Source organism: Streptomyces sp. SD15, assembly GCF_054462255.1.
Genome location: NZ_JBTLMO010000016.1, coordinates 112035 through 167562, shown reverse-complemented (window position 1 = coordinate 167562; position 55528 = coordinate 112035). Strand labels below are relative to the sequence as shown.

General features: G+C 70.4%; 55 protein-coding genes (2 of these 55 only partly in view). 25 read left to right on the top strand and 30 right to left on the bottom strand.

Features of this window, described 5'->3' with window-relative positions:
- Window positions 1-395 carry the final stretch of a threonine aldolase family protein gene (locus tag ACX28W_RS18420; protein ID WP_459000045.1) on the top strand. Its footprint begins 799 nt before the window's first position, so the window shows 395 of its 1194 coding nt (coding positions 800-1194); its start codon lies off the left edge, out of view; the stop codon is at window positions 393-395.
- Between the two features lie 19 nt (window positions 396-414).
- Here the strand turns inward: ACX28W_RS18420 and ACX28W_RS18415 are convergent, their stop codons facing one another.
- Entirely contained in the window at window positions 415-630 is a 216-nt protein-coding gene (locus tag ACX28W_RS18415; protein WP_459000044.1) for a hypothetical protein, read from the bottom strand.
- Window positions 631-785: 155 nt separating this feature from the next.
- Here ACX28W_RS18415 and ACX28W_RS18410 point away from each other — a divergent pair, with 155 nt between their 5' ends.
- Complete coding sequence (locus tag ACX28W_RS18410; RefSeq protein WP_459000043.1) at window positions 786-1892, top strand: DUF5937 family protein; 1107 nt, start codon at window positions 786-788, stop codon at window positions 1890-1892.
- A gap of 41 nt (window positions 1893-1933) precedes the next feature.
- Here ACX28W_RS18410 and ACX28W_RS18405 read toward each other — a convergent pair whose 3' ends face one another.
- Window positions 1934-2605, bottom strand: a complete 672-nt coding sequence (locus ACX28W_RS18405; RefSeq protein WP_459000068.1) for a response regulator transcription factor — start codon at window positions 2603-2605, stop codon at window positions 1934-1936.
- A 63-nt stretch (window positions 2606-2668) separates the two neighbouring features.
- Window positions 2669-3874, bottom strand: a complete 1206-nt coding sequence (locus ACX28W_RS18400; protein WP_459000042.1) for a sensor histidine kinase — start codon at window positions 3872-3874, stop codon at window positions 2669-2671.
- Between the two features lie 224 nt (window positions 3875-4098).
- Here ACX28W_RS18400 and ACX28W_RS18395 point away from each other — a divergent pair, with 224 nt between their 5' ends.
- Complete coding sequence (locus tag ACX28W_RS18395) at window positions 4099-5139, top strand: SAM-dependent methyltransferase (protein ID WP_459000041.1); 1041 nt, start codon at window positions 4099-4101, stop codon at window positions 5137-5139.
- On the opposite strand, the gene ACX28W_RS18390 is transcribed toward ACX28W_RS18395, so the two are convergent.
- Entirely contained in the window at window positions 5104-6255 is a 1152-nt protein-coding gene (locus ACX28W_RS18390) for an NADH-quinone oxidoreductase subunit D (protein WP_362085625.1), read from the bottom strand. The genes ACX28W_RS18395 and ACX28W_RS18390 overlap by 36 nt on opposite strands.
- Before the next feature lie 31 nt (window positions 6256-6286).
- On the opposite strand from ACX28W_RS18390, the gene ACX28W_RS18385 reads away from it, so the two are divergent.
- Window positions 6287-6790, top strand: a complete 504-nt coding sequence (locus tag ACX28W_RS18385) for a PH domain-containing protein (RefSeq protein WP_459000040.1) — start codon at window positions 6287-6289, stop codon at window positions 6788-6790.
- Window positions 6787-8115, top strand: a complete 1329-nt coding sequence (locus tag ACX28W_RS18380) for a PH domain-containing protein (protein ID WP_459000039.1) — start codon at window positions 6787-6789, stop codon at window positions 8113-8115. The genes ACX28W_RS18385 and ACX28W_RS18380 overlap by 4 nt, the downstream gene beginning before the upstream one ends.
- A 292-nt stretch (window positions 8116-8407) precedes the next feature.
- Here the strand turns inward: ACX28W_RS18380 and ACX28W_RS18375 are convergent, their stop codons facing one another.
- Window positions 8408-9943: a hypothetical protein gene (locus tag ACX28W_RS18375; RefSeq protein WP_459000038.1), complete on the bottom strand. Its 1536-nt coding sequence runs from the start codon at window positions 9941-9943 to the stop codon at window positions 8408-8410.
- Window positions 9944-10265: 322 nt separating this feature from the next.
- On the opposite strand from ACX28W_RS18375, the gene ACX28W_RS18370 reads away from it, so the two are divergent.
- From ACX28W_RS18370 to ACX28W_RS18345, 6 genes are all read left to right on the top strand, one after another.
- Window positions 10266-11720 carry a phosphatidylglycerol lysyltransferase domain-containing protein gene (locus tag ACX28W_RS18370; RefSeq protein ID WP_459000037.1) on the top strand — a complete coding sequence of 485 codons (1455 nt, stop codon included), beginning with the start codon at window positions 10266-10268 and terminating at the stop codon, window positions 11718-11720.
- On the top strand, window positions 11717-12586 hold the full coding sequence (gene folP / locus ACX28W_RS18365) for a dihydropteroate synthase (RefSeq protein ID WP_459000036.1): 870 nt from the start codon (window positions 11717-11719) through the stop codon (window positions 12584-12586). Before ACX28W_RS18370 ends, folP begins: the two co-directional genes overlap by 4 nt.
- Window positions 12583-13077, top strand: coding sequence for a nuclear transport factor 2 family protein (locus tag ACX28W_RS18360; RefSeq protein WP_459000035.1), 495 nt, complete (start codon window positions 12583-12585; stop codon window positions 13075-13077). The genes folP and ACX28W_RS18360 overlap by 4 nt, the downstream gene beginning before the upstream one ends.
- A 276-nt stretch (window positions 13078-13353) precedes the next feature.
- Complete coding sequence (gene folB / locus ACX28W_RS18355; protein ID WP_362085646.1) at window positions 13354-13713, top strand: dihydroneopterin aldolase; 360 nt, start codon at window positions 13354-13356, stop codon at window positions 13711-13713.
- Window positions 13710-14321, top strand: coding sequence for a 2-amino-4-hydroxy-6-hydroxymethyldihydropteridine diphosphokinase (gene folK, locus ACX28W_RS18350; RefSeq protein WP_459000034.1), 612 nt, complete (start codon window positions 13710-13712; stop codon window positions 14319-14321). Before folB ends, folK begins: the two co-directional genes overlap by 4 nt.
- A 91-nt stretch (window positions 14322-14412) precedes the next feature.
- Window positions 14413-14898: a DUF3180 domain-containing protein gene (locus tag ACX28W_RS18345; protein ID WP_459000033.1), complete on the top strand. Its 486-nt coding sequence runs from the start codon at window positions 14413-14415 to the stop codon at window positions 14896-14898.
- 27 nt (window positions 14899-14925) lie between these two features.
- Here ACX28W_RS18345 and folE read toward each other — a convergent pair whose 3' ends face one another.
- From folE to dacB, 6 genes are all read right to left on the bottom strand, one after another.
- Window positions 14926-15531 (bottom strand): GTP cyclohydrolase I FolE, encoded by a 606-nt coding sequence (folE, locus tag ACX28W_RS18340; protein WP_459000032.1) that lies wholly within the window; start codon window positions 15529-15531, stop codon window positions 14926-14928.
- Window positions 15532-15676: 145 nt separating this feature from the next.
- On the bottom strand, window positions 15677-17704 hold the full coding sequence (gene ftsH, locus ACX28W_RS18335) for an ATP-dependent zinc metalloprotease FtsH (RefSeq protein ID WP_459000067.1): 2028 nt from the start codon (window positions 17702-17704) through the stop codon (window positions 15677-15679).
- A gap of 198 nt (window positions 17705-17902) precedes the next feature.
- On the bottom strand, window positions 17903-18463 hold the full coding sequence (hpt, locus tag ACX28W_RS18330; protein WP_037625953.1) for a hypoxanthine phosphoribosyltransferase: 561 nt from the start codon (window positions 18461-18463) through the stop codon (window positions 17903-17905).
- Between the two features lie 77 nt (window positions 18464-18540).
- Window positions 18541-19548 carry a tRNA lysidine(34) synthetase TilS gene (gene tilS / locus ACX28W_RS18325; RefSeq protein ID WP_459000031.1) on the bottom strand — a complete coding sequence of 336 codons (1008 nt, stop codon included), beginning with the start codon at window positions 19546-19548 and terminating at the stop codon, window positions 18541-18543.
- A 191-nt stretch (window positions 19549-19739) separates the two neighbouring features.
- Window positions 19740-20879, bottom strand: coding sequence for a zinc-dependent metalloprotease (locus ACX28W_RS18320; RefSeq protein ID WP_459000030.1), 1140 nt, complete (start codon window positions 20877-20879; stop codon window positions 19740-19742).
- Between the two features lie 133 nt (window positions 20880-21012).
- Window positions 21013-22641 carry a D-alanyl-D-alanine carboxypeptidase/D-alanyl-D-alanine endopeptidase gene (dacB, locus tag ACX28W_RS18315; protein ID WP_459000029.1) on the bottom strand — a complete coding sequence of 543 codons (1629 nt, stop codon included), beginning with the start codon at window positions 22639-22641 and terminating at the stop codon, window positions 21013-21015.
- A gap of 79 nt (window positions 22642-22720) precedes the next feature.
- Here dacB and ACX28W_RS18310 point away from each other — a divergent pair, with 79 nt between their 5' ends.
- On the top strand, window positions 22721-23212 hold the full coding sequence (locus ACX28W_RS18310; RefSeq protein WP_168529311.1) for an inorganic diphosphatase: 492 nt from the start codon (window positions 22721-22723) through the stop codon (window positions 23210-23212).
- A 108-nt stretch (window positions 23213-23320) separates the two neighbouring features.
- Window positions 23321-24964: a threonine/serine exporter family protein gene (locus ACX28W_RS18305; protein WP_459000028.1), complete on the top strand. Its 1644-nt coding sequence runs from the start codon at window positions 23321-23323 to the stop codon at window positions 24962-24964.
- A gap of 110 nt (window positions 24965-25074) precedes the next feature.
- Here the strand turns inward: ACX28W_RS18305 and ACX28W_RS18300 are convergent, their stop codons facing one another.
- Complete coding sequence (locus ACX28W_RS18300) at window positions 25075-26052, bottom strand: DedA family protein (protein ID WP_459000027.1); 978 nt, start codon at window positions 26050-26052, stop codon at window positions 25075-25077.
- Window positions 26053-26194: 142 nt separating this feature from the next.
- Between ACX28W_RS18300 and ACX28W_RS18295 the strand changes: the two genes are divergently transcribed.
- The gene (locus ACX28W_RS18295; protein WP_459000026.1) at window positions 26195-26560 is read left to right on the top strand and encodes a YbjQ family protein; all 366 of its coding nucleotides are present in this window, start codon (window positions 26195-26197) and stop codon (window positions 26558-26560) included.
- Between the two features lie 64 nt (window positions 26561-26624).
- Here the strand turns inward: ACX28W_RS18295 and ACX28W_RS18290 are convergent, their stop codons facing one another.
- Complete coding sequence (locus ACX28W_RS18290) at window positions 26625-27392, bottom strand: MerR family transcriptional regulator (protein ID WP_459000025.1); 768 nt, start codon at window positions 27390-27392, stop codon at window positions 26625-26627.
- A gap of 109 nt (window positions 27393-27501) precedes the next feature.
- Here ACX28W_RS18290 and ACX28W_RS18285 point away from each other — a divergent pair, with 109 nt between their 5' ends.
- The 3 genes from ACX28W_RS18285 to ACX28W_RS18275 all read left to right on the top strand — a co-directional run bounded on the left by ACX28W_RS18285 (window position 27502) and on the right by ACX28W_RS18275 (window position 30916).
- Window positions 27502-28767 (top strand): ion channel protein, encoded by a 1266-nt coding sequence (locus ACX28W_RS18285; protein WP_459000024.1) that lies wholly within the window; start codon window positions 27502-27504, stop codon window positions 28765-28767.
- A 10-nt stretch (window positions 28768-28777) separates the two neighbouring features.
- Window positions 28778-30184, top strand: a complete 1407-nt coding sequence (locus ACX28W_RS18280) for a glutamate decarboxylase (protein ID WP_459000023.1) — start codon at window positions 28778-28780, stop codon at window positions 30182-30184.
- Window positions 30185-30298: 114 nt separating this feature from the next.
- Window positions 30299-30916, top strand: a complete 618-nt coding sequence (locus ACX28W_RS18275; protein ID WP_459000022.1) for a Uma2 family endonuclease — start codon at window positions 30299-30301, stop codon at window positions 30914-30916.
- Between the two features lie 6 nt (window positions 30917-30922).
- Here the strand turns inward: ACX28W_RS18275 and ACX28W_RS18270 are convergent, their stop codons facing one another.
- The 6 genes from ACX28W_RS18270 to ACX28W_RS18245 all read right to left on the bottom strand — a co-directional run bounded on the left by ACX28W_RS18270 (window position 30923) and on the right by ACX28W_RS18245 (window position 36531).
- Window positions 30923-31708 (bottom strand): ABC transporter permease, encoded by a 786-nt coding sequence (locus ACX28W_RS18270; protein ID WP_459000066.1) that lies wholly within the window; start codon window positions 31706-31708, stop codon window positions 30923-30925.
- An 11-nt stretch (window positions 31709-31719) separates the two neighbouring features.
- Entirely contained in the window at window positions 31720-32673 is a 954-nt protein-coding gene (locus ACX28W_RS18265) for an ATP-binding cassette domain-containing protein (RefSeq protein ID WP_459000021.1), read from the bottom strand.
- 80 nt (window positions 32674-32753) lie between these two features.
- Window positions 32754-33395, bottom strand: a complete 642-nt coding sequence (locus tag ACX28W_RS18260; RefSeq protein ID WP_459000020.1) for a PadR family transcriptional regulator — start codon at window positions 33393-33395, stop codon at window positions 32754-32756.
- Window positions 33396-33419: 24 nt separating this feature from the next.
- Window positions 33420-33956 (bottom strand): DinB family protein, encoded by a 537-nt coding sequence (locus tag ACX28W_RS18255; protein ID WP_459000019.1) that lies wholly within the window; start codon window positions 33954-33956, stop codon window positions 33420-33422.
- Window positions 33957-34071: 115 nt separating this feature from the next.
- Window positions 34072-35532: an aldehyde dehydrogenase family protein gene (locus tag ACX28W_RS18250; RefSeq protein ID WP_459000018.1), complete on the bottom strand. Its 1461-nt coding sequence runs from the start codon at window positions 35530-35532 to the stop codon at window positions 34072-34074.
- Window positions 35533-35706: 174 nt separating this feature from the next.
- Window positions 35707-36531: a helix-turn-helix domain-containing protein gene (locus ACX28W_RS18245; RefSeq protein WP_459000065.1), complete on the bottom strand. Its 825-nt coding sequence runs from the start codon at window positions 36529-36531 to the stop codon at window positions 35707-35709.
- A gap of 338 nt (window positions 36532-36869) precedes the next feature.
- On the opposite strand from ACX28W_RS18245, the gene ACX28W_RS18240 reads away from it, so the two are divergent.
- The gene (locus ACX28W_RS18240; protein ID WP_459000017.1) at window positions 36870-37397 is read left to right on the top strand and encodes an ATP-binding protein; all 528 of its coding nucleotides are present in this window, start codon (window positions 36870-36872) and stop codon (window positions 37395-37397) included.
- Window positions 37398-37498: 101 nt separating this feature from the next.
- On the opposite strand, the gene ACX28W_RS18235 is transcribed toward ACX28W_RS18240, so the two are convergent.
- The 6 genes from ACX28W_RS18235 to rpmG all read right to left on the bottom strand — a co-directional run bounded on the left by ACX28W_RS18235 (window position 37499) and on the right by rpmG (window position 39712).
- On the bottom strand, window positions 37499-37759 hold the full coding sequence (locus tag ACX28W_RS18235) for a DUF397 domain-containing protein (protein ID WP_459000016.1): 261 nt from the start codon (window positions 37757-37759) through the stop codon (window positions 37499-37501).
- A gap of 193 nt (window positions 37760-37952) precedes the next feature.
- The gene (locus ACX28W_RS18230; RefSeq protein WP_459000015.1) at window positions 37953-38432 is read right to left on the bottom strand and encodes an SRPBCC family protein; all 480 of its coding nucleotides are present in this window, start codon (window positions 38430-38432) and stop codon (window positions 37953-37955) included.
- Entirely contained in the window at window positions 38429-38791 is a 363-nt protein-coding gene (locus ACX28W_RS18225) for an ArsR/SmtB family transcription factor (protein ID WP_459000014.1), read from the bottom strand. Before ACX28W_RS18225 ends, ACX28W_RS18230 begins: the two co-directional genes overlap by 4 nt.
- A gap of 7 nt (window positions 38792-38798) precedes the next feature.
- Entirely contained in the window at window positions 38799-39173 is a 375-nt protein-coding gene (locus ACX28W_RS18220; RefSeq protein ID WP_459000013.1) for a VOC family protein, read from the bottom strand.
- Window positions 39174-39257: 84 nt separating this feature from the next.
- Complete coding sequence (locus tag ACX28W_RS18215; RefSeq protein ID WP_459000012.1) at window positions 39258-39542, bottom strand: type B 50S ribosomal protein L31; 285 nt, start codon at window positions 39540-39542, stop codon at window positions 39258-39260.
- 5 nt (window positions 39543-39547) lie between these two features.
- Complete coding sequence (rpmG, locus tag ACX28W_RS18210) at window positions 39548-39712, bottom strand: 50S ribosomal protein L33 (RefSeq protein ID WP_459000011.1); 165 nt, start codon at window positions 39710-39712, stop codon at window positions 39548-39550.
- Window positions 39713-39775: 63 nt separating this feature from the next.
- On the opposite strand from rpmG, the gene rpsN reads away from it, so the two are divergent.
- Window positions 39776-40156 (top strand): 30S ribosomal protein S14, encoded by a 381-nt coding sequence (gene rpsN / locus ACX28W_RS18205; RefSeq protein ID WP_459000010.1) that lies wholly within the window; start codon window positions 39776-39778, stop codon window positions 40154-40156.
- A 181-nt stretch (window positions 40157-40337) separates the two neighbouring features.
- On the top strand, window positions 40338-40892 hold the full coding sequence (locus ACX28W_RS18200) for a hypothetical protein (protein WP_459000009.1): 555 nt from the start codon (window positions 40338-40340) through the stop codon (window positions 40890-40892).
- A gap of 94 nt (window positions 40893-40986) precedes the next feature.
- Here the strand turns inward: ACX28W_RS18200 and ACX28W_RS18195 are convergent, their stop codons facing one another.
- Window positions 40987-43263: an FUSC family protein gene (locus ACX28W_RS18195; protein WP_459000008.1), complete on the bottom strand. Its 2277-nt coding sequence runs from the start codon at window positions 43261-43263 to the stop codon at window positions 40987-40989.
- 172 nt (window positions 43264-43435) lie between these two features.
- Between ACX28W_RS18195 and ACX28W_RS18190 the strand changes: the two genes are divergently transcribed.
- Window positions 43436-43981 (top strand): DUF4232 domain-containing protein, encoded by a 546-nt coding sequence (locus ACX28W_RS18190; protein ID WP_459000007.1) that lies wholly within the window; start codon window positions 43436-43438, stop codon window positions 43979-43981.
- 19 nt (window positions 43982-44000) lie between these two features.
- Here ACX28W_RS18190 and ACX28W_RS18185 read toward each other — a convergent pair whose 3' ends face one another.
- Window positions 44001-45152 (bottom strand): DUF2786 domain-containing protein, encoded by a 1152-nt coding sequence (locus ACX28W_RS18185; RefSeq protein WP_459000006.1) that lies wholly within the window; start codon window positions 45150-45152, stop codon window positions 44001-44003.
- A gap of 94 nt (window positions 45153-45246) precedes the next feature.
- On the opposite strand from ACX28W_RS18185, the gene ACX28W_RS18180 reads away from it, so the two are divergent.
- The 3 genes from ACX28W_RS18180 to ACX28W_RS18170 all read left to right on the top strand — a co-directional run bounded on the left by ACX28W_RS18180 (window position 45247) and on the right by ACX28W_RS18170 (window position 48333).
- Complete coding sequence (locus ACX28W_RS18180; RefSeq protein ID WP_459000005.1) at window positions 45247-45789, top strand: HAD domain-containing protein; 543 nt, start codon at window positions 45247-45249, stop codon at window positions 45787-45789.
- A 31-nt stretch (window positions 45790-45820) separates the two neighbouring features.
- A complete protein-coding gene (locus ACX28W_RS18175) occupies window positions 45821-46546 on the top strand; it encodes a Clp protease N-terminal domain-containing protein (RefSeq protein WP_459000004.1) in 726 nt (241 codons plus the stop codon).
- An 83-nt stretch (window positions 46547-46629) separates the two neighbouring features.
- Window positions 46630-48333 carry a bifunctional 3'-5' exonuclease/DNA polymerase gene (locus ACX28W_RS18170; protein WP_459000003.1) on the top strand — a complete coding sequence of 568 codons (1704 nt, stop codon included), beginning with the start codon at window positions 46630-46632 and terminating at the stop codon, window positions 48331-48333.
- A 214-nt stretch (window positions 48334-48547) separates the two neighbouring features.
- Here the strand turns inward: ACX28W_RS18170 and ACX28W_RS18165 are convergent, their stop codons facing one another.
- The 3 genes from ACX28W_RS18165 to ACX28W_RS18155 form a co-directional block, all read right to left on the bottom strand.
- The gene (locus ACX28W_RS18165) at window positions 48548-51949 is read right to left on the bottom strand and encodes an AfsR/SARP family transcriptional regulator (RefSeq protein ID WP_459000002.1); all 3402 of its coding nucleotides are present in this window, start codon (window positions 51947-51949) and stop codon (window positions 48548-48550) included.
- 290 nt (window positions 51950-52239) lie between these two features.
- Window positions 52240-53139 carry a glycosyltransferase family 2 protein gene (locus ACX28W_RS18160; RefSeq protein WP_459000001.1) on the bottom strand — a complete coding sequence of 300 codons (900 nt, stop codon included), beginning with the start codon at window positions 53137-53139 and terminating at the stop codon, window positions 52240-52242.
- A gap of 385 nt (window positions 53140-53524) precedes the next feature.
- On the bottom strand, window positions 53525-53944 hold the full coding sequence (locus ACX28W_RS18155) for a MarR family winged helix-turn-helix transcriptional regulator (protein ID WP_459000064.1): 420 nt from the start codon (window positions 53942-53944) through the stop codon (window positions 53525-53527).
- A 264-nt stretch (window positions 53945-54208) separates the two neighbouring features.
- Here ACX28W_RS18155 and ACX28W_RS18150 point away from each other — a divergent pair, with 264 nt between their 5' ends.
- Window positions 54209-55528 carry the 5' portion of an MFS transporter gene (locus ACX28W_RS18150; protein WP_459000000.1) on the top strand. It continues 144 nt past the right edge of the window, so the window shows 1320 of its 1464 coding nt (coding positions 1-1320); it begins with the start codon at window positions 54209-54211; the stop codon falls past the right edge of the window.

The window sequence follows — 55528 nt, the reverse complement described above, 5'->3', positions numbered from 1 at the left end:
AGCAGTTCCCGACGGCGCTCGCGGCGCTCATCGGCCTGGAGCGGGACCTGCCCCGGCTGCCGGAATACGTGGCCCACGCGCGCGTGGTCGCCGCCGCCCTGCGCGAGGGGTTCGCGCAGACCGGGGTCCCGTGGGCGCGCGTCCACCCCGAGGAACCGCACACCCACCAGTTCCAGGTCTGGCTGCCGTACGACGCCGATGTCCTCACGGACGCGGCGATGCTGCACACCGAGGAGACGAAGACCGGTCTCTTCCCGCAGCGTTGGGTCCGTGGTGGTCCGGGGCTGGCGTTCACCGAGGTCACGGTGGCGGGGGCCGGTCTGGAGTGGACGGCGGACGACGTCAGGGCGGCCGCCGCGGACTTCGTGGGCTTCGTGGAGCGGCTGTCTCGCTGACGGCCGCTCCGGACGAAGGTCAGCAGCCGGCGGGCCGCCGCCCGTGCAGCCACCGGCCCAGGGCCTCCCGTATCCGCCCGTGGGCCGGGAGTCCCTCCAGGACCGCCCGGAACCGCCGGTATTCGCACAGTTCACGGGCGACCTGCCAGTCGTGCCGTCCGGGCGCGGGAGGGGCGCTCTCGCCGTGCTGCTGGGCCCGGTAGGTGTCGAGGAGGTACTGCTGGGTGATGCTCATGGCGGATCGCCTCTCGGGACGAGGAATGGGATCCGGAAGGCCCGCGGTGCCCCGGTGGTTCCAGGTTGCGCCTGCTCAGGGGCGTCTGTCGTCTCGATTGACGACCGGCGTCAATCGGCGGCGGCGTTGTCAGTGGCGGGGTGCACCATGAGGTCATGAGCGTGCGCATCGATGTCACCGGGCTGCGGCAGGAGCGGGTCTCCTTCGTGCCGTCCCCGCTCGCCGAGCTCGGTATGGCGCTGCACGCGCTGTCCGAGCCGGGGCACCACCCCGGTCTGCAGGGCTGGGCGACCGCCGTGACCGCCCGCCTTGACCCGCATCTCGCCGACCGGATGTGCGAGGCCGACTTCCTGTGGCGGACGACGTTCTCGGACCTGTTCCTGCCGTTCGCGGGCATCCCCGGCGGGACCACGCTCCCAGGCACGACCCTCGCCGAGGACCTGGATCTGCTGGACAAGCTGACGGACCAGCAGTTCGTGGACGCGGCCCTGGAGTTCACGTGCGCGCTGGCGTACGACTCGCAGGGCCCTGACGCGCTCTCCGACCCGGATGTGCGTCGGCGTGCCGTGGACCTGGCCGCCTCGCGCGGTCCGCAGCAGACGCGGTTCACCCGGCGGCTGCTGGACGATCCGCCGAGCGTGCGGGCCTGGCTGCGACAGTTCCTGGAGGACTGCGACGAGGCCTTCTTCGCCGAGGCCTGGTCGCGGCTGCGCCACCAGCTCGCGGCGGACGCCCGCCACAAGACGGACCTGCTCCGGCACAAGGGCCTGGCCGAGGCGCTGGCCTCGGTGTCCCCCGCGGTGGCGCTGGACGAGACGGCCGGGCGGCTCACCATCGACAAGCTGGCCGAGGGCCGCACGGTCACCGCGGACGGCGGCCTGCTGCTGGTGCCCACCAGCCTCGGCCGACCGCATCTCATGGTGCTGCACCGGTATCAGTGGCAGCCGGTGCTGCACTACCCCATCAGCTCGCCCGAGCTCGCCGCCCCGCCCTCCGTCGAGCAGCTGACCCTGCGGATGACCGCGCTGTCCCACCCGGTCCGCATGCGGATCTGCCGCCATCTGGCCCGCAGCGCGTACACCACGGGCGAGCTGGCACAGGTGCACGGGATGACGGCGCCCGAGATATCCCGGCATCTGAGCGTGCTGAAGAAGGCGGGCCTGATCACGACGCGTCGACGCGGGCGGTATGTGCTGCACCAGCTGGACGTCACCGTGGTCGCCCGGCTGGGCAGCGACTTCCTGGAGGGCCTGCTGCGCTGAGCCCGAGTGGCCACCGGTGCCGCCCCGCCCGGGTCACACCGTCAGCCGTGCCCGCCCGCCCGTACGAGCCCCGTCTCGTACGCGAGGACGACCACCTGCACCCGGTCCCGCAGCCCCAGCTTCGTCAGGATGCGCCCCACATGCGTCTTCACGGTCGCCTCGGACAGCACGAGGCGCGCCGCGATCTCCCCGTTCGACAGGCCCTGCGCGACCAGCACCATGACCTCCCCCTCCCGGTCGGTGAGCCGCTCCAGCCCCTTGTGCCGGGGCTCCTTGCCGGTGCTGGGCAGCATCGGCGCGAAGCGGTCGAGCAGGCGCCGGGTGGTGGAGGGCGCGACCACCGCGTCGCCGCTGTGCACGGAGCGGATGGCGGCGAGCAGCTCGCCGGGCGGCACGTCCTTGAGCATGAAGCCGGAGGCGCCCGCCTTCAGCCCGGAGAAGGCGTACTCGTCCAGGTCGAAGGTGGTCAGGATCAGCACCTTCGGCGGGTTGGGATCGGAGCAGATGCGACGGGTCGTCTCGACCCCGTCCAGCTTCGGCATGCGTACGTCCATCAGCACCACGTCGACCGCCGTGGACCGCAGTACCTGGAGGGCCTCGACGCCGTCGCCCGCCTCCGCCACGACCTCCATGTCCGGCTGAGCGGCGAGCACCATCCCGAAGCCGGTGCGCAGCAGCACCTGATCGTCGACGAGCATGACTCGGATCGCCATCGGGGCCTCTTCCATCTCTGTCAAAAGTCGAGAGTAAACAATCAAAAGGGTTCGTTACAGGTGTCAGTGGGCGGCTTTGAGCGGCAGCAGCGCGCTGATGCGGAAGCCTCCACCGGGCCGCGGTCCCGCGTCCAGGGTGCCGCCGACCATCCCGACGCGTTCCCGCATCCCGATCAGGCCGTGGCCCTGGCCGTCGGCGCCCCCCTCCTCGTACAGCTCGTGGGGTGCGCCCTTGCCGTCGTCCTCGACAAGCAGCCCGAGGCCGTCGTCGAAGTAGACCAGGCGCACGCTCGCGCCCGCGTTCGGACCGCCGTGCTTGCGCGTGTTGGTGAGCGCCTCCTGCACGATGCGGTACGCCGTGAGTTCCACCCCGCTGGGGAGGGGGCGCGGGGTGCCCTCGACCTTGAAGTCGACGGGGAGGCCCGAGGTGCGGCACTGCTCGATGAGGTCGTCGAGCTGTTCGACGTCCGGCTGCGGCACGTATTCGCCGCCCTCCTGGTGCTCACCGGTGCGCAGCACGCCGAGCAGGCGGCGCATCTCGGCGAGGGCCTGCCGGCCCGTTCCGGAGATGGTCTCCAGTGCCTTCCTGGCCTGGTCGGGAGCGGTGTCCATGACGTAGGCGGCGCCGTCGGCCTGCACCACCATCACCGAGACGTTGTGGGCGACCACGTCGTGCAGCTCGCGGGCGATCCGGGCGCGCTCTGCGGCGACGGCGACCTTGGACTGCGCCTCGCGCTCCTTCTCCAGCCGGGCGGCGCGCTCCTCGAGCTGGGCGAGGTAGGCGCGGCGGGTGCGGATCGAGTCCCCGAGGACCCAGGCGAGCGCGAACGGGACCGTCTGGAAGACCGTTATCAGGACGATGCCCGCCCCGCTCGTGCCCTCCTGTGGCCAGCGGATCTGCGAGACGGTCGCCGCGCACAGGCCGCCGGTCAGCGCGAGCCGGGAGGCCCAGCGGGCGCCGTCCGCGGCGACGGTGTAGATGATCACCAGCATCGCGAAGTCGGCGGGCACCACCTGGACGTCGAGGACCAACTGGACGACGCCTGCCGCGATCGCCAGGATCAACATCTTCTCGGGCACGCGGCGGCGCAGCGCGACGACCAGACACAACACGACGGCGATCGGGAGCGCCGCGGCGAGCGGCCCGTGGCGGTCCCGGGCATCGCCGACAGTCGTGAGGCTCACGCCGGTGATCCCGAGCAGGACGGCGGCCCAGAAGGCGTCGACCCACGTCGGGTACCTGCGGAGGAAGTCATAAAGGCGCTGCACGTAACCCAGAGTAGGGAAGCGCGCTGCGTGTAGGGGTCAACCGGAGGACCGATCCGCGAGGGGCGCTCGTACTCCCCAAGGTGGAGGCTCCCCCCATTCGCGACGCTTAGGGCCTGTCCGGCGGATCATGCCGGAGACGCGGGGTCTGGCACGCCGATCTGCGCTGACAGGGCGCCGCTGCTTCCCTCCGACCTGATCCGCCGGACAGGCCCTAGCCTGGCCCGGTGACACGTGCGGCGGCGGGCGAGTGGCGGGGTTGGCGCGAGGCGACGGAGGAGGCGCTGTACGGGCCCCATGGGTTCTACCGCAGGCCCGAGGGCCCCTCGGGCCACTTCCGCACCTCGGTGCACGCGTCCCCGCTGTTCGCCGGGGCCGTGGCCCGGCTGCTGTGCCGGCTCGACGAGGCCCTCGGCCGCCCCGGCCCGCTCACCTTCGTCGACATGGCGGCGGGCCGCGGCGAGCTGGTGACCGCCGTCCTCGCCGCGCTCCCCGCCGAAGTGGCCGCCCGCGCGCGCGGGTACGCCGTCGAACGCGCCGACCGCCCCGCCGGCCTCGATCACCGGATCGAGTGGCTCGCCGAGCCCCCGAAGGGCGTCACCGGGCTGCTGTTCGCCAACGAGTGGCTGGACAACGTGCCGGTGGACGTCGCCGAGGCGGACGCCGGGGGCGTACCGAGGCTGGTTCTGGTACGAGGTGACGACGGGGCCGAACGCCTCGGGGAACCCGTCGGGGAGGCGGACGCGGAGTGGCTGCGGAGGTGGTGGCCGCTCTCCTCCGAGGGGGACCGCGCCGAAATCGGGCGCCCCAGGGACACCGCCTGGGCCGATGCCGTCGCCACCCTCGACCGCGGTCTCGCCGTCGCCGTCGACTACGCGCACCTCGCCGCCACGCGGCCGCCCTTCGGGACGCTCACCGGATTCCGCGCGGGCCGGGAGACGGTGCCCGTACCGGACGGGTCGTGCGACATCACGGCGCACGTGGCGCTCGACGCGTGCACGCTGCCCGGGGGGCGCGTACTGACCCAGCGGACCGCGCTGCGCGCCCTGGGCGTGAGCGGCGCACGACCGGCACTCACGCTCGCCTCCACGGACCCCACCGCGTACATACGCGCCCTCGCGGGCGCCGGCGCGGCGGCGGAACTCACCGCACCCGGCGGCCTGGGCGACTTCGGCTGGCTGCTGCAGCCGGTGGGAATTCCGGACGCTCCCCTTGGGGGGCTGCTTGGCGACCTACTTGTCGATGTCCCCGACCACGAAGAACAGTGACCCCAAAATCGCCACCATGTCCGCGACCAGCGTGCCCGGCAGCAACTCGACCAGCGCCTGGATGTTGTTGAACGAGGCCGAGCGCAGCTTCAGCCGGTACGGGGTCTTCTCGCCCTTGCTGACCAGGTAGTAGCCGTTGATGCCGAGAGGGTTCTCGGTCCAGGCGTACGTGTGGCCCTCGGGCGCCTTCAGAACCTTGGGCAGCCGCTGGTTGATCGGCCCCGGCGGCAGCTCGGCAAGCCGGTCGAGGCAGGCGTCCGCGAGGTCGAGCGCGTTGTGCGTCTGCTCCAGGAGGCACTCGAAGCGGGCCAGACAGTCGCCCTCCTGGCGCGTGACCACCTTCAGGGTGTCCTGGAGCTGCCCGTAGGCGAGGTACGGCTCGTCGCGACGCAGATCGAAATCGACGCCGGAGGCGCGCGCGATCGGCCCGCTCACCCCGTAGGCGTGCACGGCCTCCGGCGCGAGGGCGCCCACGCCCCGCGTACGCCCCCGGAAGATCTCGTTCCCGAGCACCAGGTCGTCGTACACGCCCATCCGCGAGCGCAGCGACGTCACGGCGCCACGCGCGCGCGTGGTCCATCCGGCCGGAAGGTCCTCCTTGAGGCCCCCGACGCGGTTGAACATGTAGTGCATGCGCCCGCCGGAGACCTCCTCCATGACGTGCTGAAGATCCTCGCGCTCCGTGAAGGCGTAGAAGATCGGGGTGATCCCGCCCAGCTCCAGGGGGTAGGAGCCCAGGAACATCAGGTGGTTCAGGACGCGGTTGAGCTCCGCGAGCAGTGTGCGCATCCACACCGCGCGCTCGGGGACCTCCATGCCGAGCATCCGCTCCACGGCGAGGACCACGCCCAGCTCGTTCGAGAAGGCGGAGAGCCAGTCGTGGCGGTTGGCGAGCATGACGATCTGGCGGTAGTCGCGCGCCTCGAAGAGCTTCTCCGCGCCGCGGTGCATATAGCCGATGACCGGCTCCGCGTGCTGGATCCGCTCGCCGTCCAGAACCAGCTTCAACCGCAGCACACCGTGGGTGGACGGGTGCTGGGGCCCGATGTTGAGCACCATGTCGGTGCTCTCCGCGGCGCCGCCGATACCGACCATGGTCTCCGTCGTGGGAGTCATGGGAACAGTCTCTCGTACGTACCCTTGCGGCATGGAGACGGGGAGCACGGAAACCGCGGGCAATACGGCGACGGAGCCGGTCTGGACCGGGCTGCCTCCGGGGCTGCTGCGGATGCGCCGCCTGCTGCTGGTGGTGTGGCTGGGACTGCTGACGATCGGCGTGGGCCTGCTGCTGGGGCTGCTCGCGGGCGTCGTCTGGGCGGCCTTCGCGCTGTTGCCGCTCGCCCTGCTGGTGTGGGGCTGGCACATGCTGGGGCGCAACTGGCTCTCCTGGCGGTACGCCGAGCGCGCGGACGACCTGCTGATCAGCCGGGGGGTGCTGTTCCGCGAGGAGACCGTGGTGCCGTACGGACGGATGCAGCTGGTCGAGGTGACCTCCGGGCCCGTCGAGCGGCACTTCGGGCTCGCGAGCGTGCAGCTGCACACGGCTGCCGCGGCGACGGACGCGTGCATTCCGGGCCTGGACCCGGCCGAGGCCGAGCGGCTGCGCGACCGGCTGACCGAGCTGGGCGAGGCCCGATCGGCGGGGCTGTGACGACGCCGGGCGCCGAGGACGCCGTATCGGAGGCGAAGCCGCTGGTCGAGCGGCGGCTGCACCCCGTGACGCCGTTCCGGCGCGCCTGGGCGCCCGTCGCCGTGGTCGCCGGATGGGCCGTGCACGACCCCAACCAGGCGCAGGAGCAGCTGACCAGACTCACCACGACCGCGCTGCTCGTCGGGCTCGCCGTGATCGTCCCGGCGGCCGCCCTCTACGGCTTTCTGAGCTGGTGGTTCACGCACTTCGCGGTGACCGAGACCGAACTGCGCATCCGTACCGGCCTGGTGTTCCGGCGCACCGCGCACATCCGGCTCGACCGGCTCCAGGCCGTCGACGTCACCCAGCCGCTGCTGGCCCGCGTCGCGGGCGTCACCAAACTCAAACTCGACGTCATCGGGACGGACAAGAAGGACGAACTCGCCTTCCTCGGCGAGGACGAGGCACGCGTTCTGCGGGCCGAACTCCTGGCCCGCGCCGCTGGTTTCGCCCCCGAGACGGCGCACGAGGTCGGCGAGGCGCCGGTACGACAGCTGGTGCACGTTCCGGCGGGCGTGCTGGCCGTCTCCCTGGTGCTGACCGGCGCCACCTGGGGCTCCCTGGCCGCCGCGCTCGTCGTACCCCCGGTGTTGTGGTTCGCCACCCACAGCGTGTGGACGGTTCTCGCGACCGCGCTGCCGCTGCTCGGCGCGGCGGGTGCGAGCAGCGTGGGGCGGTTCGTCGGCGAGTACGACTGGACGGTGGGCGAGTCCCCGGACGGACTCCGCATCGACCGCGGGCTCCTCGACCGTACGCACGAGACGGTGCCGCCCGGACGCGTGCAGACCGTACGGATCGTCGAGCCGCTGCTGTGGCGGCGGCGCGGGTGGGTACGGGTCGAGCTGGACGTCGCGGGGTCGTCGAACTCCGTCCTCGTGCCCGTCGCTCCGCGCGCGGTCGCCGAGTCGGTGATCACAAGGGTGCTGCCGGGAGCGACGGTGCCTGCCGCGCTGTCGCGGCCGCCGCGCCGGGCGGGATGGTGCGTGCCGTTCTGGTGGCGGGGGTACGGGCTCGCCGTCACCGACACCGTCTTCGTGGCACGGCACGGGCTGCTGCGCCGCAGCCTCTCGCTCGTGCCGCACGCGAAGGTCCAGAGCGTACGGCTGGCACAAGGGCCCTGGAAACGCCTCAGGCGGGTCGCCGACGTCCATGTGGACACGGGGGCGAACAAGACGGTGACGGCGCGGCTGCGGGATGCCTCGGAGGCGGCGGAACTGCTTCAGTCGCAGGCCGACCGGTCGCGGACGGGGCGGCGGGAGGCGCTGCCGGATCGGTGGATGGCGTGACGGACTTGGGCCTGTCCGGCGGAACAGGTCGCAGGAAAGCAACGGAGCCTGATCAGCGCCGGTGAGCGGGGCCTGGTGCGTCCAACTGCAAGGCGGAGGAGGGCGTCGACGCGATGGGGGTCCCCCCGCTCGAGCGAAGCCGAGAGCTTGGGGGCGGGCGTGCCAGGCCCCGCGTCTGCGGCATGATCCGCCGGACAGGCCCTTGGGGGCAGTGGCTGGTGCCACTGCCCCCAAGTAATCCGTCAATCCGTGAGTCGGTCCGTGCGCGAACTGTCCGGTGGTACCGGCGCGTTCAGGAAACCGCGCTCCGCAGCTCCGCCACGTCGATCCGCTCGGTCTCGTCGTGCGCGGTCAGGTCGATGACCTGACCGACGCCGCGGTATTCCTCGTCCGCGGGCTTGAAACCGGACTCGGCCTCGGCCTTGTGCAGAGCGAGCGCCTCCTGGCCGACCACGTCCGCGAGGTCCTCGTTCTGTACGGAGTCCAGCGCGTCGGACGACGTCCCCTTCTGCGTACCGAAGAAGTCGAACCCGCCCTCGACCGACGGGCGCCGCACGGGTGCGGCCGGTACGACGGCCACCGCGGTCGGCACGGCGAAGTGCCCGGAGGGACGGGAAGGCTTGACGGACTTCACGGGCTTCACGGGCGTCACCGGCACCACAGAACGGGACGCCTCGGCGGGCTGCGCCGAGGCGGACGTGGGTACGGCGGCCGAGCGCTCATGCTCGTCAACCGCCTCGGGCTTCCCCTGTGCCTCGCCCTCCTCCGCGGCGGCGTCCGCCGACTGGCCCGTCTCAGTGGAACCGCCCTGCGCGAGCTCTCCGTTCGCGGACTCGCCCGTCACGGACCCGTTGTACGCGGAACCGTCCGTCGAGGTCTCGCCCTTCGTCAGCTCGCCCTGGACTGCCTCGGCGGCGTCGTCGTTCTCGGGTACGGAGCGGGACTCGGGCTCGGGTTCGGGCTCGGGGTCAGGGTCAGGCTCGGGGTCGGAGTCCGAAGCGGCTTCGGTGTCGGTGTCGGCTTCGGTGTCGGCTTCGATTTCGGCTTCGGCGTCCGCGGCGCCGCTCGCGATCCGGCTCAGCGCCGCGTTGGCCCGCAGGAAGAGCGACGACCCGGTCGGCGAGAAGACCTCGGGAGACGCGGGCGCATCCGTGGACTCGTCGTCGGACTCGTCGTCGGACTCGTCGGCGGGCTCCGTCTCGGTGGCCTCCGTCTCGGTGGCCTCCGTCTCGGCGGGCTCCGTCTCGGCGGCCGCTTCCTCGCTCGGGTCTTCGCTCGCCGCAGCCACGCTTTCGAGCGTTTCCGGGGTAGCTGCCGGCTCCACGGACTCCGCCGCAGCCGTCGAGGCGGCGGGCAACGCACGAGCGGGCTCCGACGTCTCTATCGCAAGCAGCCGGCGTCCCTCCAGAGCGGTCGCCCGCTCCGTCTCCGCCGTGGCGTACCGCCGTAGCAGCGCCGCGTGTTCGTTGCGCAGGCCCGCCAGCTCCGCCCGCTTCGCGCGCAGCTTGTGCTCGAGCTTGGTGCGCAGCTCACGCGACTCGTCGAGGTCGGTCTCCAGTTCGGCGACGCGCTCCTCGTGGCGCCACTCGTCGCTCGCACGCGCGCGCGTGAGGTCCGCGACCCGCTTGCCCGCCGCCGTGTCCCAACGGCGCATGACGAACCCGCCCGCCACGGCCGTCACCGCGGCACCCGCGGCCAGCATGCGGAGCACCAGTGGCTCCGTGAACAGCCAGGGCCCCACGGCGCAGACGAGCGAGACGCCTGCGATCGCCGACGGAGGCAGCAGCCTGTGCAGAGGCGGGGAATGGCGGTGACGTCCACGTGGCATGGCCAGAAACTTACCGCGCGTAGGCGAATCTTGGTGCCCCGCACGGTAAAAACACAGCCACCCCGAAGCCTTCGCACCGCCCCGGGCACCCCCAAGAGCGCACTACTCCTTGATCGGTTCCCCAGCCTCGCCCGCTCCGCTCCTTCACAGGGCTTGCCCCGGACTTTCCCTGCCTTTTAGAACGGCTTTCCGGTGGGGAGTGAACCTGACCCCCCAAGACACCGTCCTAGAGGGCGCAATGTCGCCGGATGCCGGATTGGCACCGGATTCGAGGTCTCTCGCAGAACCACGGGATGCGATGTCTGTCAGGATAGATGGGGATATGCCGGGCGCGATTCCAGGCCGCCCCGGCAGGACACGGCGCCTGGTCCGCGGTCCGCGCCCGGAGGCCGTATCCACCCTCGTCGCCAGCGCCTGCGCACTCGTAGGGCTCCTGGACATCGCCGCCGGCGTCTTCCCGCACTTCCGGCGCAGCCGTATGCACGCCATCGCCGAAATACTGCCCGGCGCGCTCGGCCCGTTCGCCGCGGCGCTGTCGCTCGGCGTGGGTGTGCTTCTGCTGCTTCTGGCTCACGGGTTGCGCCGCCGCAAGCGCCGGGCGTGGCGGGCCGCCGTGGTCCTGCTGCCGGCCAGCGCCGTCGCGCAGTTCGCGTACCGTCACTCGGTCATCGGTGCCGTCATCTCCCTCGCGCTGCTCGCGCCGCTGCTGCGTCACCGGAGGGAGTTCGAGGCCCTGCCCGATCCACGCAGCCGCTGGCGCGCGCTCGCCAACTTCGTGCTCATGGGCGCCGGTTCCCTCGTCCTCGGACTCGTCATCGTCGGCGCCAACGAGAACCGGATGATCGGCGACCCGAGCCTGGCCGACCGCATCACGCACGTCCTGTACGGCATGTTCGGCTTCGAAGGCCCCGTCGACTACACCGAACCCACCTCCTGGACGGTCGCCTTCTCGCTCGGCGCGCTCGGCCTGCTGACCGCCGTCACAACGATCTACCTGGCCTTCCGCCCCGAACACCCCGCCGCACGCCTCACTCAGGACGACGAGACCCGGCTGCGCGCCCTCCTGGCCAAGCACGGCGCCCGCGACTCGCTCGGTCACTTCGCACCGCGCCGCGACAAGGCCGTCGTCTTCTCGCCCAGCGGCAAGGCGGCCGTCACCTACCGCGTGGTCTGCGGTGTGATGCTCGCCGGCGGCGACCCCATCGGCGATGTCGAGGCCTGGCCCGGCGCCATGGAACGCTTCATGGACGAGGCGAAGGCCCACTCCTGGACCCCTGCCGTCATGGGCTGCTCCGAGACGGGCGGCGAGGTGTGGACCCGCGAGACCGGGCTCGACGCCCTCGAACTGGGCGACGAGGCGGTGGTGGACGCCACGGATTTCTCCCTGGCCGGGCGCTCGATGCGGAACGTTCGCCAGATGGTGAAACGCATCGAACGTGCCGGTTACGAGACCCGGGTACGACGCATCCGTGACCTCGGCGAGGGTGAGCTGGACCGGATACGGCGCGCCGCGGACCTGATGCGCCGCGACCGCGACCTCCCGCGCATCGGCTTCGCCGCCCTGCAGGCGGAGGGCTTCGTGAACCTGGCGCTTCCGCGCCCGCTGCGCCGCCGCACACCGACTCCCCGCCCTTGTCCGCACAGGGTCACGGAGCGCGGGTCAGCGCGGCGTAGCCCCGCCGCGCGGGGTTCGGCGGTTCGAGGGGACCACTGGACGGACCGATACAGGTGGCGGCGGGAAAGCATGGCCGCGAAGCGGCCTAGGCTGGACATATGAGCATCGAGCGCGAGCGCGGGCGCATCCGCGGCCAAGTCGCCGGACTGCCGACATGGGACCGCTGCGCGGTCATGGGAGTCGTCAACGTAACCCCGGACTCCTTCTCCGACGGTGGCCGCTGGTTCGACACGACGGCCGCCGTCAAGCACGGCCTGAGCCTGGTCACCGAGGGCGCGGACCTCGTGGACGTCGGCGGCGAGTCCACCCGCCCCGGCGCCACCCGTGTGGACGAGGAGGAAGAGCTCAAGCGCGTCATCCCCGTTGTCCGCGGCCTCGCCTCCGAGGGCGTCACCGTCTCCGTGGACACCATGCGCGCGTCCGTCGCCGAACAGTCGCTCGCCGCGGGCGCCGCCCTCGTCAACGACGTCAGCGGCGGCCTCGCCGACCCCGCCATGATCCCGACCGTCGCCGCGGCCGGCGCCCCCTTCGTGGTCATGCACTGGCGCGGCTTCCTGGAGGGCGGCAACGTGCGGGGGACGTACGAGGACGTCGTCTCCGAAGTCGTCGACGAGCTGCACGCACGCGTGGAGGCCGTACTGGCGGGCGGCATCGCCGCCGACCGGATCGTCGTCGACCCGGGCCTCGGCTTCTCCAAGGACTCCGAACACGACCTGACGCTGCTGGCCCACCTCGACCGGCTGCGCGACCTCGGCCATCCGCTGCTCGTCGCCGCGTCCCGCAAGCGGTTCCTGGGCCACGTCCTGGCGGGCCCGGAAGGCGTCCCGCCCGCGCGCGAGCGGGACGCCGCCACCGCCGCCGTCTCCGCACTCGCCGCGCACCAGGGCGCGTGGGCGGTCCGGGTCCACGAGGTACGGGCCACCGCCGACGCCGTACGAGTCGCCCGGGCCGTAGAGGGAGCCCTGTGAGCGCACCCCGCACCGACGTCGAGCAGGTCGAACTGGCCAACACCGCCTTCTACGAGGCGCTGGAACGGGGAGACTTCGAAGAGCTGTCGTCGCTCTGGCTGGCCCCGCTGGACACCGCCGACGACGACATCGAGGGGGACGGCGCGATGATCTCCTGCGTCCACCCCGGCTGGCCGGTCCTCAGCGGCCGCGGCGAGGTCCTGCGCTCGTACGCGCTGATCATGGCGAACACCGAGTACATCCAGTTCTTCCTCACCGACGTGCATGTGTCCGTCACCGGTGACGCCGCGTTGGTGACCTGCACCGAGAACATCCTCAGCGGCGGCCCCGCACCGGACGACAGCGACGAGCTGGGCCCGCTCGTCGGCCAGCTGGTCGTCGCCACCAATGTGTTTCGGCGCACGGTCGACGGCTGGAAGCTCTGGTCGCACCACGCCTCCCCCGTCCTCGCCGAATCCGGCGAGGAGGAGGACGAGGACACGGCCGGTTGAGGAGTGGTTGGAATCACCTACTGCCGGGTACGGGCGGCTACCAACCCATGAGCCGCCGTATTCCCCAGGGGAAACACCCGATGAAGCCTGATGACCATCAGGTGGGCGCGCGCGCCCACAGGCGAGCTTTGTCAGTGGCCGCAGGTAGATTCGTTTGAGGCCAAAGATGTGCCGACCGCAACCGGTTCATGATGGCTCGGGGTCTGGGGCCCGCGGCGAAGCCGCCAAGGGATACAGCCCGGAAAGCACTGTCCGACGATTGCAGGAGTGATTCGCGTGGATCGTGTCGCGCTGCGCGGCCTCAAGGCCCGTGGGCACCACGGTGTCTTCCAGAAGGAACGCGAAGAGGGCCAGACCTTCATCGTGGACCTGTCGCTGGGCCTGGACACCCGGCCGGCCGCGGCCGACGACGACCTGACGAAGACCGTGCACTACGGCATCGTGGCGGAGGAGGTCGTGGCCGTCGTCGAGGGAGAGCCCGTCGACCTCATCGAGACACTCGCCGAGCGCATCGCCCAGGCCTGCCTGAAGCACGACGGGGTACAGGAGGTCGAGGTCTGCGTCCACAAACCGGACGCGCCGATCACGGTCCCCTTCGACGACGTCACCGTCACCATCACCCGGAGCCGAGTATGACCGCCTTCTTCACCGAGGGTCAGAGCGACCCGACCGTACAGCCGGTGCCCGCCTCCGTGGTGGAGCGGGTGGACGCCGCCGACACAACTCTGCAGAACCCCAAGCGCGCGGTGATCTCCCTCGGCTCGAACCTGGGCAACCGCCTGGAGACCCTCCAGGGAGCCATCGACGCCCTGGAGGACACCCCTGGCGTCCGCATCAAGGCAGTCTCCCCCGTCTACGAGACGGAGCCGTGGGGCGTCGAACCGGGCAGCCAGCCGACGTACTTCAACGCGGTCGTGGTCCTCAGGACCACCCTCCCCCCGTCCTCGCTCCTGGAGCGCGCGCACGCGGTCGAGGAGGCCTTCCATCGCGTACGCGACGAGCGCTGGGGCCCCCGCACGATCGACGTGGACATCGTGGCGTACGCCGATGTCATCTCCGGCGACCCGGTTCTGACCCTCCCTCACCCGCGCGCCCACGAGCGGGCCTTCGTCCTCGCCCCCTGGCTCGACGTGGAGCCCGAGGCGCAGTTGCCCGGCCGCGGCCCCGTGGCCCAGCTCCTCGCCGATGTCGCCCTGCACGGAGTCGCGCCCCGTGCCGACCTGGAACTCAGGCTGCCCGAGTAGTCGTTAAGGTCAAGGCGACCAGTGGCCGGACGACCGTCCGCAGGGAAGAGCCCTGTTGTGGGCCGCCACACGCGATCCCGAGGGGAACTGAGTGAAAGAGCTGCGCATCAGGACGCTGGCCGTCGTGTTCGTCGTGGCCGGTGTGCTGTCCTGGGCGGGCGCCCGCCTGTGGAACGCGGTCGGCACACTCCCCCGGGTCCCCCTCGCCGCCCCCATCGTGCTGGCCCTGATCGCCGTTGTCCTCCTCGCGACGGCGCTCTCACTGCGCACCCGCCTCAAGGCCCAGCGTGAGCGCCGCCCCGGCGCCAAGGGCGTCGACCCGCTGATGGCGGCCCGCGCGGTCGTCTTCGGCCAGGCGAGCGCCCTGGTCGCCGCCCTGGTGGCGGGCATGTACGGCGGCACGGGCGTGTTCCTGCTCGAATCCCTGGACATCCCCGCCCGCCGCGACCAGGCCATCTACGCCGGCTTCTCCGTCCTGGCCGGCATCGGCGTCATAGCGGCCGCCTTCTTCCTGGAGCGCGTCTGCAAACTCCCGGAGGACGACGACACCAACGGCGGGACGGCTCCGGCGGCTTAGGGCCTGTCCGGCGACGGCCGATCGGCGTCAGCGCGCCATGATCAGGCTCATCGCCTCATTACGGGTGGCCGGATCCCGCAGTTGCCCACGCACCGCCGACGTGATGGTCTTCGCGCCGGGCTTGCGTACCCCTCGCATCGACATGCACATGTGCTCGCATTCGACGACGACGATCACACCGCGCGGCTCAAGGATCTTCATCAGCGAGTCGGCGATCTGGGTCGTCAGCCGCTCCTGCACCTGCGGGCGCCGTGCATACACATCCACGAGGCGGGCCAGCTTCGAGAGACCCGTGATCTTGCCGTCGACGGACGGAATGTACCCGACGTGGGCAACTCCGACGAAGGGGACCAGGTGATGTTCACAGCTGCTCAGCACCTCGATGTCCTTCACCAGGATCATCTCGTCGTGCCCCAGGTCGAACGTCGTCGTGAGCACGTCCTCCGGCTGCTGCCACAGGCCCGCGAATATCTCCCTGTACGCCCTGGCAACCCGCGCCGGCGTCTCCCGCAGCCCCTCCCGGTCCGGGTCCTCGCCGACCGCGATCAGCAGCTCTCGCACCGCGTTCTCGGCGCGCTTCTCGTCGAACTCGCCGATCGCGCCCTCGCCGTCCAGCGTCACGGGGTCGGTCATGTGGTCCTCGTTCCTGTGCCTCTCACGCGTGCGGGTCGACGTGCCCAACCTGCGTGTATACCAAAATGCCGTACCCCCCAGGCTAGAACCAGGGGGGCACGGCATTCATTCCGGGCCTGGTGAGGCCACCAGGAGCCGGCGAAGGTCAGCTCTCCGGGCGGTCCTCCGGAGCCGTTTCCTTCACCTGGACGGACTCCGTCACATTGGCGATGGCCGGCGTCGCGCCGTTCGACCCGTTCGTCAGCGACAGCTCCTTGGGGGAGAGCACCGGCGGGCGGGTGGACGGGGTGCGCCGGGAGGAGCCGGTCCACGCGGGGCGGGCCGGGCGCTTGACGATCGGAGCGAAGATCTCGGCGATCTGATCCTTGCTCAGCGTCTCCTTCTCCAGCAGCTGGAGCACCAGCTGATCGAGGACGTCGCGGTTCTCGACCAGGATTTCCCAGGCCTCGTTGTGCGCGTTCTCGATGAGCTTCTTGACCTCTTCGTCGACGAGCGCGGCGACCTCTTCCGAGTAGTCACGCGGGTGCGACATCTCCCGGCCCAGGAAGGGCTCGGTGTTGTCGCCGCCGAACTTGATCGCGCCGAGACGCTCGGTCATGCCGTACTGCGTGACCATCGCGCGGGCCGTTGCCGTGGCCTTCTCGATGTCGTTCGCAGCGCCCGTGGTCGGGTCGTGGAAGACGAGCTCCTCGGCCGCGCGGCCGCCCAGCATGTAGGCAAGCTGGTCCAGCATCTCGTTGCGCGTCGTGGAGTACTTGTCCTCGTCCGGCAGGACCATCGTGTAGCCGAGGGCACGGCCACGCGACAGGATCGTGATCTTGTGGACCGGGTCGGAGTTCGGAGACGCCGCCGCGACCAGGGCGTGGCCGCCCTCGTGGTACGCGGTGATCTTCTTCTCCTTGTCCGACATGATCCGGGTCCGCTTCTGCGGGCCCGCGACCACGCGGTCGATCGCCTCGTCCAGCATGTTGTTGTCGATCAGCTTGCCGTTGCTGCGCGCGGTGAGCAGCGCCGCTTCGTTCAGCACGTTCGACAGGTCCGCGCCGGTGAAGCCCGGCGTGCGCCGAGCGACCGCCGAGAGGTCGACGTCCGGGGCGACCGGCTTGCCCTTCTGGTGAACCTTGAGGATCTCCAGGCGGCCCTGCATGTCCGGGCGGTCGACCGCGATCTGACGGTCGAAGCGGCCGGGGCGCAGGAGGGCCGGGTCGAGGATGTCGGGCCGGTTCGTGGCGGCGATGAGGATCACGCCGCCCTTCACGTCGAAGCCGTCCATCTCGACGAGCAGCTGGTTCAGCGTCTGCTCGCGCTCGTCGTGACCGCCGCCGAGGCCGGCGCCGCGATGGCGGCCGACCGCGTCGATCTCGTCGACGAAGACGATCGCCGGAGCGTTCGCCTTGGCCTGTTCGAAGAGGTCACGGACTCGGGAGGCACCGACACCGACGAACATCTCGACGAAGTCGGAACCCGAGATCGAATAGAAGGGAACGCCGGCCTCACCCGCGACGGCGCGCGCGAGGAGCGTCTTACCGGTACCGGGAGGCCCGTACAGGAGCACACCCTTGGGGATCTTCGCCCCGACGGCCTGGAACTTGGCCGGCTCCTGGAGGAACTCCTTGATCTCGTGGAGTTCCTCGACGGCCTCGTCCGAGCCCGCGACGTCCGCGAACGTCGTCTTCGGGGTGTCCTTGGTGATGAGCTTCGCCTTGGACTTCCCGAAGTTCATGACTCGGGAGCCGCCGCCCTGCATCTGGTTCATCAGGAACAGGAAGACGACCACGATGAGGACGAAGGGGAGCAGGGAGAGCAGGATCCCGAGGAAGGCGTTCTGCTTGGTCGGGGAGACCGTGTAGCCGTCCGGGATCTGCTTGGTCTGGTACTTGTCCTGGAGTGTGTTGGCCAGAGTCACGCCCTGGTCGCCGATGTAGCTCGCCTGGATCTTCGAGCTGCCGTCGACCTTCTCGCCGTCCTTGAGCTGGACCTTGATGGTCTGCTCGTCGCCGGTGGTCAGCTTGGCCTCTTGGACCTTGTTGTCATTGATCGCCTGGACGACCTGGCCGGTGTCCACCGTCTTGTAGCCGCCGGACGAACCGACGACCTGCATCAACACGACCACGGCAAGGACGGCCAGCACGATCCACATGACCGGCCCACGGAAGTATCGCTTCACGTCCATCCATACGGAGCGGTGCCGCCCCGTCCCTCCTGCCATAGTGAGTTTGATAAAGACTTTTAAAGACTGTTCTTCGGACGGTACCCCAGCATTGTCACCCGATGCCGCAGGGGACGACTGGCAATCCCGCCCACGCCTGCTTCAACGGCGCGAAACCCGCTGGGGTTCCCGATCGTCTTACGACGATGGGGACCGGGAGGTTCAGCCGCCGTAGACGTGAGGCGCGAGCGTACCGACGAACGGCAGGTTGCGGTACTTCTCCGCGTAGTCGAGGCCGTACCCGATGACGAACTCGTTCGGGATGTCGAAGCCGACCCACTCCACGTCGATCGCGACCTTGGCCGCGTCCGGCTTGCGCAGCAGCGTGCACACCTTGAGGGAGGCCGGCTCGCGGGAGCCGAGGTTGGAGATCAGCCAGGACAGCGTCAGCCCGGAGTCGATGATGTCCTCGACGATGAGGACGTGCTTGCCCTTGATGTCGGTGTCGAGGTCCTTGAGGATCCGCACCACCCCGGAGGACTGGGTGCCCGCGCCGTACGACGACACCGCCATCCAGTCCATCGTGACGGGGGTGGACAGCGCACGCGCGAGGTCCGCCATGACCATCACGGCGCCCTTGAGGACACCGACGATCAGCAGGTCCTTGCCCGCGTACTCCGCGTCGATCTTCGCGGCCAGCTCAGCCAGCTTGGCGTCGATCTCTTCCTTGGTGATGAGCACCGACTTGAGGTCGGTGCCCATGTCTTTCGCGTCCACCCGCATCACTTTCGGTCGTCCGTCACACCAGCCGCTCGGACCGCCCGCGCCCCGCGTGAGCGGTCCCGGTGGAGGGTCCGGTTTCAGCCTTGCCGAATCACCAGTCTGCCACCCTGCCGCTGTGCGACGACTTTGCCCGGGAGATTGATGGCCCCCTGGCCGCGCCAGCCGGTGATCAGCCGGTCGACTTCCTCGATGTGACGGGCGAAAAGCGAACCGGCCGGAGCGCCCGCCTCGATGGCGGCGCGGCGCAGGATGCGGCGGCGCACGGCGGGCGGCAGGGCGTAGAGCTTCGCGCACTCCAGGAGGCCCGCAGCGTCGCGTACGGAGGCCTCGGCCTGGCCGGCCCAGGCGTCGAGGGCGTCGGCGTCGTCGCGGGAGAGCTGGGCCGTACGGGCGAGCGCTTCGACGACACCCTTGCCGAGCGCCTTCTCCAGGGCGGGCAGACCCTCGTGACGCAGCCGCGAGCGGGTGTACGCCGGGTCGGCGTTGTGCGGGTCGTCCCAGACGGGCAGCGACTGGACCATGCAGGCCTTGCGGGCGGTCTGCCGGTCCAGGTGCAGGAACGGACGCCGGTAACGGCCGCCGGCCCCCGAGACCGCGGCCATTCCGGACAGGGAGCGGATGCCGGAGCCGCGGGCGAGGCCGAGCAGAACCGTCTCGGCCTGGTCGTCGCGGGTGTGGCCGAGCAGGATCGCGACGGCGCCATGGCGCTCGGCGGCGGCGTCCAGGGCGGCGTACCGGGCGTCGCGCGCGGCCGCTTCTGGTCCGCCGTCGCGGCCGACCGTGACGGCGAGGGATTCGACGGGGGTCATGCCCAGCTCGACGAGGCGTCCGACGACGTCGCCGGCGCGCAGATCGGAACCGGACTGCAGACCGTGGTCCACGGTGATGCCACCGGCGCGGATGCCGAGTTTGGGGGCTTCGAAGGCGAGCGCGGAGGCGAGCGCCATGGAGTCGGCGCCGCCGGAGCAGGCTACGAGGACGAGCGGGGAGGACTCGCCTGGAGGGGGTTTGTGGTCGATGAGGATGTCGTGGAGTACGCGGCGAACCGCCAGGCGTATCGCCGCGACCGCAGGATGGGGACCCATGTCCGGTTCCCTTCATGAAGTTTTCGGGGGGTGAGCCAGCTTCGGTCACTCAGAGTGTGTAGATGGTGACAGAAACCGGCCGTTCCCCGAGCATTGCACGCCCACGCATGGCTCACGGTCCCTCGGACGGGTGATTGGAGGGGCGTTCACCTGCCGTCGGCCGGATTCGTTTCACGACTCTCCCGTAGGGTTCACGACTCTGCCTTGCGATGCACCCGCGCGACCCAGTCCGCCGGTTTGGCGATCTCCGTCTTGGTCGGGAGGGTGTTCGGGGAAGTCCACACCCGGTTGAACCCGTCCATACCCACCTGTTCGACGACCGCGCGAACGAACCGCTCACCGTCGCGGTACTGCCTCAGCTTGGCGTCCAGACCCAGCAGTTTGCGCAGGGCGAGGTCCAGACGGGAGGCCCCCCGGGCCCGCCGTTGCTGGAATTTCTCGCGGATCTCGCTCACGGACGGGACCACGGCCGGCCCCACACCGTCCATGACGAAGTCCGCGTGGCCCTCCAGGAGGGACATCACGGCGGTCAGCCGGGCGAGGATCTCCCGCTGAGCCGGAGTCTGCACGATCTCGACCAGCGACCGGCCGCCGTCCTCCTCCTCGCCCTCGGGCCGCCCGCCCGCGAGCGACTGGGCGGCTTCCCTGATCCGCTCCAGAACCGTCATGGGGTCGACCTCGGTCTCTCCCAAGAAAGACTGGATTTCGCCCTCGAGGTGGTCGCGCAGCCAGGGCACGGCCGTGAACTGGGTGCGGTGCGTCTCCTCGTGCAGGCACACCCAGAGGCGGAAGTCGTGGGGCTCCACGTCGAGTTCGCGCTCCACGTGGACGATGTTCGGCGCGACCAGCAGGAGCCGCCCACCACCGCTCGCCGCGTCAGGGGGGCCACCGGCCGGGAGCTCCCTCGTCGCCGGCGCGAAGGTCTCGTACTGCCCGAGGACCCGCGACGACAGGAACGACAGCAGCATGCCCAGCTCCACGCCGGTGACCTTGCCGCCGACGGCGCCGAGGACCGCTCCCCCGGGGCTGCTCCCGCGCCGCTCCTGCATCTTGTCCAGCAGGGGCTTGAGGAGCTCACGGAACCCGGCGACGTTCGCCCGCACCCAGCCGGGGCGGTCGACGACGAGTACGGGGGTGTCGTGGGTGTCCTCCGTGCCCATACGAGTAAAGCCGCGGACGTGTTCCTCGGAGGCCTTCGCATGTCGGCGCAGCTCCGCGACGACGTCTCGGGCCTCGTCGCGGCTCACCTCGGGGCCAGGCCGCACGAGTCGTGTCGCGGTCGCCACCGCGAGATTCCAGTCGACCATCTCGGCACCACCGATGCTCGTCATGCGTCAACCGTACGTGAGCGGGTCCGACTGCGGTGAGGTCCTGTTCGGCGGATCATGCCGGAGAGGCGGGGTACGGGAGGCCGGGCGCCGCCCGGGGAGGGCCCGACGGGGTCCGCGGCAACGGCCGTGGCCCCTACCTGCAGCCGCACGCCGCCAGCGCCGTTGCCGTGCGGTCCAGGGCCGACTGGGCCGCCACCGGGTCCGGAGGACTGGCCTCGTCGGACGTGAGGAAGGCGAAGGCCAGGAGGCGGCCGTCGGTGTCCACCACGGTGCCCGCCAAGGTGTTCACGCCCGTCAGCGTGCCGGTCTTGGCGCGTACGACGCCGGTGCCCGAGGAGTAGGCCGTGTAGCGGTCGCTGAGGGTGCCGGTGAAGCCCGCGACCGGCAGGCCCGTGAGGACCGTGCGGAGTTCGGGGTGGGCCGGGTCGCCGGCCTTCGCGAGCAGCGCGGTGAGCAGGTCGGCGGTGAGCCGGTCGGCGCGGTTCAGGCCGCTGCCGTCCTCGAAGTGCGCGCCGGACAGCGGGAGTCCGAGCTTCTTCAGCTGTGCGCCGATCGCCTTCGCGGCGCCCGCGAAGTCGGCCTGCTCGCCCGTGGCGAGGGCGACCTGTCGGGCCATGGCCTCCGCGATGTCGTTGTCGCTGTTCGTCAGCATCCGCTCGATGAGGGAGGACAGGGGCGGCGAGGAGACCGAGGCGAGGGCCTGCGAGCGGTTCGTGGCCTTCGAAGGCCCGGGGACCGTCGTCTTGATGCCCTTGGTGTGGAGCAGGTCCGCGAACTTCCGGGCCGCGTCCGCCGCCGGGTCCGCGGTGCGGGTGGCCGGGCCGCTGGTCGAGTCGTCGGTGCGGCCCTCGTCGACCATCAGGGCGCTGACCGGCGCGAGGTTGGGGTTGGTGCCGATGGGGTGCAGTGTGGAAGGGGAACCCGGGTACAGCGAGGTGTCGTACGAGAGCGTCACCTGGTCCAGGTGACGGGCCTTCAGGGCCCTCGCCGTGTCGTCGGCGAGGGTGCGCAGACTGGCGAGGCCGTCCGCCTCCGCGCGAGCGGTCAGGGTCGGGTCGCCGCCGCCGACGAGCACGATCTCCTTGGTGTCGGGTTCCAGGACCGTACGGGTCTCGATGCGGTGGTCGGCGCCCGCGGTGGAGAGCGCGGCGACGGCGGTGGCGATCTTCGTGGTGGAGGCCGGGGTCTGCGCCTGGTCGGCGTCCTTGCCGTACAGCCGCTTACCGGTCGCCACGTCGACGACCACGGCCGTGCGCCGCGCACCCAGGGCGGGATCGGCGAGGAGCTTGTCGAGGGTGCTCGCGAGGGCCTGTTCGGTCGGCGGCGGCACCGAGCCCGTGGAACCGCCGAGGCCGGTCAGTACGGACGCGGCGCTGGGTGCGGGCTTCGGGGCCGTGGGGTACGTATCGGAATTACGTCCGTGATCTGCGCCACCCTCCGGGGCCCGCGATGCGGCCCAGTCGCGCTCGGCCGTACGCTGACCGGAGGAGTCCCAGGGACCGGCCACGGCCACCGCTCCGGCCGCGAGCGCCAGGCCCGCGGTGGCGGCGACGGTTGTGAGCTGCGGAGTCGTGAACTTCACGGAACGCGGCCGGACGGCTTGAGCAACCCGCAGCACGCGCGGTTGCACGGACTGCGTGATCCGCGCGACCTGCGGCCGAACGGACTGTGCGACCCGCACCATGTGCGGCCGAACGGTCCGCGCGACCCGCACCACATGCGGTCTCGCGGCCCGCCAAGCCCTCAGCTCTGGCACGATCACCAGCCCCTTTCGCGATCACACACCTGCGTGAGGGACACTTAACCACCAGAACTATGTGCTGATCATGGAGGAGCCACCGGTGGAGTTCGACGTCACGATCGAGATTCCGAAGGGTTCGCGGAACAAGTACGAGGTGGACCACGAGACCGGTCGGATCCGCTTGGACCGTCGACTCTTCACCTCGACCAGTTACCCGGCCGACTACGGCTTCGTCGAGAACACCCTCGGCGAGGACGGCGACCCGCTGGACGCGCTGGTCATCCTGGACGAGCCGACCTTCCCCGGTTGCCTCATCCAGTGCCGCACGATCGGCATGTTCCGTATGACGGACGAGGCCGGCGGCGACGACAAGCTGCTGTGCGTCCCGGCGCACGACCCGCGTGTGGAGCACCTGCGCGACATCCACCACGTGTCGGAGTTCGACCGCCTGGAGATCCAGCACTTCTTCGAGGTCTACAAGGACCTGGAGCCCGGCAAGTCCGTCGAGGGCGCCAACTGGGTGGGCCGTACGGAGGCCGAGGCCGAGATCGAGCGTTCCTACAAGCGTCTCAAGGAGCAGGGCGGTCACTGACCCTCCTGTGCCGTGCGGGCCGCGTGACCCCTGCCGGGGTGGCGCGGCCCGTTCGCGTATCGGTGCGCATACTGAGGCGTACTGGATGTACGTAGTCGGGAGCAGTTGGTGACCGAGGCGGAGGACCGCAAACCGCAGTCGGACGAGGCGAGGAGTGCCTTCGCCCAGCCGGACGGCGTGGCACCGGCGGTCGAGGACGAGTCGGGGACCACCTCGGAGTTCGCGATCCCGGAAGGGCTGGTGCCGCCGGAGTCGGCGGCTGCCGAGGAGTCCGAGGGGTCGGCGTTCAGCACCCCGCGCACCTACCACGCGAAGCACGCTCCGCCCGCGTTCACGCCGCCGGGGGGCATCCCCGCGGTCAGTCTGACCAAGGACGTGCCCTGGCAGGACCGGATGCGCACGATGCTGCGCATGCCGGTGGCCGAGCGTCCCGCGCCCGAACCGGTGCACAAGGAGGACGAGGCGGGGCCCGCCGTCCCGCGCGTGCTCGATCTGACGCTGCGCATCGGTGAGTTGCTCCTCGCCGGCGGTGAGGGCGCCGAGGACGTGGAGGCGGCCATGTTCGCCGTCTGCCGCTCCTACGGCCTGGACCGCTGCGAGCCGAACGTCACCTTCACCCTGCTGTCGATCTCGTACCAGCCGTCCCTGGTGGACGACCCGGTGACGGCTTCGCGGACCGTACGCCGCCGCGCCACGGACTACACGCGGCTCGCGGCCGTCTACCGGCTCGTCGCCGATCTGAGCGACCCGGAGACCGCGGTCTCCCTGGAGGACGCCTACCGGCGGCTCGCCGAGATGCGGCGCAACCGTCACCCGTATCCCGGCTGGGTGCTGACCGCGTCCGGCGGGCTGCTCGCCGGTGCGGCCTCGGTGCTCGTCGGCGGTGACGCGATCGTGTTCGTCGCCGCGGCGCTCGGCGCGATGCTGGGCGACCGACTGGCGTGGCTGTGCGCGGGGCGCGGGCTGCCGGAGTTCTACCAGTTCACGGTGGCCGCCATGCCGCCCGCGGCGATAGGGGTCGCACTCCAGCTCGCGCACGTCGACGTGAAGGCGTCCGCGGTGATCACCGGTGGGCTGTTCGCGCTGCTGCCCGGGCGGGCGCTCGTCGCGGGCGTGCAGGACGGGCTGACCGGCTTCTACATCACCGCGTCCGCGCGCCTGTTGGAGGTCATGTACCTCTTCGTGGGCATCATCGTCGGCGTCCTCCTGGTCCTCTATTTCGGCGTGAAGTTCGGCGCCGAGCTCAATCCGGACCAGGCCCTGAGCGTCTCCGAGCGGCCCCTGGTGCAGATCGCCGCGTCGATGCTGCTGTCGCTGACCTTCGCGATCCTGCTCCAGCAGGAACGATCCACCGTGCTGGCGGTGACCCTCAACGGAGGCGTCGCCTGGTCGGTGTACGGCGCGATGCACTACTCGGGCGGCATCTCACCGGTCGCCTCCACGGCCGTCGCGGCGGGCCTGGTGGGCCTCTTCGGGCAGCTTCTGTCCCGCTACCGCTTCGCCTCCGCGCTGCCGTACACGACCGCGGCGATCGGGCCCCTGTTGCCAGGATCGGCCACCTACTTCGGGCTGCTGTCGATCGCCCAGAACGACATCGACCAGGGGCTCGTGTCCCTCAGCAAGGCCGCGGCGCTGGCGATGGCCATCGCGATCGGTGTGAACCTGGGGTCGGAGATCTCGCGGCTGTTCCTACGCGTGCCGATCGGCGCCGCCGGGGGGCGGCAGGCCGCGAAGCGGACGCGAGGGTTCTAGGAACGGGGCAACCGCAGGCGGTCGTTCGACTGCCTGCGGGTTGTGGGTGGCTTGTCGCGCCCACGCGGCGGAGCCGCGTGATGTCACCGCGCCGCGCCCCTGTGGGGCGCTCAGTTGCCGTAGGGGTATTGCTGCTGTTGGTAGCCCTGGTCCTGGTTGCCGTACGGCTGCTGCTGGGGCTGCTGTTGCGGGTAACCCTGCGGGTACTGCTGGTCGTAGGTCTGCGGGTAACCCTGCTGGTAGTAGCCCTGGTCCTGGTTGCCGTACGGCTGCTGAGGCTGCTGCTGCGGGTAGCCCTGGCCCTGCGCGTACTGGTCCTGCGCGTACTGGTCCTGCTGGTACTGGTCCTGGGGCTGCTGAGCCGGGTGCATGCGCAGTGGGCGCGTGGCGTCGTCCATGACGGGGGCCGGAGCCGACTGCTGGTACTGAGCCGGGCCCTGGGGGGTCCCCGGCTCCGGCGGGTTCTTCTTGGCCTGGGAGCGTGCCCGCAGGAACTCGATGATGATCGGGACCACCGAGATGAGGACGATCAGGATCAGGATCGCCTCGATGTTCTTGTTCACGAACTCGATGTTGCCGAGCCAGGAACCGAGCAGCGTGACGCCCGCGCCCCACAGGACACCACCGATGATGTTGTAGGTGATGAAGGAGCGGTACTTCATGCCGCTGACGCCCGCGATGATCGGCGTGAACGTGCGCACGATGGGCACGAAGCGGGCCAGGACCAGGGACTTGGGCCCGTACTTCTCGAAGAACTCGTGGGCCTTGACCACGTTCTCCTGCTTGAAGAGGCGGGAGTTCGGCCGGGTGAAGAGCGCGGGTCCGACCTTCTTGCCGAAGATGTAGCCCGCCTGGTCACCGAGGATCGCGGCGACGCAGATCAACGCGACCGCCGCCCACAACGGGAAGTCCAGCGTGCCCGCGGTGATCAGCAGACCACAGGTGAACAGCAGCGAGTCGCCCGGCAGGAAGAAGCCGATGAGCAGGCCGGACTCGGCGAACACGATGAGAAGCAGGCCCCAGATGCCGAAGTTGTCCAGGAGCGTGTTCGGATCCAGCCAGCTTGGTCCGAGGGCAAGCGTCGTCACGGTTCCGGGCTCCTGAGGGGTGAAGGAAAAGTACGGCGGTCCTGGTACTGGCGACCAAAGCTATCAACGCAATGTGTCCGCCCCAGGTTCCACCAGTGCTTCCAGGATGCACTGTGTGCCGACTGGGACGAAGCTGTGAGCCATGGGCATCGAAGATTACGGCGGCGGTCAGGGCCCCCAGTCGGACGTCCTGGTCGTCACGACGAACGACGTACCCGGCTACCGCGTCGCACAGGTCATCGGCGAGGTCTTCGGCCTCACCGTCCGGTCCCGGCACCTCGGCAGCCAGATCGGAGCCGGTCTGAAGTCGATGATCGGCGGTGAGCTCAAGGGGCTCACCAAGACGCTCGTGGAGACCCGCAACCAGGCCATGGAGCGGCTCGTCGCGCAGGCACGCGCCCGGGGTGCCAACGGCGTGCTGATGTTCCGCTTCGATGTGACGGAGGCGGCGGACGTGGGCACGGAGGTGTGCGCGTACGGGACCGCGGTGGTCCTGGTGAAGGAGTAATGCAGGGCGGTAAGGGGCGCCCGCAATGGTGGCTGCCCCTTACCGCCAGGCTCCTGGCGGCCCGTCAGGCACCGTGGGCGTGCCGCTCGGCGTTCGCCGTGATCGCGTCCCTCAGATGCTCGGCGAGCCCGGGGCGCATGGAGTCGTAGAACTCCTTGAACCGCTCGTCGGACACGTACATCTCGCCGAGGCCTTGGTGGATCTCGTACGAGCAGTCGTAGAACCAGTTGGTGACGTGCTGCCGGTGTTCCTCGGCCATGTCCATGGCGCGCTCGCCGGTCGGCTGCTCACCGGCTTCCATGAGAGCGTCGTAACGCTCGCTCCAGGAGGAGACCTCGTCCTGCATGCGCTGCCAGTCGGCCTTGGTGTAGCCGGCGGCTCGGCGTTGCGACTCGGCGTACGCCTCCGTGCCGCCCCAGCGCTGCTCGGCCTCCTCGGCGTGCGCCTCCGGATCCTTGCCCCCGAAGACCTCGAACTTCTCCTCGGGCGTGAGGTTGATGCCCATCGTGCGTGCCTCCATGGCGTGCTCCACGGCCGCCGCCATCTTCTGCAGCTTCTCGATCCGGGCGGTCAGCAGCTCGTGCTGGCGGCGCAGATGCGCGCGCGGGTCCGCCTCCGGGTCGTCGAGCAGGGCGGCGACCTCGTCGAGCGGGAAGCCGAGCTCCCGGTAGAACAGGATCTGCTGCAGCCGGTCGAGGTCGGCGTCGCTGTAGCGCCGGTGCCCCGCTCGGCTGCGCTCGCTGGGTACGAGCAGCCCGATCTCGTCGTAGTGATGCAGGGTGCGCACCGTGACCCCGGCGAAACCGGCGACCTGGCCCACTGAGTAGCTCACTTCCGCTCCTTCCTCGGTACGCGTCCCACCATGAACCCTCTCGCAACGTGAGGTGCAAGCCGTAGATTCTCGGGGTGTTATGCGGCGTATGCCCGCTTAGGGTGTGGCCGTGAGCACCCGAGCGCCCACCGTGACCCCTCTCCGGCGCCTGTTGCCGTTACTCGTGCCCGCCATGCTGGTCGGCGCGGCAGCGGCCCTGGTCCTGCTGGGGGTCACCCTGCTGGCCGAGCAGCTCAAGGACGTCCTGTGGGAGATCCTTCCGGACGCGCTGGGCGTGGGCCGCTACTCCGTGTTCTGGATGATGGTGATGCTCACCGCGACCGGCATCGCGGTGGGCCTGGCGGTGTGGAAGGTGCCTGGGCACGCCGGTGCGGACCCGGCGACCACGGGCCTGGTCGACCCGCCCCTGGCGACCCGCGTGCTGCCCGGGCTGCTCCTCGTCACCGTCCTGGCCCTGGCGGGCGGGGTGAGCCTGGGCCCCGAGAACCCGATCACGGCCACCAACATCGCCCTCGCGTACTGGGTTGGCTCCCGGGCATTACCGGGCTCCTCCGCGGCGCTGTGGACGACGCTGGCGGCCGCGGGCACGATCGGCGCGCTGTTCGGGACGCCGGTGGCCGCCGCCCTGATCTTCTCCGAGGTACTGGCCGAGCAGCCGGGCCCCGGGGCCCTCTGGGACCGGCTGCTGCCCCCGCTGCTCGCGGGCGGCACGGGCGCGCTGACCATGACGCTGCTCGAGCACCCGAGCTTCAACCTCTCGCTGCCCGCGTACACGGGCCCGCACTGGGGCGATCTGGTGGGCGCGCTGGTGATCGCCTCGGTCGGCGCGGTGGTGGGGCTGGCCGCGGTGTACGCCCTCCCGCACGTCCACAGCGCCTTCTCGCGGCTCGGGCACCCCATGGTCGCGATTCCCCTGGGCGGGCTCGTCCTCGGCCTGCTGGGCGCCCTGGGTGGGCCTCTGACGCTCTTCAAGGGCCTGGAAGAGGTGAAGACACTGGCCGCGGACCCGGACGGCTGGTCGGCGGGCCAGTTCGCGCTGATGTTCGTCGTCAAACTGGCCGCGCTCGTGGTCGCCGTCTCGTGCGGCTTCCGGGGCGGCCGGATCTTTCCCTCCGTCTTCGTCGGGGTGGCTCTGGGGCTGTGCGCGCACGCGCTGGTACCCGAGGTGAACCCCACACTCGCCGTGGTGTGCGGCGTCCTCGGTGTCCTCATGGCCGTCAGCCGGCAGGGCTGGATCAGCCTGTTCACGGCGTCCGCGCTGGGGGCCGACCCGGCCGTGCTGCCGCTGCTGGTGCTGGCCGCGGTGCCGGCCTGGCTGCTGGTGACCGGCAAACCCCAGATGCAGCTCCACGACGACGGAACCCCTATCCGCTAGGAGAGTTGAGATGCCGCTCCACCAAGGCCACGACAAGCCCGACGAGCGCCCGATGTCCGTCAACCCCTTCATCGGGGAGGCGAATCCGGTCGGCGGTATGACCGAGGCCCCGCCCAAGCACCGGCTCCCGGACGGGCCGCTGCCGCCCACGACCGCGTACCAGCTCGTCCACGACGAACTCATGCTGGACGGGAACGCGCGCCTCAACCTCGCCACCTTCGTCACCACCTGGATGGAGCCGGAGGCCGGGTTGCTGATGGCGGAGTGCCGGGACAAGAACATGATCGACAAGGACGAGTACCCGCGCACCGCGGAGCTGGAGCGGCGCTGCGTGGCGATGCTCGCGGATCTGTGGAACGCGCCCGATCCGGCGGCCGTCGTGGGCTGTTCGACGACGGGGTCGAGCGAGGCGTGCATGCTCGCCGGGATGGCCCTGAAGCGGCGCTGGGCGCAGCGGAACGCCGACCGCTACCCCGGAGCCCGCCCCAATCTCGTCATGGGGGTGAACGTCCAGGTCTGCTGGGACAAGTTCTGCACGTTCTGGGAGGTCGAGGCGCGCCAAGTGCCCATGGAGGGCGACCGGTTCCACCTCGACCCACAGGCGGCGGCCGAGCTGTGCGACGAGAACACCATCGGGGTCGTCGGCGTCCTCGGCTCCACCTTCGACGGGTCGTACGAGCCGATCGCCGAGCTGTGCGCGGCCCTCGACCAGCTCCAGGAACGCACGGGCCTGGACATCCCCGTGCATGTCGACGGCGCGTCCGGCGCGATGATCGCGCCCTTCCTCGACGAGGACCTGGTCTGGGACTTCCGGCTGCCGAGGGTGTCGTCGATCAACACCTCGGGACACAAGTACGGGCTCGTCTACCCGGGTGTCGGCTGGGCGCTGTGGCGGTCGCCTGCCGAGCTGCCGGAGGAACTCGTCTTCCGGGTCAACTACTTGGGCGGCGACATGCCGACCTTCGCCCTCAACTTCTCCCGGCCCGGCGCACAGGTCGTCGCGCAGTACTACTCCTTCCTGCGGCTGGGCCGCGAAGGCTACCGGGCCGTGCAGCGGACGACCCGGGACGTGGCCCGTTCGCTCGCCGACCGGATCGAGGAGCTGGGCGACTTCCGGCTCCTGACCCGGGGCGATCAGTTGCCCGTCTTCGCCTTCACCACGGCGCCCGACGTGAGCGCGTACGACGTCTTCGACTTGTCCCGGCGCCTGCGAGAGAGCGGCTGGCTGGTGCCCGCGTACACCTTCCCGGCCAACCGGGAGGACCTGTCCGTACTGCGGGTGGTGTGCCGCAACGGGTTCTCGGTGGATCTCGCCGAGCTCTTCGTGGAGGACCTGAGCCGGCTGCTGCCCCACCTGCGCCGACAGCCGCATCCACTGACCCACGACAAGGATGCGGCAACCAGCTTCCACCACTGAGCTGTCCGACCCGGCCGCAGGAACGTTGCCCCCTCACTCGGGCGAGTGACGCTACCGTCGTACCGGGAACAAGTGAGAGCACCACCACTCACGATCTCCTCCATGGGAGCAGTCATGGCCGCAGAGGCACACACCGGCGAGCAGGCGATGCAGGCCACTTCCGAGAACTGGATGTACCCGCCCGAGGAGGGCTGGACATGGGACCAGGTCAAGGAGCTGGACGTCCCGTTCGACTGGGAACTCGTGGATGGGAAGATCGTGGTACGTGGGGTTACGAGCTGGTGGCACGACCGGGTCCGGAACGAACTGTACTTCCGGCTGAGGAGCGCCCAGCGCCCGCCGTACGGCGTCGAAGTCGAGCGCTGGACCCAGCTCGATAACAGCAACGTCCCCAAGCCGGACGTCCTCGTGTACGACACGACCGGGATCGACATCCGCACCCTGGACTGCACCCCGGTCGCGTGTGTGGCCCTCGCCATTGAAGTGGTGTCCCCCGGCTCGCGCGGCATGGACCGCTTCCACAAGCCCGCCATCTACGCCGAGGCCGGAATCGCCAACTACTGGCGGGTCGAGCGCGGCGAGAACGACATTCCGGTCGTGCACCAGCTCTGGATCGAGACAGACAGTGGAGTCATGGTCCCCCGACCGGACCGGCCCGTCCACACCGGAAAGCTCACCACCGTGGTTCCCTTCCCGGTTGACATCGACCTGCCCAGCCTGATCGAGGTGTAGCCCCGACTACGCGCTCAGCCGCCCGAACCGCCGTACCGCCAGTGGGAAGAACACCGCAAGCAGCGCCAAAGGCCACACGACCGCCGCCCACACATGCCCCGGCTCCCCGCCCGGGCCGCCGAACAGGTCCCGTACCGCCGTCGCCGTCTGGGACATCGGGTTCCACTCGACCGCCGTGCCCAGCCAGCCCGGCATGGAGTCCGGGGTCGCGAAGGCGTTGGACAGGAAGCCGACCGGCCAGACCAGGATCTGGACGGCCTGCACCAGCTCGGGCTTGCCGGCCACCATCGCCAGCTGGATGCCGATCCACAGCATGGCGAAGCGGAAGAGGAGGAGCAGGCCGACGGCCCCCAGGAAGGCCCCGGGTGTGGCGTGGACGCGCCAGCCGATGGCGTATCCGACGCCGATCAGCACGGCCAGGCCCAGCGTCGATTGCAGCATGTCGGCGGCGGAACGGCCGACCAGGACCGCGCCGTTGGCCATCGGCATCGAGCGGAAGCGGTCGATGACACCCTTGTTGAGGTCCTGGGTGACGGCGAGCATCGTGCTCTCCAGGCCGAAGGCCATGGTCAGCGCGAGCATGCCGGGCACCAGGAAGTCCACGTAGTCGCCCTCGACGTCCCGGCCGCCGCCGACCAGATAGCCGAACATCAGCAGCAGCATCACCGGGAAGACCAGGCCGACGAGCACCTGGACGGGCTGCCGGGCCCAGTGGGCGAGTTCGCGGCGGGTCATGGTCCAGCAGTCGGTGAGGACGTACGTCCCCGGGCGGATCGTCTCGGAAGTACTCATCTCGTACGTACTCACACGGCCTCCTTCGTGCGTTCCTCACGTCCGGTCAGGTGCAGGAACACCTCGTCCAGCGTCGGCCGCCGCAGGGCGACGTCCTCGGCCTCGATCCCGGCCTCCTCCAAGGCGCGTACGGCTCCGGCGAGCGCCGTCATGCGGTCGGCGACCGGGACGCTGAGGAGCCGGCGGTCCGTGTCGACGGAGGCCCGCGACGTGTCGAAGGGCAACAGGGCGACCGCGGCGCCCAGTTGACCGGCGTCGCGCAGGACGATGTCGATGCGGTCGCCTCCCGTACGGGCCTTCAGCTCGTCGGCCGTGCCGTCCGCGACGACCTGGCCCCGGTCGACGACCGAGATGCGGTCGGCGAGCTGGTCCGCCTCCTCCAGGTACTGCGTGGTGAGCAGGACCGTGGTGCCGCCGCCGACCAGGGAGCGGACGGCCGCCCAGACCTCGGCCCGGCCGCGCGGGTCGAGCCCGGTCGTCGGCTCGTCCAGGAACAGCACCTCCGGCTCGGTGATGAGGGACGCGGCGAGGTCGAGGCGGCGGCGCATACCGCCGCTGTAGCGTTTGACGGCCTTGCGGCCGGTGTCCGCGAGGCCGAAGCGCTCCAGGAGCTCGTCGGCCCGCACACGCGCGTGCCGTGCGCCCAAGTGGTGGAGTCGTCCGAACATCTCCAGGTTCTGCCGTCCGCCGAGTTCCTCGTCGAGCGCGGCGTGCTGGCCGAGCAGGCCGATGCGGTGCCGCACCCGGCGGGCCTCGCGCACCACGTCGTGCCCGGCGACCCGCACCCGGCCCTCGTCGGGCCGCAGCAGGGTGGTCAGCACGCGCACCATGGTGGTCTTGCCGGCGCCGTTCGGACCGAGCAGACCGTGGACGGTGCCGCGCCGCACCGCCAGATCCAGCCCGTCCACGGCCGCCTTGTCCCCGTACCGCTTCCGTACGCCCTCGGCGGCGATCGCGTCGGTCATCCGACTCCCCTCATGAGCCTATTAATCAAACTTGACTACTCAGAGAAAGTAACCCATACGGAGGTGCTCGTCAAACTTGATTAGTCGCGATCCCCGGGGTGCGACATCCCCGTCGCGTACGGGTTCTCGTCGCCCTCCGCCAGGACGCCGACGAACGGTTCGCCCTCGCCCGCGAAGGTGTAGGCCCCGCGCTCGATCCGCCCGATCAGACCGCGGGTCCACTCGGCGTCGGAATCGGCCGTGTGGACCCAGAGGTTCATGATCTCGCCGATGTGGCCGAGTTGTTCGGGGCCGTCCTCGGGCACGTAGTGCTCGGTGACGGCGGACCGCCACTCCTCGATCTTCCGGATCCGCTCCTTCAGAAGGGCCACCGCCTCGCCCCTCGGAAGGTCGACGATGAAGCCGATGCCCGCCGACTGGACGTCCATCTTCTGGTCGTACGACGTCAGAGACTCGCGCAGGAGTGCCAGGAACTCCTCGGTGCCCTGGTCCGTGATCTCGTACTCCGTGCGCGGCGGGCCGCCCGCCGTGGACGGCGCGATCTCATGGGCGTGCAGCAGTCCCTGCTTAGCCATCTGCTTGAGCGCGTGGTAGATCGAGCCGGGCTTGGCGTTGGACCACTCGTGCGCGCCCCAGTACTCGAGGTCGTTGCGCACCTGGTAGCCGTGGGCCCGCCCGTGCTGGCGGACCGCGCCGAGCACGAGGAGACGGATCGCTGACATGGGGTCCAGGTTATTGCCCCGGTCTCAGCCCGCCTGTGCCCGGGCCACCAGCTCGAAGGCGGTCGCGCCGTCGAGGGACTCGCGGACGATGTCGGCGTGGCCGGCGTGCCGGGCGATCTCCTCGATGAGGTGGAGCAGCAGCCAGCGCATGGAGACGTCCCCCTTAGGGAACCAGGGCGCCTCGGGCAGCGGAAAGGCGTCGTCGAGCGAGCCGACGGAGCGGATGAACTCCTCGGTCTCGTGCGTCACGCCGTCCCAGAAGGCGAGGATCCCCGCCACGGACTCGTCCTCGGTGAGCCGGAACGCATCGGCCCAGTCCTTCTCGGTGCGCGCCCGCTCGTTGGGCTTCTGCTGGGCCAGCCGCAGCCAGTTCAGCTCGCACTCGGCGACGTGCTTGAGGAGCCCGGACAACGACAGCTCACTGGCGCTGGGCGTGCGCGCCGCCTCCTCGTCGCTCAGCCCGAGCACCGCCCGCCGCAGGCCGCCACGCTGGGCCTCGACGAAGGCCAGGAGGGCCCCGCGCTCGTCGCCGTGCGCCTCTGCGGGAACGTGAGTGACCATGATGGTCCGCCTTTCATCGGTCTTCCTGCCCGGCACCTGCTGCCCGACACCGACGAAGTTACGGACCCTTGCGGTCAGCTTCTGTCCGCAAGGGCCCGGTCGAGGCGGAGAATCCTCAGAACGGGAAGAAGCTGCGCCCGTGCTGTACCGAGATCCACTTCTGGCTGGTGAACGCCTCGATCGTCGCCTCGCCGTTCAGGCGGCCGATGCCCGAGTGCTTCTCGCCACCGAAGGCGACCAGCGGCTCGTCGTGGACGGTGCCGTCGTTGACGTGAAACATGCCGGTGTCGACCTGCTTGGCGAAGGCGACACCGCGCTCGACGTCGGCCGTGTGCACGGCGCCGCTGAGCCCGTACGGAGTGTCGTTGACGAGGCGTACGGCCTCCTCCTCGCCATCGAAGGTGACAAGGAGCGCGACGGGGCCGAAGATCTCCTGCTGGAGGATGGCGGAGCCGGCGGGCAGGTCCGTCAGGACGCTCGGCTCGACGAGGTTGTCGGTGGCACCACCGCGCAGGAGGGCGGTGGCCCCCTCGGCGATCGCCTGGTCGACGACGCCCGTGAGCGCCTCCGCCTGCGAGGAGTTGATGACCGGGCCGATGATCGTCTGGGGGTCGCTCGGGTCGCCGACCTTCAGGGTCTTGACCTTGGCGACGAACTTCTCGGTGAACACATCCGCGATCGAGCGGTCCACCAGCACGCGGTTGGCGGCCATGCAGACCTGGCCCTGGTGGACGTACCGGCTGAAGACCGCCGCGTCGACCGCGTAGTCGATGTCCGCGTCGTCCAGGACCACCAGGGCGCTGTTGCCGCCGAGTTCGAGGACCGAGCTCTTGAAGTGCGAGGCGCAGACGGTGGCGACGTGGCGGCCGACCTTGTCGGAGCCGGTGAAGGAGATGACCTTCGGGATGGGGTGCTCGATGAAGGCGTCGCCGATCTCGGCGATGTCGGTGATGACGACGTTGAGCAGACCGCCGGGCAGGCCCGCGTCCTCGAAGATCTTGGCGATCAGGGAGCCGCCGACGATCGGGGTGTTCTGGTGCGGCTTGAGCACCACGCCGTTGCCGAGCGCCAGCGCCGGGGCGACCGACTTCAGGGAGAGCAGGAAGGGGAAGTTGAAGGGGCTGATGACGCCGACGACGCCCACCGGGACGCGGTAGACGCGGTTCTCCTTGCCGTCGATCGGCGAAGGGAGGATCTTGCCCTCGGGGCGCAGTGCCAGCTGGATCGACTCGCGCAGGAACTCCTTGGCGAGGTGCAGTTCGAAGCCGGCCTTGAGGTGTGTGCCGCCGAGCTCGGCGATGATCGCCTCGGCGATCTCGGCCTCACGGTCCTCGATGATCCGCAGGACCTTCTCGAACACCGCGCGGCGCGCGTACGGGTTGGTCACGGCCCATGCCTTCTGGGCGCGCTCGGCGGCGCGGTAGGCCTCATCGACCTCGTCCACCGTGGCTATGGTGATCGACGCCAGCTTCTCGCCGTCGTACGGGTTGAAGTCGATGATGTCCCAGGAGCCGGTGCCCGGGCGCCAGGCACCGTCGATGTACTGCTGGGCCAGGTCGGTGAAGTAGGACGACATGTGCTCCCTCAATCCCCTTGCTGCCGAGGCAGACATCCGAGTCTGAGTCAGCAGACACATCCGATCAACGTCTGATCAGACGTCATCGTACTTGTGTTCAAAGGGAGTTGGAGAACGTCTCAGGAGAGTCCGTGAAGACTCACAGGAGAACACCGGGGGAGCACCTGGCGGACGTCAGGACAGCTGGAGCAGTCCCCTGAGCAGATCGCGGCTCTCGGACGGGCCGGGGCTGTCCTGCTGCAGCTGCTTCAGCGCACTCTCGTACTGCGTGACGTCCTCGCGTTTGTCCAGGTAGAGCGCGCTGGTGAGCTGCTCCAGATAGACGACGTCCGACAGATCGGACTCGGGGAAGCTCAGGATGGTGAAGGAGCCGCTCTCGCCCGAGTGGCCGCCGAAGCTGAACGGCATGACCTGGAGTCGTACGTTGGGCCGCTCCGACACCTCGATCAGATGCTGCAGCTGTCCACGCATCACCTCGCGGTCGCCGTACGGGCGGCGCAGCGCGGCCTCGTCGAGGACGATGTGGAACTCGGGGGCCTTCTCGGAGACCAGGTACTTCTGCCGCTCCAGTCGCAGCGCCACCCGGCGGTCGATGTCGGCCGCGCTCGCGCCCTTCATCCCGCGCGTGACGACCGCGTGCGCGTACGCCTCGGTCTGCAACAGGCCGTGCACGAACTGGACTTCATAACTGCGGATCAGGTGGGCCGCGCCCTCGAGGCCGACATAGGTCGGGAACCAGCTGGGCAGGACGTCCGAGTAACTGTGCCACCAGCCCGCGACGTTCGCCTCCTTGGCGAGGGACACCAGGGAGGTGCGCTCGGCCTCGTCGTTGATGCCGTACAGCGTCAGCAGGTCCTCGACGTCACGTGTCTTGAAGCTCACCCGTCCCAACTCCATGCGGCTGATCTTCGATTCGGAGGCACGGATCGAGTAGCCGGCCGCTTCCCTGGTGATGCCACGCGCCTCCCGCAGGCGCCGGAGATGAGATCCCAGCAGCATGCGCCGCACCACCGAGCCGCTCGACTCACCAGCGCTCACGTTCGTCCGCCTCCCCAACCGTTCTTCAGACGCCGAAGTCTGCCACTAAAACACTCCAAGCAGTACTCGTTCGATTACAGAAACAGAAAGCTTCCAAAGGGGCCACACAGGAAAAGATCAACACTGTGTCAATAAGAGGGAAGAACGTGACAGAAGAAATGAGCAAGAAGCGGTAGAGGAAGGTCCAATTCGGGCGCGTGCACGTGCATCTGCCCTTGCATCTGCCGTACGCATTCGGAACCATGGTCCTCGCGCCACCGCTGCATCGCAACGACCGCGAACACCCGGGAGTGCCTCGCATGGGGACGAATGGATCGACCATGCTCGAACCCTTACGGCAGGGACTTCCGCCACTCGATCCCGCGGCCGTGTCCAACGCCGCTTCCTGCGCCCTGCCCGCACGCTACGAAGCGGTGCGCGAAGCACGGCAGTTCACCCGCAGAACGCTGGACCAGTGGGACATCGGCGACCGCTTCGACGACGTCTGCCTGGTGGTCTCCGAGCTCGTGACCAACGCGCTGCGGCACGCACTGCCCTCGGACACGCCTCGCCGGGACGACCAAGGCCCGCCCGTGCGGCTGCACTTGATGCGGTGGACCTCACGTCTGGTGTGCGCGGTGCGCGACCCCAGTCACGACAGCCCGGTCGCGGGCGACTCGGACGACTTCTCGGCGGAGTCGGGCCGCGGCCTGTTCCTGGTCGACTCGTTCGCCGACAGCTGGGGTTGGCACCCGCTCGCGGGCACGCTCAGCGGCAAGGTCGTATGGGCACTGTTCCGGCTTCCGCAGCCGGCCACGACGGCCGCTCCCGCCGTTTCGACCGAATAGTGAACCGCGGCGCCTTTTGGCGCCGCGGTTCTACGCGCGTTACGGACCGCTAGAAAGCGGTTGCTCTCGGTTGCTCACTCAGGCGCCGGCATCTACTCGAGTCAGCCGGCGATCAGGTGATCGAACTCGCCGTCCTTGATGCCCAGGAGCATCGCCTCGATCTCGGCGCGGGTGTAGACGAGCGCGGGCCCCTCGGGGAACCGCGAGTTGCGCACCGCCACGTCGCCGCCGGGCAGCCTCGCGAACTCCACGCAGGAGCCCTGGGAGTTGCTGTGCCTGCTCTTCTGCCAGGCCACCCCGGTCAGCTCCGTCGCAGCCATGCCGTTGTACACGTCATCCACGTCGTACACGTCGTGGTCCACAGGTCGCTCCCCGGTCGTGCAGTGGCTGATGTGGCCATTGATGCAGTGGTCAACTGTCCCGGATCATAGCTCTGTTCATGTGCAGATGCATGGGCAGATGCACGTGCACGGAGGGTGCTCCTGCGGTTACAGCTTTTGCCGCCGCTTGACTACGGCGTGTTGTCCGCTTGACTACCGACTGGTGCTCGTCGCGCTACAACCGGTCCAGCGTCTGCCCCAGAGATCGCAGGACATGCGATCTCCAGCCCCCGTCCATGATCTTCCGCGCCATCATCTGTGCAGGGTCGTCCGGGTCGAATCCCTCATGTACTAGGAACAGACGCGTACCGCGCCCTTCGAGTTTCAACGTCCAGGTAATGGTCCAGTCCGCAGGATTCGCCGGATCGGCGTCGGCCCACCGGACGCGCAGCATCCGCTCCGGCTCGTAGGCGAGAATCCGCACCTCAACCGTGCCGGAGAAGCGGGTGTTGGGGCGCGGCACGGAGGTCAGCGTGTACGTGTGTCCGACGTCGAGCCGGAAGTTCTCCGACCCCGGCATCTGCCATCGGGCGAGCAGTTCGGGCTCGGTGAGGGCGCGCCAGACCTTGGCGGGAGGGTGCGGGAGGAACTGGTCGACGCGGATGGTGGTGAGGTCGTCCTCAGCCGGAGGCTCCGGGGATCGCGTGGTGCTCATGGCTCGTCATCGTCGGGCATGCCGTCCAGGAGATCGCCCAGACCCTTGAGCCGGTCGCGCCAGAACCGCTCGTACGGGTGGAGCCAGTCCTGCACGTCGGCGAGCGGGGCCGCTTCGAGTGTGTAGATGCGCCGGCGCCCCTCGCGCCGCTCGGTGACAAGGCCGGCCTCCCGGAGCACCTTGAGGTGTTCGGAGAGACTGGGCCGCCGCATGTCGAAGTGGTCGGCCAGCGCCTGGACGGACTGCGGCCCCCGCTCACGCAGCAGCCGCAGCACCTCGCGGCGTGTGACGTTGGCGAGCGCGGCGAAGATCCGGTCCTCGCGAGCCCCGGCCCCGGCCCCAACTCCGGTCGCAGTCATGGCGCGATCAGATGCCTTCCTTCTCCGTGATGAGCATCAGACCGTTGCCGTCCGGGTCACGGAACGAGGCCATGCGGCCCCAGGGAAGGTCGTCAGGACCCTCCACCGCGACGCCCGCGGCCGCGAGCCGCGCGCAGTCCGCGTCGACATCGGTCGTGACCAACATGATCCCCCGGGTCTCACCCGGCTCGAACCCTCCCATCCCCGGACCCGAGAGCGTGAAGACGGTCTGCGCCCCCTTGGGCGCCACCTGGAGCCACCGCCCCGGCGGCATCTCCAGGTCGGCGGTGACCTCGAAGCCGAGCACGTCCACGTAGAAGCGCAGGGCGCGGTCCTGGTCAGAAACGGGGAGAGTGACGAAAGAGGCGTGGGTGATGTTCATGTAGACGACAATAGGTAGGCGTTTCCCTACGAGTCAAGCGTAGGGAAACACCTACCTATGGCTTCACACCTGCGGCGGCTTCCGTCAGCGGCTGGAGCCGGAGTGCGGCAGCGGCGCCATCTGGCCGTGCTTGCCGTACCGCCGCTCGAAGCGCTCCACCCGGCCCGCGGTGTCCAGCACCCGCGCGGTGCCCGTGTAGAAGGGGTGGCTCACGTTCGAGATCTCGACGTCCACCACCGGGTAGGTGTGGCCGTCCTCCCACTCGATGGTCTTGTCACTGGTCATCGTCGAGCGGGTGAGGAAGGCGTGGTTCGCGGCGCGGTCCCGGAAGACGACCGGGCCGTACGCCGGGTGGATTCCCTCTCGCATGACGGTCAGCGCTCCTCTCGGAAGTCGACGTGCCGGCCGACGACCGGGTCGAACTTGCGCAGGGCCATCCGGTCCGGGTCGTTGCGCCGGTTCTTCCGGGTGACGTACGTGAAGCCGGTCCCGGCCGTGGACCGGAGCTTGATGACGGGACGGAGTTCGTTGCGTGCCATGGCTGATATGTTACTGAAAATGAATCCCATTGCCAATACTTCACCGAGAGAGGTGCGTCACCCTTGTCCGCGCATTGCATGCTGACCGGCGCTCAACCGGGCTTCGGCAACTCCCTCTCCCACTCCCACCGGCGTACGTCCCGCCGCTTCGACCCGAACGTCCAGCGCGAGCGCTACCGGCTGCCGAGCGAGGGGCGCTGCGTACGGCTGCGGCTGAGCGCGAAGGGCATCGAGACGGTCGACTCGATCGGGGTCGAGCGGTCCGCCGCCCAGGCGGAACTGTGCAGGCAGCCGCGCGACGCCGGCGCCACGCGCGTCCGCAACCGGGACAGTGTGGACGGGCGTCCCCGTGGTTCCTTCCGCGCCTTCGGGCTGTCCCGGGTGAATCTGCGAGGACAGGCGCATGGGGGATCCCTGCCGGGCGTTCGTAAGTCCTCGTGGTAGCCGGAAGTCGCTCGCTGCGGCTTGCTGTGGCGCGCTGTCGGTGGTTGTGCCTCGCTGTGGTTCGCTCAGGAGATTCGTAAGTTCTCCCGATGGCTCGCTCAGGGTGCGGGGGAGTCCCTCCTGGTAACTTGCTGCGGTCGTTCCGGCGACCCCAGCGACACCACCACCCTTGGGGGCTTCAGTGACATCGGCGACTTCGGCGACCCTTCCGCGTCGGCGGGCGCGCATCGCGGGCACGGTCGCGGCCGCGGGTCTGGCGGGCGCGCTTGTGCTGACCGGCTGTAGCGGCGGCGGCGGCTCCGACGACGGTTCCGGCTCTGGCTCTGGCTCTGGCTCTGGGGGCGAGTCGACGAGCCCCAGCTCGTCCGCCACCGGGAGCGCGGGCACCGGCGGCGGCTCGGGCGCGACATCCACGGCCAACAGTGAGCTCGTGGGCAGTTGGCTGACCACGACCGGCGGCAAGGCCGTGGCGCTGGTGATCAACGGTGAACAGGCCGGGCTCTTCGCGACGGGCGGCACCGTGTGCAGCGGCACCGCCGGCGACGAGGCGGGCATGCAGATGATCCACCTCAAGTGCACGGACGGGAACAAGGACCGCGCCACGGGCATGGTCGACTCCGTGAACGGCACCACGCTCAAGGTCACCTGGTCGGGCAGCCTCGGCAAGGAGTCGTATACGAAGGCCGAGGGCGGACAGCTGCCGTCGGGGTTGCCGACGGCAAGCCTGGGCTCCTGAACGCTCGATCACTCGATCACTCGATCACTCGATCACTCGATCACTCGATCACTGGAGCACTGGAGCACTGGAGCACTCGCTCCCGCTCGACCGTTCACTGATGGGCCGCGGAATCCTTCGGGTTCCGCGGCCCGTTCGTGTGTCCGTCCACGGTCATGGGCGGTACGGCGGTGTCGAGGGCCTCGGAGAGTTCGACCAGGGACTGCAGGATCATGCCCGCGCCCCGGCGCAGGAGCGCGTCGCGAGGGCCCTCTCCGTCCCAGGCTTCCAGGGCCTCGCGGACGGGGTCCCAGCGTGGCACCCGGCGCTCGCGCACCGACTTGGCGCCCTGCTCGGTGGCCTTCCGCAGTGCCTCGGCGAACCGGGCGGCGGCCGGGACGGGGGCCGCGTCCCGTTCCGGGAGGTGGGCCTCCATGAGCATGGCGACCCGGCCCATCCGGGCGAGGGCGTCCTCCGCGTCGTCGGCGGCGGTCCGGGACAGGCCGCGATGGCGTACCGGTTCGTTCGTCGCCCGCTCCACAGCCGCGTGCCACGCCGCACGAGCGGTCCGGGAACCGAGAAGCGCCTCGCGGACGGGGTCGGGGGCGGCGGGGGCGTGCCCGCGGCCGTCGTCCTCGGGGTTCGGGGTGGCGGGGGCTCGAAGTCCGGGTGTCGTGGCGCGGTCGGCGGTGGGCTGGGGGCCGGCGCCGGCTGGATTCGCGTAGCGGCTGAGGACGGCTGACGCGTAGCGGCCCTGCGCGGCCAGCCAGTCGGCGAGGCGGCCGCGCAGACGGGGCGTCTCCCAAGCCGGGTAGAGCGCGTACGCGAGCATCGCGAGGAGTCCGCCGAGCAGGGTGAGCAGCACGCGCTCCGGCACGGTCTGCGTCCACTGTTCGCCGCCCATGCCGAGCAGGAAGACGACGTACGCGGCGATGAAGGCCTGCGCGGCCATCTGGCTGGTGCGCAGCAGCAGGTACATCAGCGCCGCGCTGATCACGGCGAGGGCGCCCGAGAGATACGTCCCCGGGTGCGCGACCTGCACGATCCCGGTGGCCAGCGCCACCCCGACGAGGGTGCCGCAGAAGCGGGCGACCGCGCGGCTGTACGTCTGCGAGAAGTCCGGGCGCATGATCATGACCGAGGCCAGGGGCGCCCAGTAGCCGTGGCCGAGCGGGAGCCAGGTGCCGAGCAGGTAGCCGGCGGCGGCCACGGCGGAGACGCGGATCGCGTGGCGGTAGATCGGGGAGTCCCGGTGCAGTTCTTCGCGCATGGCACGCAGGGCGACGGGGATCAGGCCGATGAAGGTGGGCCGCAGCAACGGGGCGGCGCCGGTCTCCCCCGGACGGCCGACGGCCGCGCCCGTGCCGCCCATGACCGCCCCTGCGCTGTCCACGGCGACGTCGTATCGCCGTCCCCCCGCCGTCTCCACCACGTCCTGCAACAGGGTCCCCAGCCGCGTCGCCGCCCGGTACGGCGGCCCCGTCAGGATCGCCTCCGTGTCCGGGGTCCTGAAGGCGGCGACCGCTCCGGGCGGCAGATCCACCGGCGTCCCGTGGCGGATGGCGCGGGCCGCCCCGTCCAGGATGGCGGCCGCGGCGGCGAGCAGTTCGTTGACCCGGTCACGTTGGGGGCAGTCGGACGGTACGCCCATCGCCGGGTCGGCGAGGGAGGCGAGGACGGGGCGGATACGTTCGGCCAGGCCCCGGGGGCCGTGCAGTTCGGCGGGGCGTCTGCGGGCCTGGCGCGGGGTGACGGCGGCCGCGTCGCGCGCCTCCATGAGCGGAAGCGGGTCGAAGGGCGCCACCGGATCGTGGCGCAGCCGGCGCGCGTAGTCGGCCTCGGCGGCCAGGGCGTCGGCCAGCGCGTCACGGTGGGCACCCCAGCGGCGTACCGGAAAGAGCACCACCAGGGACGCCTGTACGAGCCCGCCGACGATCATCATCGCGCTGTGGCCCGCCGCCTGGGCGACCGAGGTCGGCAGGGTGACCGTCACCAGCATGATCGCTACGTTCGAGGAGGCGATCAGGCCGGCCGTGGGACCGGCCGCCCAGCTCATCCCGGACAGGAACGTCCACACCACCAGCAGGGCCAGGAACAGGGCAAGGTGGGAGATCGTCACGTAGCCGACGAACGTCGAGACGGCGAGGCTCGCGCCGGAGGCGAGCGCCAGCTCCGGACGGGGGCGCCAGCTGCGCTGGAACGTGGCGATCGCCGCCTGGAACGCCCCGAACGCCGAACTGGCCGCGACCGCGGGCCCGAACGCCCACAGACTCAGCCCTATCACCAGTGCGAGCCCCGCCGCACCCCGCACCGCGATCAGCGGTTCGAGACGCTTCCGCTCGATCCGCAGACCCGAGCGCGCGGTCGCGTTCAGCGCCCGGAGCCAGCTCATTCCGCCAGCGTACGGGAGTTTTATCTCTCTATTTGGGTATCTCTGTGCATGTTTCTTGACATTCAGTGGCGCGACGGGACGGGGGGCGCGCGACGCGGGCCCACCCGCCTGCGTGATGATCCAGATGATCCGGATGATCCATGAGCACCGTCACGAAACCAGGGGGAACCCCATGCGCGTCCTTCCGATCGCCGTCGCCGTCGCCGCGGCGGCTCTCACCCTGACCGCCTGCGACAGCGGCGGCGACAGCAGCGGTGAGTCCAAGGCCTCGCCGGACTCGGCGGCCACGACGACCTCGGCGAACTGCCAGATCGACCAGGTCGGCATCCAGGTGGGCCCCGCCAACGCCGCCCCGGCCGCCGGGGACACCGGCAACGTGCCCGTCACGCTCACCAACCGCGGTGCCGAGTGCACCCTCGAGGGCTTCCCCGGCATCGCGGTGCAGGGCGGCGGCACGACCACGGATGTCCCCGAGCAGGAAGCCGCGACGCCGCCGAAGCTGACCCTGGCGAAGGACGGCATCGCCACCTTCACGATCACCTACGTACGGGGCGAGGCGGGCGACGGCAAGAGCCTCGACGCGACGACGCTGAAGATCAGCCTGCCCGGCGCCACCGACACGCAGAGCTTCAAGTGGTCGTACGGCCCCCTCGCGGGGAAGAGCGACTCGGGCGACCTGGACGCTTCGGTGAGCCCGTTCCAGACCGCCGGCGACTGAGCGGCCACCGGACTGTCCGTCACCGCAGCGGCGGCCGCGCCCTGACCTGTGCGCGGTCGGCCGCCGCGGCGCCCTGTTCCCACCCGGCCGCGTCGCTGACCCCGCGCATCCGGGTGGTGACGGTGTCCGGGAACATCCGCTCCATGTGGTCCGTGACCGCGACGTCACGGGCCACCAGGACCGGCAGCAACTGCCTCTCCCCCGCCCCTTCCGCCGACGCCACCTGCCCCTCGGCGACCGTCGCCAGCCGGTCACCGATGCGATGCGCGTACGCGGCGAGGAACGACTGCCGGAAGGTCTTCGTACGCTTCCTCCCCCCGGCCCGCTGGGCCGCCTCCGCCTTCGTCATCGCGGCCGTGGCCTGCACGAGCAGAGAGGTGTAGAGGAGTTCGACCGCCTCCAGGTCGGGTTCGAAGCCGACGACGGTCGAGAAGCCGAGGGACTCGTTCCACACGGCGCGGCAGCGGTTCGCGCCGGCCACCGCGTCCAGCAGTACCGCCTTGGCCGTCTCGTACGGTGGCTCGACACCGATGCGGCAGGCGCCGGGCGCGTCCTTCGCGTGGGTTCGGGCCGCGAGCAGCGCCTCGTCGATGCTGTGCCGCGCCATCAGCTCCTGTGCCTTGGCGCTCAGCGCCTCCGCCTCCTCCGGGAACCCGGTCGCCTCGGCCTTGGCGAGCAGGGCGCGGATACGCGTGAGCATGCGGGAGTCCTGTGCGGAGCTTGCGGTGCCTGGGGTGCTCGCCGGTATCTCCAGCGGCTCGATGGACGGCAGGCGCAGCAGCAGCCGGTACAGCTCCAGGACGGTGGTGGCGTGCGTGAAGCGGTCCGGGCGGGGTGGCTGCGCCCCGGCTTCGGCCGCGGCTGCGAGCTCTTCCAACTGGGTCGCCCAGCGCGGGCCCCGAGGCGTCCGGTTCTCGCTGAGGATCAGCGCCGACACCAGGCGTACGTGTGCGTCGTCCAGCTCGCGCCGCACGATCCGTACGACATCGGCGGGCTGCCAGCCGCGACGCCAGGCCGCGGCGACGAACTCCTCGCCGCGGCGGGTGAGTTCGGCGTCGGACGCGGGGTCGGCGGCCAGCAGCGAGGCGCCCGTGTCGAGGGAGGTGTCGGTGTCGGCGTAGAGCGCGGCCTCGAAGGCGCGCGCCACGGTGCTGGGCGTACTGCTGCTCATGCCTCGATCGTGTCACGCGCGGGGGCGGGGCCGGACTGCTCCCGGGGCGTCGTCGAGCCTGGGACATTCCGGGAATTGCGGCTATCGTGCGGTCGTGACCGGTTCGGGGCAGCGTCCGCTTCTCTTCCTGGATGTCGACGGCCCCCTCATTCCGTTCGGGGCGACGCCGCGGCAGTATCCCGAGGGATATCCGTCGTATCACTCGCGCCGCGGGCCGCAGGCGGCCGCCGCCAATCCGTTGCTGGCCAGGGTCAATCCCGCGCACGGGCCGCGACTGGCGGCGCTGGCGTGCGAGCTGGTGTGGGCGACGACGTGGATGGCCGACGCGAACGAGTGCGTCGCGCCATGGCTCGGGCTGCCGGATCTGCCTGTGGTGATCTGGCCGGAGGACTCCGGCGAGGATGAGCGGGGCGGACTCCATTGGAAGACCCGGCCTCTCGTCGACCGGGCGGCCGGCCGTTCTTTCGTCTGGGTGGACGACGAGGTCACCGATACCGATCGGGCCTGGGTGGCGACACATCACCGAGGGCGGGCCCTTCTCCATCGGGTCGATCCCTGCCATGGCCTCACGGACGCGGACTTCGCGGCTCTCGCGGAGTGGCTGACAGGCAACGGAGGAGTGTCAACTTCAGGTTGACACCCCCGGTGCGTCAACCTACGGTTGACACATGACAACGAACCCACTCGGGACGGCATCCGTACGTCTCGACGACCTCATCGAGGCCATCAAGAAGGTCCACACCAATACCCTCGACCAGCTCCAGGACGCGGTGATCGCCGCGGACCATCTGGGCGACGTGGCCGACCACTTGATCGGCCACTTCGTGGACCAGGCCCGGCGTTCGGGCGCGTCCTGGACGGACATCGGCAAGAGCATGGGGGTCACCCGGCAGGCCGCCCAGAAGCGCTTCGTCCCGAAGGCCGAGTCCGACCTCGACCCCAGTCAGGGCTTCGGCCGCTACACGCCCCGCGCCCGGAACACGGTCATGGTCGCGCACAACACGGCGAAGGCCGCGGGCAACGCCGAGGGCCTCCCCGAGCACCTCGTCCTCGGCCTCCTCGCCGAGCCCGAGGGGCTCGCCGCCAAGGCGATCACCGCACAGGGCGTGACCCTGGACGCCGTCCGCGAGGCGGCGACCGCGGCACTCCCGCAGGCCGTCGCCGAGGTCCCCGAACTCGTCCCGTACGGCCCCGCCGCGAAGAAGGTCCTGGAACTCACCTTCCGCGAGGCCCTCCGCCTCGGCCACAACTACATCGGCACCGAGCACATCCTCCTGGCCCTCCTGGAGTACGAGAACGGCGAGGGCGTCCTCAGCGGCCTCGGCGTCGAGAAGACGGCGGCCGAGGCCCATATCGCCCACGTCATCGGAGAGATCCTGAAGGCGAGCCAGTAGACCGGCTGACCGGCCACGGGCAGAGCGGCACGCCTGGTCTTGGTTCGGGGCTGTTGTCAGACCCTCCTGCGAGACTCGGAATCATGACCGAGCGCTGGGCTCTCGCGCCGGCCGAGGACGGTGGCGTGGAGGTCGCCGTCCTCGGCCCCGACGGGCTGCCCGCCGGGCCGGTCCGCAGGGAGCCGGATCTCGCGGAGGCCGTGCGCTCCCGGCCCGAGGTGACCCGTTGGGTCTGGCGGTCGACGGCCGACGTATATCCGCTCCTGCTCGCCGCGGGGGTGCGAGTGGAGCGGTGTTACGACATCGAGGCCGCCGAGACCCTGCTGCTCGGGCACGAGGGCCGGCTCGGCGAGCCCCGGTCGGCCGCCGCCGCGCTGGCGAGGCTGCGCGGCGGCCCCGTACCGACGGATCCACCGCAGCGCTCCGCCGAGCCCGGCTCGCAGTCCTCCCTCTTCGAACCGCGCCCGGTCCACGTACCCCTGACCGACCTCCTCGAGGTGTACGCGGACCAACGGCGCCGCCACGAAGCGACCGCGCACCCGGAGCGGATGCACCTGCTGACGACGGCCGAGTCGGCGGGGATGCTGGTGGCGGCGGAGATGAACGGCGCGGGGCTGCCATGGCGCACGGACGTCCACCGCGAGGTCCTGCACGAGCTGCTCGGCGAGCGGTACGCGGGCGGCGAGCCCAGACGCCTGGCCGAACTCACGGACGAGGTCTCGGCGGCCTTCGGGAGAAGGGTCAGACCCGACCTGCCCGCCGACGTCATCAAGGCGTTCGCGCAGGCCGGGATCAAGGTCAGGTCCACCCGGCGGTGGGAGATCGAGTCCATCGACCATCCGGCCGTGAAGCCGCTGATCGAGTACAAGAAGCTGTATCGGATCTGGGTCGCCCACGGCTGGTCCTGGCTCCAGGACTGGGTGCGGGACGGGCGGTTCAGGCCCGAGTATCTGCCGGGCGGGACGGTCACCGGGCGGTGGGTGACGAACGGCGGGGGTGCGCTGCAGATCCCCAAGGTCATCCGCCGCGCCGTCGTCGCCGACCCCGGCTGGCGGCTCGTGGTGGCCGACGCCGACCAGATGGAGCCGCGCGTGCTGGCCGCGATCTCGCGCGACCCCGGCCTGATGGAGGTCGCGGGCCGGGAGAGCGACCTGTACCAGTCGGTGTCGGACCGGGCGTTCGCGGGCGACCGGGCCCAGGCCAAGCTCGCCGTGCTCGGCGCGGTGTACGGACAGACGTCCGGGGACGGCCTGAAGAACCTGGCCGCGCTGCGCAGACGGTTCCCCAAGGCCGTCGCGTACGTGGACGACGCGGCGCGGGCCGGAGAGGAAGGGCGGCTCGTACGGACATGGCTCGGGCGTACGTGTCCCCCGGCGGCCGGGGCCGACGACGACGGCGCCTCGGAGGAGGCGGGCATCCCCCAGGACGAGCCCGCCGAGGCCGCCGGGGCCGCTCTCGGCGACCAGGGCTGGGTGCCGGGGTACGCGTCCACGAACTCCCGGGCCCGTGGCCGCTTCGCGCGCAACTTCGTCGTCCAGGGCAGCGCCGCCGACTGGGCGCTCCTGCTGCTCGCCGCTCTCCGGCGCGGCTGCGCGGACCTCGCCGCCGAGCTGGTCTTCTTCCAGCACGACGAGGTGATCGTGCACTGCCCGGCCGAGGAGGCGGACGCGGTTGTGGCGGTGATCCGGGAGGCCGCGGAGCTGGCGGGACGGCTGACGTTCGGCGAGACACCGGTCCGTTTCCCGTTCACGACGGCGGTGGTGGAGTGTTACGCAGACGCGAAGTGAGCGACCGCTCCCTGACCGGCGCAGTGACTAGGGCCTGTCCGGCGGATCATGCCGCAGACGCGGGGCTTGGCACGCCCATCTGCGGCGTTGTCGTCGATTGCCGATGCTCCGCATCGACGCCCTCCTCCGCCTTGCAGCTGAACGCACCAAGCCCCGCTCACCTGCACCTATGAGGTGCCGTTGCTTCCCTGCGACCTGATCCGCCGGACAGGCCCTAGATGCCTCGCAGGAGTTCCGTCAGCTCCCCCACCACGGGGGTGTCCGTCCCGTCCAGCGCCTCCAGAGCCCGCTTCCACTGCTCGTACGCCCCTTCGACATCCCCCCGCGTCCGGAGCAGCAGCCCCCGCTGGTGCCGGGCGAGCCCTCCCGTGTACCGGTCGGCGCGGCGGTCGGCACGGCACACCAGCAGATCGCACTCGCGCGCGGCCCGCTCGGAGTCCCCCACCCCGCGCAGGGCACGCACCAGCCCGAGCCGCGTCTGCGACTCCCCGTGCCAGTCGCCGTGGCCGCCGAGGATGCGCAGACTCTCCTCGAAGTGCGGCAGGGCGGCGGCCGGTTCGCCGAGGGTGAGGTGGGCGTAGCCGATGTTGCAGTGCGCGGAGTGCCGGATGATCACGTCGTCCATCGCGTCGCCGATCGCGAGGCTGCGCTTGTGATGGTCGATGGCGGCCCGGGGGTCCGTGTGCTCGTACAGATTGCCGAGGTTGCTGTAGGTGATGGCCTCCGTGTGCAGGTCCCCCAACTCCCGGGAGAGTTCGAGGCTCTGCAGCAGCGCTTCGCTGGACTCGGCGTGGCGCCCGAGCCCTTCGAGGAGCATGCCGCGGTTGTTCAGGCCGCGCCGCACCCACGACAGCACCCCGAGCCGCCGCCAGATCGCCAGCGCCTCGTCGTTCAGCGGGAGCGCCTCGCTCGCACGACCCGTCATGTAGTGCAGGCCCGCGAGGTCCCCGAGCGCGTACGCCGCGGCGGCCTCGTCCCCCAGCCGCCGCGCCGCGCCCAGCGCCAGCCGCTGGAGCACCTCCGACTCGGCGACCCGGCCGCTGCGTTGGAGGTACGGGTTGAGCAGCCGCACCAGCACGGGAACGTACGCGGACACCTGCGCGTACCGCTCCACCAGCGCCACCACGTTCTCCAGCTCCAGCTCGCCCCAGGCGAAGGCCTCCTTGGCGGAGCCGAACGACGGCGTGGCCGCGAGGTCCACCGCGTGTGCCCGCGGCTGCGAGGCGGTGGGCCTGCTGCGGTCCTCGCGGTCGAGGCCCGGCTCGACGATCGCTTCGAGGGAGCGGGCGGCGACAGCGGTGTACCAGCGCAGGGCGCGTTCGGACGCGCGGGTGTCCGGGGCGGCGCCAGACGCTCCGTCCGGCTGTCCGTCCGGTTGTCCGCCCAGCTGTCCTTCCGGTTGTCCGCCCAGCTGTCCTTCCGGCTGTCCTTCCGGCTCTTGGGCCGTCGCTCCCGCGATCTCCCGGGCGAAGTCACGGACGAGGTCGTGGGGTGCGTAGCGGCCGTACGCCGTCTCCTCCAGGAGGGCGACGTCGACGAGGCGGTCCAGGGCGGCCTCGGCGCGGCGTTCGTCGGTGCCGGACAGGCGGGCGAGGAGGGGCGCCCCGTACACGGGGAGATCGAGCGCACCGATGCTGCGCAGGGCGAGTGCGGCGTCCCGGTCCGCCTCCCGCTCCGAGGCGTGCAGCGCGTCGTGGGCCACGGCGAGTGATCTGCGCACGCTCAGATCGTCGTATTCGAGGTGGTGCAACCGTCCCTCGGTGGCTGCCAGTTGACCAGCCAGCGCGTCCGGGGTGAGCGCGCGGCGGGCGGCGAGGCGGGCCGCGACCACACGGAGGGCGAGCGGGAGCCGACCGGTGAGTTCGACGAGGGGGTGCCCGCCGTCGAGGCCGTCCTCGCGCCCGGAGACCGCACGCAGCAGTGCCGCGCTGTCCTCGTCCGACAGCGGAGCGAGCGGGAAGCGGTGCGCGCCGTCCAGGGCGGTGAGCGGCGAACGGCTCGTCACGATCACCGCGCACCCCGCGCCCGCGGGTAGCAGCGGCCGCACCTGGGCGGCGTGCGCGGCGTCGTCGAGCACCATCAGGATGCGGGTCGGCGCGAGCATCGACCTGAGCAACGAAGCCGCCGCGTCCGGGTGTTCGGGGATCCGACGCGGCTCCGTACTGAGGTCGCGCAGCAACGCGGCGAGTGCCTGGCCCGGCGTGAGGGGAGTCATTCCGGGCGTGGCACCGTGCAGGTTGACGTACAACTGGCCGTCGGGGAAACGTTCCCGCAGGCCATGCGCGACGTGGAGTGCCAGCGCGCTCTTGCCGACGCCGGCCATGCCGCTGATGACGGCCACCACCGGAGCGGGGGGCGTCGGTCGCCGGTCCGCGCCCAGGGCCAGGCCGAGTTCCTCACGTACGTCGCTTCGGCCGGTGAAGTGGGCGGGTGGGGGCGGTAGTTGGGCGGGTCGGGGTGGAGCCGGAGACGACTCCGGCTCGGCCAAGGCGGTGGACCGCTCCAGCCGGTCGGTGTCCGCGTCGCGCTCGGACCTGTGGGGTTCGTCCGCGTCGGGTTCGTCCGTGTCTCGGTCGGTCCTGCCGCCGTCGGTCCAGCCGCGGTCGGTCCTGTCACGGTCGGTCCTGTCACGGTCAGTCCTGCCGCGGTCCGTCCCGTCGGGGTCCCTCCCGTTGGGGTTCGTCCCCTTGCGGTCCGTCCTGTCGCGGTCGGCCGTGTCGGGTTCCCGTTCCCTCAAGATCTCCAGGTGTGCCTCGCGCACCTGGGGTCCCGGCTCGACGCCGAGTTCCTCGATCAGGCGGGCCCGCAGGTCGCGGTGGACGGCCAGGGCCTCGGCCTGACGTCCGGTGCGGTGCAGCACGAGCATCAGCAGCCGGTGGAACGCCTCTCGCAGCGGGTGCTCGGCGACGAGGGCCGCCAACTCGGGCGCGAGGACGGCGAGTCGCGCGGAGCCGATGTCTTGGGCGGCCACGGCGGGCGTACGGGCGTCACCGCCGACGGCTTCCGGGGCCCCCGTCTCACCGGCACGCTGGGAGGTGTGAGCGTCTGCTCCAGACACCTCCCGTACTCCAGACACCCCGGTGACCGAACCCGCGAGCCGCAGTTCGGCCTCGTATCGCCACTCCAGGACGAGCAGCCGGGCCTCCTCGAGGCGCTGGACGAGCGCGTGCCCGCCGAACTCGGGCGGGACCCCGCCGAGTGGCGTACCGCGCCACAGCGCGAGCGCCGCCAAGGCCTCGCGCAGCGCCCGTACCCCGTCGCGTCCGGCATGCGCGGCGCGCGCGGCCGTGACGTGGGATTCGAAGACGCGGACGTCCAACTCGCCCTCGCCGACCCGCAGGAGGTATCCCGGCGGCACGGCCCGCAGCCGCTCCGGGTCGTCGAGGAGCCGCCGCAGCCGGGTGACGTGGTTCTGCAACGAGGCCTGCGCGGACGCGGGCGGTGTCCCGCCCCACAGCGCTTCCTTGAGCGCGTCGACCGAGACGACCCGGTCCGGCTCCAGGAGCAGCGCGACCAGCAGCGCTCGCATCTTGCCGCTGCCGATCGATCGGGCCTCGCCCTCGGCGTCGTACAAGACCGGCGGACCCAGCAGCCCGAACCGCAGCCCGTACCGCATAGCGCCGCCCCACTGCCTTTCCGTGCGACCGCCCCGGCCGCACCCCGTGGCGACGTCGCGCCTTCCTGCGACGACTTCGCGCCGTCCGACTCCCGGTTTCCTGTTGAACCGTTGGTCACATGTTAGCGATCCGTTGGCGCGGCCTGATGGGATCACTGCATCGGATCTGGCCCGACGGCGCGCGCGTATGACGCGTAACTCGGGGGAGTGTCGCCGCCGTGGCCGGATCCGGGGTCATAGGGGCCCCGGTCGTCGGAGGTGAACGACCGGGGCCTTTGTCCGCCCCCGTCTCAGACGACCGGTGGCCTTCCGAGCCGGGTGAGCCGCCACACCGTCCGCCACCGCATCGGCCGCCGCTCCCCGCCCGACTCCCGCAGCCCTTCCGCGAAGCCGCCGAACCAGGCCCGCAGTCCGCCGAACGACCGCGTCCGTACGAGCGTGAGCAGCATCCAGATCCCCAAGTGCACGGGTATGAGCGGGAGGGGCAGCCGGCGGCGGGTGAGCCAGACCCGGTTGCGGGCGGTCACGCGGTGGTAGATGGCATGCCGGGCCGGCGAGGTCTTCGGGTGCTGGAGCAGCAGTTCGGGCGCGTAGAGCACAGTCCACCCGGCGTCTATGGCCCGCCAGGCCATGTCGGTCTCCTCGTGCGCGAAGAAGAACTCGGCGGGCCAGTCGCCGATCTGCGCGAGCATCGCCGTCGAGAAGGCGTGCCCGCCCCCGAGGAACCCGGTCACGGGCCCTCCACGCATCGGATCCTTCGCCCCGACGCGAGGCACGTGCCGGCGCTGTGTCTCCCCGCTCTCGTCGGCGATGCGGAACCCGACGATGCCGAGGCGCGGATCGGCGGCGAACAGGTCCCGGACCTTCCGCAGCACATCCGTGTCGACGAGCAGCCCGTCGTCGTCGAGTTCGACGACGACGTCCACGTCCCCGAACTCCTCGAGTCTTGCCAGGCCCACATTCCGCCCGCCCGGACAGCCGAGGTTCTCCTCGACCTCGATGGTGGTCACGTCACCGGGCAGCCCCAGCCGCTCGGCGAACTCGGGCAGCGGGCAGCCGTTCCCCACGATCACTATCCGCGCCGGCGCGACGTCCTGCTCGGCCACGGAGGCCAGCAGCGCGTCGACTTCGGCGGGACGGTTCCCCATGGTCACGACGGCTACGGCGATCCGAGGCCCCTCCGACGACACGCTCACCACTCCATCCCAGGCAGACAACTCTGGCCAGGATGCTAGTCGTTCACCAGGAGTTTTCCTCAAGTGCGCCGGAAACCCCCCTCTCGAGGACGAGAGGGGGTAGGGGGGAGTCCTCAGGCCGTCACGCGTTGGGGTCGAACGAGATGCCCGCCGGCAGGGCCTTGGTGAGGTGGGCGGCGAAGTTGGCGTCTCAACCGCCGTGCCCGGCAACCACACCACTCAAGGGCGGCCCCGCCAGAAGTCCGTCGCCGGTCACGGCCTCAAGGGCGTGCTCGAGCACGGCGACACCGGTGCCGTCGACCGCTTCGTATCCGACCGCTTCGTATCCGATCGCCTCGTATCCGATCGCTTCGTATCCGACCGACCCGTCCCGGGTTCGTCAACCGCGCGGCCAGGGGCGGCCGTCGAGGCGCTCGATGTCACGGTTGAAGCGGCTGAGATAGCCGGCGAACTCGGCCACATCCTCGGGCTTCCAGTTGACCATGATCATCTCCAGGCCCTGCAGGTTCTCGGCGCGATGGGCCGCCAGGCGACGCTCACCCTCGGCAGTGATGGCGAACTTGCGGGCGATGCCCCCCTCGGGGTCGGGCATACGCTCGACGACACCGGTGCGCAGCATGGCGGCGGTCTGCCGGTTGAGGGTGGAGGCGTCGAGCCCGAAGGCCTCACTGAGCTGACCGATGGACATCAGCCCTTCCGTCTGAATGCGACTCAGCAGGACATACGCACTGCGGTCCAGCCGTTGCTCACCGGCCCCGCGCGAGCGGGTGAGCATGTGCATGTGGCGCCCGAGCAGCATGGTCTCGAATTCGACCAGCTCGACCGGCCTGACCGCCGACTCACCCGCCGGCTCGTCCGTCGGCTCGCCTACTGGCCCATCCACTGGCCTATCCATTGGCTTGTTCACGCGAGGCATCCTTCGGCTCCTGGCTCGCTCTCATCCCGGAAAGCTACCTCCCGCCAGATATACCACCGTGATGTGTATGATGCACTAGACATGCACCATACATATGACGTGCAGGATGCATATCGCCGTGATCCGGAAGAGCAACAGGGAGTACCCGTGGACAGTTCCCAGCCCGCAGCCCGCTCCGGCGGCGTTGTCGGCATCCTCGCCTTCGCCGGCATCGTGGCCGCGATCACGCAGACCCTCGTGGTGCCACTGATCGGGGAACTGCCGACCCTGTTCGACACCAGTGCCTCGAACGCCTCGTGGGTCGTCACCGCCACACTCCTGGCGGCGGCCGTGATCACCCCCGTCGCCGGCCGCCTCGGTGACATGTACGGCAAGAAGCGCATGCTTCTGGTCTCCCTGGTCCCGCTGGTGCTGGGCTCCGTGGTCTGCGCCCTGTCCTCCTCGGTGCTCCCGATGATCGCCGGACGAGGTCTGCAGGGCCTCGGCATGGGCGTGGTGCCCCTGGGCATCAGCCTTCTGCGTGACGTCGTACCGGCGGAGAAGCTGGGCACGTCCATCGCGATGATGAGCGCGTCCATGGGTGTGGGCGGCGCGCTCGGCCTGCCGTTCTCCGCCGCGATCGCCGAGAACGCCAGCTGGCGGGTGCTGTTCTGGGTCGTCGCCGCGCTGACCCTCGCGGTCGCCACGCTGATCTGGTTCTTCGTGCCCGCGGGCAGCGAGAACACCTCCAAGGGCAGCTTCGACCTGCTCGGCGCGATCGGCCTGGGCATCGCCCTGGTCTGCCTGCTCCTCGGCGTCTCCAAGGGCGCCGACTGGGGCTGGGGCAGCGGCACCACGCTCGGGCTGCTCGGCGCCGCGATCGTCCTCCTGCTGGCCTGGGGCTGGTGGGAGCTGCGTACCCCCGAGCCGCTGGTCGATCTGCGCGTGACCGCCGCTCCGCAGGTGCTGATGACGAACGCGGCCTCGATCCTGGTCGGCTTCGCGATGTACGCGCAGTCCCTGGTGATCCCCCAGCTGCTCCAGCTACCCGAGGCCACCGGCTACGGCCTGGGCCAGTCGATGCTGGCCATGGGCCTGTGGATGGCCCCGGCGGGTCTGATGATGATGGTGATGTCCCCGATCGGCGCCAAGCTCTCCGCCGCCAAGGGCCCCCGGGTCACCCTGGCCCTCGGCGCCCTCATCATCTCCGTCGGGTACGGCATCTCGCTGCCGATCATCGGGACCAGTTCCCCGTGGGGCCTGCTCGCCGTGACGATCGTCTGCAACACCGGTGTCGGCTTCGCCTACGGCGCGATGCCCGCCCTCATCATGGGCGCGGTGCCCCAGTCGGCGACCGCCTCGGCCAACAGCTTCAACACGCTGATGCGCTCGATCGGCAGCTCCGTGTCGGCCGCCGTGATGGCCGTGGTCCTGGCCCAGATGACCACGCAGTTCGGCCCCGTGTCCCTGCCGTCCGAGAGCGGCTTC

Excerpts from the sequence above, each read along its gene's own strand:
- ACX28W_RS18415 (WP_459000044.1), bottom strand. The coding sequence starts at position 630 with ATGAGCATCACCCAGCAGTACCTCCTCGACACCTACCGGGCCCAGCAG.
- ACX28W_RS18410 (WP_459000043.1), top strand. The coding sequence starts at position 786 with ATGAGCGTGCGCATCGATGTCACCGGGCTGCGGCAGGAGCGGGTCTCC.
- ACX28W_RS18405 (WP_459000068.1), bottom strand. The coding sequence starts at position 2,605 with ATGGCGATCCGAGTCATGCTCGTCGACGATCAGGTGCTGCTGCGCACC.
- ACX28W_RS18390 (WP_362085625.1), bottom strand. The coding sequence starts at position 6,255 with ATGACTCCCACGACGGAGACCATGGTCGGTATCGGCGGCGCCGCGGAG.
- ACX28W_RS18385 (WP_459000040.1), top strand. The coding sequence starts at position 6,287 with ATGGAGACGGGGAGCACGGAAACCGCGGGCAATACGGCGACGGAGCCG.
- ACX28W_RS18375 (WP_459000038.1), bottom strand. The coding sequence starts at position 9,943 with ATGCCACGTGGACGTCACCGCCATTCCCCGCCTCTGCACAGGCTGCTG.
- ACX28W_RS18370 (WP_459000037.1), top strand. The coding sequence starts at position 10,266 with ATGCCGGGCGCGATTCCAGGCCGCCCCGGCAGGACACGGCGCCTGGTC.
- folP (WP_459000036.1), top strand. The coding sequence starts at position 11,717 with ATGAGCATCGAGCGCGAGCGCGGGCGCATCCGCGGCCAAGTCGCCGGA.
- folK (WP_459000034.1), top strand. The coding sequence starts at position 13,710 with ATGACCGCCTTCTTCACCGAGGGTCAGAGCGACCCGACCGTACAGCCG.
- folE (WP_459000032.1), bottom strand. The coding sequence starts at position 15,531 with ATGACCGACCCCGTGACGCTGGACGGCGAGGGCGCGATCGGCGAGTTC.
- ftsH (WP_459000067.1), bottom strand. The coding sequence starts at position 17,704 with ATGGACGTGAAGCGATACTTCCGTGGGCCGGTCATGTGGATCGTGCTG.
- hpt (WP_037625953.1), bottom strand. The coding sequence starts at position 18,463 with ATGCGGGTGGACGCGAAAGACATGGGCACCGACCTCAAGTCGGTGCTC.
- tilS (WP_459000031.1), bottom strand. The coding sequence starts at position 19,548 with ATGGGTCCCCATCCTGCGGTCGCGGCGATACGCCTGGCGGTTCGCCGC.
- ACX28W_RS18320 (WP_459000030.1), bottom strand. The coding sequence starts at position 20,879 with ATGACGAGCATCGGTGGTGCCGAGATGGTCGACTGGAATCTCGCGGTG.
- ACX28W_RS18295 (WP_459000026.1), top strand. The coding sequence starts at position 26,195 with ATGGGCATCGAAGATTACGGCGGCGGTCAGGGCCCCCAGTCGGACGTC.
- ACX28W_RS18280 (WP_459000023.1), top strand. The coding sequence starts at position 28,778 with ATGCCGCTCCACCAAGGCCACGACAAGCCCGACGAGCGCCCGATGTCC.
- ACX28W_RS18275 (WP_459000022.1), top strand. The coding sequence starts at position 30,299 with ATGGCCGCAGAGGCACACACCGGCGAGCAGGCGATGCAGGCCACTTCC.
- ACX28W_RS18270 (WP_459000066.1), bottom strand. The coding sequence starts at position 31,708 with ATGAGTACTTCCGAGACGATCCGCCCGGGGACGTACGTCCTCACCGAC.
- ACX28W_RS18265 (WP_459000021.1), bottom strand. The coding sequence starts at position 32,673 with ATGACCGACGCGATCGCCGCCGAGGGCGTACGGAAGCGGTACGGGGAC.
- ACX28W_RS18260 (WP_459000020.1), bottom strand. The coding sequence starts at position 33,395 with ATGTCAGCGATCCGTCTCCTCGTGCTCGGCGCGGTCCGCCAGCACGGG.
- ACX28W_RS18255 (WP_459000019.1), bottom strand. The coding sequence starts at position 33,956 with ATGGTCACTCACGTTCCCGCAGAGGCGCACGGCGACGAGCGCGGGGCC.
- ACX28W_RS18250 (WP_459000018.1), bottom strand. The coding sequence starts at position 35,532 with ATGTCGTCCTACTTCACCGACCTGGCCCAGCAGTACATCGACGGTGCC.
- ACX28W_RS18245 (WP_459000065.1), bottom strand. The coding sequence starts at position 36,531 with ATGCTGCTGGGATCTCATCTCCGGCGCCTGCGGGAGGCGCGTGGCATC.
- ACX28W_RS18240 (WP_459000017.1), top strand. The coding sequence starts at position 36,870 with ATGGGGACGAATGGATCGACCATGCTCGAACCCTTACGGCAGGGACTT.
- ACX28W_RS18230 (WP_459000015.1), bottom strand. The coding sequence starts at position 38,432 with ATGAGCACCACGCGATCCCCGGAGCCTCCGGCTGAGGACGACCTCACC.
- ACX28W_RS18225 (WP_459000014.1), bottom strand. The coding sequence starts at position 38,791 with ATGACTGCGACCGGAGTTGGGGCCGGGGCCGGGGCTCGCGAGGACCGG.
- ACX28W_RS18220 (WP_459000013.1), bottom strand. The coding sequence starts at position 39,173 with ATGAACATCACCCACGCCTCTTTCGTCACTCTCCCCGTTTCTGACCAG.
- ACX28W_RS18215 (WP_459000012.1), bottom strand. The coding sequence starts at position 39,542 with ATGCGAGAGGGAATCCACCCGGCGTACGGCCCGGTCGTCTTCCGGGAC.
- rpmG (WP_459000011.1), bottom strand. The coding sequence starts at position 39,712 with ATGGCACGCAACGAACTCCGTCCCGTCATCAAGCTCCGGTCCACGGCC.
- ACX28W_RS18195 (WP_459000008.1), bottom strand. The coding sequence starts at position 43,263 with ATGAGCTGGCTCCGGGCGCTGAACGCGACCGCGCGCTCGGGTCTGCGG.
- ACX28W_RS18190 (WP_459000007.1), top strand. The coding sequence starts at position 43,436 with ATGCGCGTCCTTCCGATCGCCGTCGCCGTCGCCGCGGCGGCTCTCACC.
- ACX28W_RS18185 (WP_459000006.1), bottom strand. The coding sequence starts at position 45,152 with ATGAGCAGCAGTACGCCCAGCACCGTGGCGCGCGCCTTCGAGGCCGCG.
- ACX28W_RS18175 (WP_459000004.1), top strand. The coding sequence starts at position 45,821 with ATGACAACGAACCCACTCGGGACGGCATCCGTACGTCTCGACGACCTC.
- ACX28W_RS18170 (WP_459000003.1), top strand. The coding sequence starts at position 46,630 with ATGACCGAGCGCTGGGCTCTCGCGCCGGCCGAGGACGGTGGCGTGGAG.
- ACX28W_RS18165 (WP_459000002.1), bottom strand. The coding sequence starts at position 51,949 with ATGCGGTACGGGCTGCGGTTCGGGCTGCTGGGTCCGCCGGTCTTGTAC.
- ACX28W_RS18155 (WP_459000064.1), bottom strand. The coding sequence starts at position 53,944 with ATGCTGCTCGGGCGCCACATGCACATGCTCACCCGCTCGCGCGGGGCC.